Here is a 55548-nt window from a genome sequence, read left to right on the forward strand (position 1 = left end):
ACGTTGTGCCATCCGCTGGAGGTTTCTACCCCCGCCAGGATGTTGCAGATGGCCGCCTTGTGCGAAGGCAGGTAGTGCAACTGAGCATCCGGATCGAGAACATTCCCGAGCGACAGACTGGGCGTGTCCCGTGCGTGGCTGGGCCTGCCATGCCGCGTGATCTCGTAGAGAAGCATGCCCCGGGTCTCGGGCGTGGCATACACCAGCCAGTCGGGTTTGCGGTTGATGTTGTTGACCAATGTGTTCCGCGCCTGAGCGTCGTTCAATGAAGACAACGCCCCATCAAAGAATCGATCAATCCCCTTTGCCCACTCCACCCACATTTGCTCGGCCGGCGATCCATCGACCAAGCACACCATCACCAGTTTCGACAGGGCTTCAAACGCCACCTGATTGAAATAAACCAACTGCTTGAACCCCGCATGCAGCAGTTGATAGAAAACCCACTGCAGGAAGTGAACCATCTTGTCGGGCTGCACGGTGAACTCCACCGCACCCTTCAGGCCCACGCCCCAGCACAGTCGCGCCGCCGCCTTGATCCGAAATTTGCCGTCACGCAGGTACACCTCGAACTGCCCCTTGAAGCCCGCGCCGATGCTGCCGGCCACGTCGGTGGAGAGTTCGGCGAAGCTCACGAACTCCGGCTCCTTGGGCGGTAGCCACTGCACCTTGCCGCCGAAGGTGATGCCGGCCTCGGCTCCGGCGAACGCGTCCAGCTTGAGCCCGACCCCGGTCATGTCTTTCGGGGCTTCCTCGAACTCCGCCGCTGGCTCGAATTTCGGCAGACCGCGCTTGACATCGAATGCACTGCTCAGCGTATCGGCCCGATTCGGCGTGATCGCTTTCGCGATCTGCTTGCCGTCTTCGAGCGTGATGCCCACAGCACCCGTGGCGATGGCCTTGACGCCCGCAAACCCGTACAGCGAGGCCTCGATCACAAACCGCACGGACCCGAGGTCTTCGCCACCCAGGCTCATCACCCAGCCCTTGAGCGATGGGGCAGCCCATGTGATGCCTACACGCCCTTCGCACAACACGAACTTGCCTTGCAGGTTGCCTTGCAACTGGGCCTTCTTTTTCTTCCAGTCGAGTTCGGCGCCGGCCCCCGCCCCACCGACCAGCCTCAGCCACTGGGCCTGCGCATCGACCTCGTAGGTCTCGCTCTTGAGCAGACAGTCCGCGTACTGGTTGCCAGCGATCTCGATCACGTCCAACACGCCTGGGCCGGTCTTCCACTCGGTGGCACTTTTGACGCTGGGACTCTTGAGTTCTTCGGCGATCTTCTTGAACGAATCCTTCAGCGCGTTGACGTCCAGTTTCTCCGGGCTGGCCGACAGGTTGGCCTTGGTGCCTGCGGGCCCGGCGGCTTTGACATTGATCTTGTATTCGGTCTTGTTGATCCGTTGGCTCTTCTGCTTCAGGTAGTCGTCGGTCTTGATGTAGCGCCGACGCAGGCCCATCGAGGGCTTGCCACCGCCTTCTTTCGCATAGGTTTCATAGGTGACGACCTCCTTGAGATCGGCCGCCTGTGAGAAACGGTTGTTCAGTTCCGACTTCACCTTGTCCTGCGCCAAACCCAGCGCCTTTTCGGCGCGTTCGATCTGGGCCTTTTCTTGAGACTCCAGGGCGCGGCTCAAATCGAGCTTTGCCAGGTGTGCCGCCGCAAAGATCTTTTCGAGTTGCCCGCTGATTTGCTCGAATTCATCGAAGCTGCTCTGGGGTACCACGAGGAGTTCGTTGTCTCCGGGCGAGACGATGATGGGCAGGCTGGTCTTGCCCGCCAGCTTGGCTTGATGCAACTCGAATGGGGCGGTCACAGCCCCGACGGTCTTCAGCCGCAGTTCGTACGTGTCGCGGTCTTGCCCTTTCACCAAGGGTGCCCACTGCGGTGAATTGACTTTCACGGACGTGCCGGGCACTTCGAACTGAAATGAGACGCTCGACGCGCAGAAATGAATGCCGGTGTCGCCACCTGATGAGGTGCGCCCCGAGATCGGGGTCGCTTTCAGCAGTTCGCGTGCTGTGGCTTGGCGGCCATGGGCATCCAGCACAAGTGCCTTGAACGGAGCGGCGGAGACCGGCCGCCCGCTGGTGTGCGCAAAGAACTTCACGCGAAAGAACGGCATGACGCGAAGTCGCTTGATCTTGGATGTCTTGTCCGTGGCGTCTGCCAGTTCAATGTGCGGCTCGTTGTCTTGCGTTTCATGCAGGTCGGGACGACTCCACCCCCCTTGAAGCGATTCGCGCACCTGTAGCCGATACGTGCCCGCCTGGGTGACTGAGGTGAATGTCTTGGTGAGCCCTCGCGCATCGGTTGTCCCAGAAGCCACGATGCTGCTTCCTGGTGCCTCGATTTGGTAGTGAACCCCACGGCAGGGAACTTCGACCTGGCCGTCCAGGTAGTAAAGTGCAAACTGACCAGTCGCCATGCGGAAAGCTCTCTTCGATCTTCTTAGGTTGTGGCTTCTTGCGTCAGATGGAAGCCTTCATGGTCTGCATCCTCGATGAAGACATCGACCTTCATGGGGCCGTCGGTCTCTACCCGCTCGGTCTTCCCTTCCGAGTCGGTCACGCCGCTCTTCATCGTCCCATCCGGCATCAGCATCACATAGGGCTTGTTCACCAAGGGCTGGCCGTCGATGCCGCGAGCCACGAACCGAAGAAAGTGCGGCGGAAACGACTGCGTGGTGAATGAGAGCGGTGGTACCTGCGCACTCTCCCCTGCTGCCAGCTCCTTCATCGCCGCCTTGAAAGTCGCCGGCCCACTGGTCGTGAGCGTGATCGCGCCTCGGGTGATTCGCAGCGCCCCGCCGCCAGCCGCCAGCAGGATGTGGCTCGGCGCGCCCATCGTGATCGCGCCGGTCACGCTGCTGACTTCGACTGACTTGTCGGCCGTGAGGTTGAGCGTGTTGGCTTGCGCCTGAACGCTGACGTTGCCGCTGGCCGCGTGCATTTGCAGGCCGGTCTCGCCGTTGGGCTTGTGGGGGTTCGACGCCTTGCCGTAGCTGAAGAAGCTCAGGCCGCCTTTAACCGCCACCGCGGTATGGCGCTGGCTGGCGCAGTCGATGTCTTGCCCGGCCGTGAGGGCGGTGGTCTTGCCGGCGGTCCAGACGCAGTGAGCGGGCGTCGTCGCGGCGATGCCGCCTGGGGCGCTGACCAACAGGTCGGGGCGGGCCCATGCGGGCACGGTGCCCGTGCCGCCGGCAATGGGCACGCGCATCATGCTCGGGGTTGCGGGTACGGTCTTGGCCATGTCAGAGGGGCCTCTTCATTGGCATTGTGAGATAGACGCCGTGAGGCGCCGCGTGAAGTCAGGCGGTCTTCTTGGCGGCTGCTTTCTTCGCCGGCACCTTCTTGGCCGCGCGGGGCTCGAACTCGAACGACACCTTGCCTTCCTTCTTGTCGAAGGCGAGGAAGGCCTTGAACTTGCGCCGCGTCTTGTTCGACACGAAGCCCTCGAGCAGCGAGGTCTTGCCAGTCGCCAGCAGCTTGGTCATCTCTTCGCGGGCCACGGGTTGCTGCAGGATGATCTTGCCGCTCTTGAAGTCGCAGGTGATGGGCGCGCCCACCGCGTGTTCGCAGACGTACGAACTGCCGTGCTCGAAGACGTTGCCCTGGCACTTGGGGCACTTGCCGAGCGCTTCCTGCCCCGAGAAATCGACCGGCTCGCCCGATTCGCCTTCTTTCTTGGCGTCTTCGCCGAAGTCGAACTCGAGCTTCCAGTTCTTGATCTCGTCGTCGAAGCTCAGCTTCAGCTCGGCGGTGAAGGGCCAGCCCGCCTTGGAGCGGAAGCCCTCCAGCGGTCCGATCTTCTTGTTCGCCAAAAACTCTTCGACCTCGTGCAACTCGAAGCTGCGCCCGCCGGGGATCTTGGCCATCGAAAAGCCGCAGCCCGCGCCTTCGCCGCTGGCGTTCGCGTCCTTGCCGACGCAGGTGAAGCGGCGGTAGTTCTCTTTGACCACGCCGCCGCAGTTGGGGCACGGGGTCTTGAGCGTGGCGTAGTCACCGGGGATGGTGTCGCGGTCGTATTCCTTGGCCTTGGCGACGATGCGCTGCGTCATCGCGGCGATCTCGGCCATGAACTTCTCGCGGCTCAGGCGGCCCTTTTCCATCTCGGCGAGCTGGAATTCCCAGTTGCCGGTGAGTTCGGGCTTGGTGAGGTCTTCGACGCCCAGGCCGCGCAGCAGCGTGGCGAGCTGGAAGGCTTTGGCGGTGGGCACCATCTCGCGGCCTTCGCGCAAGAGGTACTTCTCAAGGATCAGGCCTTCGATGATGGCCGCGCGCGTGGCCGGCGTGCCGAGACCCTTCTCTTGCATGGCCTCGCGCAGCTCGTCGTCGTCGATCAGCTTGCCGGCGCCCTCCATCGCGCTCAGCAGCGTCGCTTCGGTGAAGCGCGCCGGCGGGCGCGTCTTGCTGGCGTTCACGTCGACGCTCTCGGTGCGCACGACCTCGTCTTTCGCGACGGCCACCAGGTTGGCGTCGTCTTCCTGCGCCTCGCGGCCGTACACGGCCAGCCAGCCCGGCTTGACCATCACCTTGCCATTGGTCTGGAAGCTGTGGCCCTTGCCTTCAACGGTGACGGTCGAGATGCGCGTCGTGACCATGAACTCGGCCGGCGGGTAGAAGACCGCGAGGAAGCGCTTGACCACCATGTCGTACAGCTTGGCCTCGACCTCGGTCAGGCTCTTGGGCGGCTGCAGCGTCGGGATGATGGCGAAGTGGTCCGACACCTTCGCGTTGTCGAAGATGCGCTTGTTGGGCTTGACGTAGCCTTCTTTGATGGCCTTCGCGGCGTGCTGCGCCAGCGGCTTCAGCGGGCCGGGCAGGTCTTCGGCGGCGATCATCTCCATCGTGTTTTTCACGACGGGGATGTAGTCCTCGGGCAGCGCCTTGCTGTCGGTCCGCGGGTAGGTCAGCACCTTGTGCTTTTCATACAGCGCCTGCGCGATCGACAGCGTGGTCTTGGCCGAAAAGCCGAAGCGCGAGTTGGCCTCGCGCTGCAACGAGGTCAGGTCGTACAGCTGCGGGCTGCTCTGCGAGCTGGGCTTCGACTCTTCGGTCACGTGCGCCGGCTGGCCGCGCACGGCGTCGGCGATCGCCTGCGCCTCGGCGGCGGTCCACAGTCGGTCGGCGCGCAGTTCGACGTCGTCGGGGTTCTTCTTCCACTTGGGGTCGAACCACTTGCCGTCGTACTCGCCGGCCTGCGCGGCGAAGGTCGCCTTGACCTCCCAGTACTCGCGTGCGACGTGCTTGCGGATCTTTTCTTCGCGCTCGACGACGATGCTCAGCGTGGGCGTCTGCACGCGGCCCACGGTGGTGAGAAAGAAGCCGCCGTCGCGCGAGTTGAAGGCGGTCATCGCCCGCGTGCCGTTGATGCCCACCAGCCAGTCGGCCTCGCTGCGGCTGCGCGCCGCTTCGGCCAGGCCCTGCAGCTCTTCGTCGCTGCGCAGGTTGGCAAAGCCGTCGCGGATGGCCTGCGGCGTCATGCTCTGCAACCACAGCCGCTTGACCGGGTGCTTGCTCTTGCTGTGCTGCTGGATCAGCCGAAAGATCAACTCGCCCTCGCGGCCCGCGTCACAGGCGTTGATGAGTTCGGTGACGTCCTTGCGCTTGACGAGCTTGACGATGGCATTGAGCCGCGACTTGCTCTTGTCGATCGGGTTGAGGTCGAAGTGCGGCGGGATGACGGGCAGGTTCGCAAAGCTCCACTTGCCGCGTTTGACGTCGAACTCCTCGGGCGCCTTGATTTCCAGCAGGTGGCCGACGGCCGAGGTGACGATGTGGTGCTCGCCCTCGAAGTACTCGTCGTGCTTGTCGAACTTGCCGGCCACCGGCGTCAGCGCGCGCACGATGTCCTGTGCGACGGAAGGCTTCTCGGCAATGATCAGTGACTTGCTCATGGTTCTTTTGGTTGGCTGGACCCAGGCGGTTGCCTGTGCCTCTCTACAATCCGGGCTTCTCGCGCGCACGCCTGTGCATGCACGTACGCACGCGCGCACCCATGAATTCAATGTACCCAAAGAAACCGATGACGCAAGCCAAGGCGGCCAAGACCCCGACCCGCGCCGCCAAGAAGCCGGCCGCCCCTCCAGCCGAGGCCGCGAAAGGCCGTCGCATCCAGGTCCGGCGTTCGGGCATCCACGGCAAGGGGGTGTTCGCGCTGCAACCCCTGGCCAAGGACGAGCACATCATCGAGTACCTCGGCGAGGTCATCACGTGGAAAGAGGCGCTGCGCCGCCACCCGCACGACCCGAGCCAGCCGAACCACACGTTCTACTTCCACCTCGACGATGACCACGTCATCGACGGTGCGCGCCAGGGCAACGCGGCGCGCTGGATCAACCACTCGTGCGCACCCAACTGCGAAGCCGACGAGATCGGCGGACGCGTGTTCGTGAAGGCGCTGCGACCCATCAAGCCGGGCGAAGAACTCTTCTACGACTACGGCCTCGTGATCGACGAACGTTACACCCCGCAACTCAAAAAAGAGTTCGCCTGCTATTGCGGCGCGAAGACCTGTCGCGGCACGATGCTCGCGCCCAAGCGCCGCCGCTGACATTTCTGCACCTTCGAATCCGCCGTTGAACGACCGCATCACATGACGACGCCAACGCCGATGCCCTGGGGGGCCGAGTCCCTGTGGGAACAACTCGAACCTTTGCTGCCGGGCATCAGCGTCGAGGTCGTCGCGCGCAGCCCCTCGACCAACACCGCGCTGCTCGAACGCGCGCGCGTCAGCGTCGGCTCGCACGGCCAGTTGGTGCAGGTGCGCCCCAGCGTCGAGAGTGCCGCCTTCGGCCGCCGCGCGGCCGACGTGATGCCCTGTTTGCTGGTGGCCGAACACCAGACCGGCGGTCGCGGTCGCATGGGTCGCGCCTGGAAGGCCGCGCCCGGGGCCTCGCTGACGTTCTCGCTGTCGCTGCCGCTCGATCCGCCCGACTGGTCGGGCCTGTCGCTCGCGGTGGGCGTCGCGCTGGCCGAGGCCCTCGACCCGCCGGGGCGCCCGGGCGGTTTGCACATCGGCCTCAAGTGGCCCAACGACCTGTGGCTGGTCGATGCGGACGAGGCCAACCCGGCCCGCGGCCGAAAGCTGGGCGGCGTGCTGATCGAAACCGTGAGCGCCGGTGCGCAGCGCCTGGCCGTGATCGGCATCGGCCTGAACGTGCAGCCTTTGCCCTTGCCCGCCAACGACCTGCGCAGCGGCTACGCGTGCCTGCAAGAGATCGACCCCCAGGCCAGCGCGCCGGCCGTGCTGCGCGCTGTGGCCGCGCCCTTGGTGCAGGCCCTGCTGCGATTCAACCGCGAGGGCTTCGCGCCCTTCGCGGACGACTTCGCCCGGCGTGACCTGCTGGCTGGCCACGCGGTCGTCACCACGCAGGCCGATGTGAAAGAAGGCATCGCGCGCGGCGTGTCGGGCAACGGGGCCCTGCGCGTCGAAACGCGCGAGGGCTTGCGTGAGGTCAGCAGCGGCGAGGTCAGCGTGAGGCTCGAAAACAGCCTGCCCGACACGGCCCCCGGCGTGCTCTGACGCGCGCGCGCGTGACGACCCCTGCCCGATGACGCACCGCCCTGGAGCCAAGACCCGATGATGCGTTTGCTGGTGCTGGTGCTGCTGCTGGCCAACCTGGGCTTCTATGCCTGGACGCAGGGCTGGCTTGACGCGGTGATCGGCGTGTCGTCGATGGGTGACCGCGAACCCGAGCGCCTGGCGCGGCAGGTCAGCCCCGAGGCCGTGCGCATCCTGCCGCCGCAGGCCGCCGCCCCGCTGGCCGACCCGGCGCTGTGCCTCGAAATCGGTCCCTACACGGCCGCGCAAATCCCCGCCGCCCAGGCGGTGGTGCAGGCCGCCTTGCCGGCCGGCGGCTGGGAGGTCGCCAACCGCGACGTGCCGCCGGTGTGGACGGTCTACATGGGCCGCTTTGCCAACCGCGAGGCGCTGCTGCGCAAGCTCGACGAGTTGAACCGCCTGAAGGTGCCGCACGAAGAGGTCACGACCCCGGCCGACTTGGCGCCGGGGGTGTCGCTGGGGCGTTTTGCCGACGCGGCCGCTGCCGAGAAAGCCCTCGCCGAATTCACCCAGCGTGGGGTGCGCACCGCCCGCGTGACCGAGCTGGCGCCGGCACGCACCGAGCTGCTTTTGCGCGTCGAGCGCGCCGACCCGCCCACCCAGGGCGTGCTGGCCGGCCTGCGCGACGACGCCTTGCTCGGCAAGACCTTCGTGGCCTGCGGGCCGCTGGCTGGCCCGCGCTGACATCGCCAGCCGCGGCATTTGCCGCGTCGCCGGCGGGTCAGCGACGCTGGCCGTTGCGCTTGATCAGCAAGATCGCCAGCGCCAGCAAGAGCAGCCACACCACTCCCATCGCCCCGCCACCACCGCCAGTCGGCACCGGCGCTGCCGCCGGCACGTTGGCCGGCAGGTCGGGGCCGGCGGCCACGGCGGCGGCGAGCTCGTCGCTGTCGATCGACACCACCGGCCAGTTCGGCGCCTGGTAGCTGCTGGGACCGGCCGCGTAGCGCAGCGCTTCAGAGGCGTCGAGGATGCCCACCCCGCAGGTCGTGGTGGTACACAGGCAGCGGCCAGGGTTGTCGTTCGAACACGCGGCCATCAGGGTCGAGGTGACATGCGGCCGGGCGCTGGCGCGCAGGCCCGCTTGCAATTGCTCGGCGCTGAGCTGCGGGTCCACGCTCAGCATCAGCCCCATCACGCCGGCCACGAGCGGCACGCTGAAGCTGGTGCCCGAGACGTGCGCATAGCTGGGTTGGTCCGGGCCCTGTGTGCCGGTGTTTGACAGCGTCAGCAGGCCTTCGTCGGCCAGCGACAGGCTGTCCATCGGGCCGAAGGCGCCCCATGCACCGCCGTTCACCGGGTCGCCGCCCACGGTGGCAATGACCAGCTGCGGCCCGAAGTTCGAGTACGTGGACTTGAAGCCGTCTCGGTTGAGCGCGGCCACGCCGACCACGCCGGTGCAACTGGCCGGGCGCGACACACCGCCGTGTTCGTTGCCGGCGGCAGCGACGACCACCACACCCAGCGCGGTGAGTTCGTTGATGGTGTCCTGGTAGGCGGCGTTGCAGGGGGCGCTGCCGCCGAAGCTGATGTTGAGGATGCGTGCCGGGTTCGGGTTCACCGGCGCGCCGACGACCGGCAGCCCCGCGGCCCAGCGCATGCCATCGACGATGTCGCCCACCGCCGCACCGCACTTGCCCGCCACGCGCACCGGCAGCACGCGGCCCTCCCATTGCACGCCGGCCACGCCGATCAGGTTGTCGGTCTGCGCGGCCAACATGCCGGCGATCACGGTGCCGTGCCAGGAGCTGTTGCTCGCACTGCAGCTGCGAAAACGCGGGGTGTTGACCTCGGTGGTGCTGAGCGAGTCGCCCGGGTCGGACGGGTCGCTGTCGCGCCCGTCGCCATCGGCCGCGTGTTCGGCTTCGGTGACGAAGTCGTGGCCGGGCAGCACGCGGCTGTTCAGCTCGGGGTGGTCGGTGATGCCGGTATCGAGCACCGCGATCACCGGCGCGTTCGCAAGGCCGCGGTTCAGCACCCAGGCCGTTTGCAGGCCGGGCACCCCGCGGCGGCGGTCGCGCACGTCGTTACTGGGGCCGCCGATGCTGCTGGCCCCGCCGACCGGGTACAGCCACCACTGGCCCTGGGTCTGGCCGTCCGGCAGGAACTTCGGGTCGTTGGGGGCGATGAGCTGGAGCCGTTGCTCTCGCACATTCGGCACCACCCACTCGACCTCAGGCCGCGCGCGCAGCTGCTGCGCCAGGCGCTCGGCTTCGTCGCCCGGCAGCACGCGCCCGAAATCGAGGTGCTGGGCCGCACGCCCGTTGGCCCGCACGGCGCGCGGCGTGATGCGCAGGTCGGAGAGCACGCGGCCCAGGCGCTGGGCCGGGTCGCCGTCCATGGTTTTCTGTGAGCCTGGTGTCGGGCCCGAGCCCAGCGCCAGGGGACCGGCGGCGCTGTCTTTCAGTTTGACGATCAGGCCGAGCGCCGCGGGCCCGCCGGTGTCTGCCGGTGAAACCGCCGAAGCCGGTCCCGGCCCTGCCAGCGCCAGGCCCGCCAGCGCTGCCATGCCCCAGGCCGCCACACGCAGGCGCAGCTTCAGCATCTGCGAGCCCTCGGCAGCGGCGCGCCAAGCGGCGAAAGGGGCAAGAACACAGGGTGGCAACACATCAACGACGCAGTGTAGGCAGGCGGGGCAGGCACGCCGTCTGACCAAATCAGCACGGTCGGCAGGGGGAAGGTCGCAGGGGCATCGAAAGCGAAGAGCCCCACGCGGGGGCTCTGTCGCAATCGGGCGGCGTGACCCGAAGGGGTCAACGCCTCAGGCTCACTTGGCGATGACGCGAACCATCTCGAGCACCTTGTTCGAGTAGCCCCACTCGTTGTCGTACCAGGACACGAGCTTGACGAAGGTGCTGTCCAGCGCGATGCCGGCTTCGGCGTCGAAGATCGAGGTGCGCGGGTCGCCACGGAAGTCGGTCGCGACGACCTTGTCTTCGGTGTAGCCCAGCACGCCCTTCAGCGCGCCTTCGCTTTGCGCCTTGAACTCGGCGCAGATGTCCTTGTACGAGGCTTCCTTGTTCAGCTCGACGGTCAGGTCCACGACCGACACGTCCGAGGTCGGCACGCGGAACGACATGCCCGTGAGCTTCTTGTTCAGCTCGGGGATCACCACGCCCACGGCCTTGGCGGCACCGGTGCTCGACGGGATGATGTTCTCGAGGATGCCGCGGCCGCCGCGCCAGTCCTTGTTCGACGGGCCGTCCACGGTCTTTTGCGTCGCGGTGGCGGCGTGCACGGTGGTCATCAGGCCGCGCTTGATGCCCCACTTGTCGTTCAGCACCTTGGCCAGCGGGGCCAGGCAGTTGGTGGTGCACGAGGCGTTCGAGATGATGGCCTCGCCCTTGTACGAAGCGTGGTTCACGCCGTACACGAACATCGGCGTGTCGTCCTTCGACGGGGCCGACATGATGACCTTCTTGGCGCCGGCGGCGAGGTGCTTCTCGGCACCGGCCTTGTCGAGGAAGAGGCCGGTCGATTCAACCACGATGTCGGCGCCGACTTCGTTCCACTTCAGGTTCGCCGGGTCGCGCTCGGCGGTCAGGCGGATCTTCTTGCCGTTGACGACCAGCGTGTTGCCGTCCACCGAAACCTCGCCCTTGAAGCGGCCGTGCACCGAGTCGTACTGCAGCATGTACGCGAGATAGTCGGGTTCGAGCAGGTCGTTGATGCCGACGATCTCGACGTCGTTGAAGTTCTGGATCGCGGCACGGAACACCATGCGGCCGATGCGGCCGAAGCCATTGATACCGATCTTGATCGCCATGTGATTTCTCCTGGAGAAGTTTGAGGAAAGTCGAAAACGAAGAAGGGTGCCGATGGGCACCCTTCGTGAACCTGGTTACCGCGTCTTGCCCAGCACCACCTTGACCGTGTCTGCCACGTTCTCGGCGGTGAAGCCGAAGTGCTTGAACAGCACGCCGGCCGGGGCCGATTCGCCGTAGGTGTCGATGCCGACGACGGCCGACACGCCGTACTTCCACCAGCCGTCGGTCGAGCCCATCTCGACGGCGATGCGCGGCAGCTTCTCGGGCAGCACGGTGCTCTTGTAGGCGACGCTCTGTCGGTCGAAGGTCGTGGTGCTGGGCATGCTGACCACGCGCACCGCGATGCCGGCGGCGGCCAGCTGTGCCTGCGCGTGCAGCGCCAGTTGCACTTCAGAGCCGGTGGCGATGATCACCGCCTGCGCCTTCTTCTTGAGGCCCACTTCGCTCGGCTCGGCCAGCACGTAGGCGCCCTTGGCGATGTCGTCGAGCCCGCTCTTGGGCGCGTAGGCCAGGTTCTGGCGCGACAGCAGCAGTGCGGTCGGGCGGTCCTTGTTCTGCAGCGCGGCGGCCCAGGCGATCACGGTTTCGGCGGTGTCGCCCGGACGCCAGACGTCGAGGCCCGGGATCAGCCGCAGCGAGGCCGCGTGCTCGATCGACTGGTGCGTCGGGCCGTCTTCGCCCAGGCCGATGCTGTCGTGCGTGAACACGTGGATCACGCGCTGCTTCATCAGCGCGGCCATGCGGATTGCGTTGCGGCTGTAGTCGCTGAAGGTCAGGAAGGTGCCGCCGTAGGGGATGAAGCCGCCGTGCAGTGCCACGCCGTTCATGATGGCGGCCATGCCGAACTCGCGCACACCGTAGTTGATGTGGCGGCCGCCATTCGAGGCGCCGCTGGCGTCGAAGCGCAGCGCGGGCGTGCTGCTGGTGTTGGTGAGGTTCGAGCCGGTCAGGTCGGCGCTGCCGCCCAGCAGTTCGGGCAGGGCCTTGGTGAAGGCTTCGAGCGCGATCTGGCTGGCCTTGCGGCTGGCCACCGTTTCGGCCTTGGCGTGGGCGGCCACGGCGGCATCGACCACGGTCTGCGCGAAGCCCTTCGGCAGCTCGCCGTTCATGCGGCGGATCAGTTCGAGCGCGAGTTCGGGGTGCGCCTTGCCGTAGGCCTCGAAGGCGTTGACCCACTCGGTCTCGGCCTTCAGGCCATCGACGCGCGCGTCCCACTGCTCGTAGGCCGCTTCGGGAATGACGAAGGGTTCGTGCGCCCAGCCCAGCGCGTCGCGCGTGAGCTTGATCTCTTCGGCGCCCAGCGCCTCGCCGTGCGCCTTGGCGGTGCCGGCGCGGTTGGGCGAGCCCTTGCCGATGGCGGTCTTGCAGCAGATCAGCGTGGGCTTGGTGGCGCTCTTCTTGGCTTCGATGAGCGCGCGGTCCACGGCCTCGGCGTCGTGGCCGTCCACGTTGCGGATGACGTTCCAGCCGCAGGCCTCGAAGCGCTTGGGCGTGTCGTCGATGAACCAGGGCGCGACCTGGCCGTCGATCGAGATGCCGTTGTCGTCGTACAGCGCGATGAGCTTGTTCAAGCGCCAGGCGCCGGCCAGGGCCACGGCCTCGTGGCTGATGCCTTCCATCAGGCAGCCGTCGCCCAGGAAGACATAGGTGAAGTGGTCAACGATCGCATGGCCGTCGCGGTTGAACTCCTTGGCCAGCAGCTTCTCGGCCAGCGCGAAGCCGACCGCGTTGGTGACGCCCTGGCCGAGCGGGCCGGTGGTGGTCTCGACGCCCGGGGTGATGCCGACCTCGGGGTGGCCCGGCGTCTTGCTGTGCAGCTGGCGGAAGTTGCGCAGCTCGCTCATCGGCAGGTCGTAGCCGCTCAGGTGCAGCAATGCGTAGATCAGCATCGAGCCGTGGCCATTCGACAGCACGAAGCGGTCGCGGTTGACCCACTGCGGGTTGCCGGGGTTGTGGCGCAGGTGGCGGCCCCACAGCGCGGCGGCCATCTCGGCCATGCCCATCGGTGCGCCGGGGTGGCCGCTGTTGGCCTGTTGCACGGCGTCCATCGCCAGGGCTCGAATGGCGTTCGCCATCAGGGAAGTGTCTTGGGCGAGGGCGGTCATCCGGGGGGCTCCTGGGGGTCGGAAGGCAGGGGTGGGATCAGGCGGAACCCGCGATTTTACGGCCCGGATAATCGCCGCCATGAAGGGCCTGCACCTCACCGCCGACTTGAGTGCCTGCGCCGTGGAATGCGTCGCAATGACCGACCCGGCGGCGCTGCGCCAGCTGTGCCTGGCCGCCGTGGCCTCGGCCGGCCTGCACCCGGTGGGCGAGCTGTTCCACCGCTTCCCGTCGGCGAACGAGGCCGCGGGCGGCGTGACCGGCGTGGTGCTGCTGGCCGAATCGCACCTCGCCGTGCACACCTGGCCCGAGCTGGCGGGCGTGACGCTCGACGTCTACGTCTGCAATTTCGGCGACGACAACTCCGCGCGGGCCCACCACCTGCTCGACACGCTGCTCGCGGCCTTCGCGCCCGGCCGCGTCCAACGCCACGCCTTGAACCGGGGCCTGCCCGAATGACCACGCCCACACCCAGACCCCTGAAAGCCATCGTGCTGGCCGCCGGCCGCGGCGAACGCATGCGGCCCTTGACCGACCACACGCCCAAGCCGCTGCTGAAGGTGCGTGGCAAGGCGCTGATCGAATGGCACCTCGAAGCGCTCGCGCGCGACGGCGTGCGCGAGGTCGTCGTCAACACCGCCTGGCTCGAAGACCAGTACCCGGCCGCGCTGGGCGATGGTTCGCGCTTCGGCCTGTCGATCCGCTACTCGATGGAAGGTCGCGACCACGGCGGCGCGCTCGAAACCGCTGGTGGCATCGCCACCGCGCTGCCGCTGCTGGTGGACGACGAGCGCGACGCGTTCTGGGTCGTCTCGGGCGACATCTTCGCGCCCGGCTTTCGCTTCGACGCCACCCAGGCGCAGCGTTTCGCGGACCAACGCGCGCTCGACGCGCACCTGTGGCTGGTGCCGAACCCGCCGTTTCACCCGAAGGGCGATTTCGGCCTTGACGCACAAGGCTTCGGCCTGCCTGCCGCCGGCCCCGATGGCCGCACCTGGACCTACGCCAACCTCGCGCTGTGCCGCGCGTCCTTGTGCCAGGGCGTCGCGCCCGGCACCAAGGCCGCACTCGGCCCGCTGCTCTTCGAGGGCATGCGGCATCGGCGCATCAGCGCCGAGGTCTACCCCGGCGCCTGGGAAAACGTCGGCACGCCGGCCCAGCTCGACGCTTTGAACGCGTCCCCCGGCCCCGCCGGCAACAACTCGTAAAGATTCGACGCCAGCGCGCGACGCGTAGGCCCGCGTGCGGCGACCGTTCGGCGCGGTGGAGCCGCCGCTCGTTCGATTCCTTACACGGCCGTGGGTGGTCCCTCTTTTCGCCGCTGGGCCCTCGCGTTACTGTCGCGCCGTGATGTCACGTCGCCCCAATCCCTTGCTTCAGACCGCAGCGCTGGCTGCGATGGCCTGCCCGGCCGTGGCCCAGGCCGCCCCCGGCGATGGCTTTTCGGTGGTTTCGGCGGTGCTGATGCTGCCTTTCGCGCTGGCGATCGCCGTCGCGCTGCACGTGGGCCTGGGCCGCGGGGCCAAGGCAATCGCTGCCAGCGTGTCGCCGCTGGCGAGCGGTGAGCCCGAAGCCGGTGGGTACCAGCGCCAGGTCTACGGCACCGCGCAGCGGCAGATGCTCGAGGTGGTGGGCCTGGTGCTCGCGTCCGGCCTGCTGCTGTGGGTCGGCCTCGCGTGGTCGGCGGGCTGGGCGCTGGGGCTTTTTGCGCTGATGCTGTTGGGCGCGCTGGGGCTCGATCTCGCCCGCTGGGAGCGCGTGACCGTCAGCGCAGGCTTCGTGTGGTTCCAGCGCGGGCTGGGGCAGACGGTGCACCAGGTCGCCATCGAGAACATCCGCGATGTGGCGGTGACCGAGGCCGACGCGCCCGGCTTCATCACGCTGCGCCACTTCAAGAACAACCGCGTCTGCCGCATCAACATGCGCATGAAGGACAAGCGCGTGGTGGCGCTGCCCAAGACCGACGCCGACACCAGCCTCGATGCGGTCGAGGAAGTCGCCAACCTCATCCGCACCCGGCAAAGCCTGCTGGAAGGGCGCCAGACGCTCGCGCGGTCGGAGGCGGAGGCCGGCCGGGCCGCCGAAGAAGCGCGCCGCAAGCCCGGCAGCGGCGACAAGGACATGCTGCGCGAGCTGAAACGCCTGCGCCAGAAGGCGCTGTCACCCGACGCGCCGCCGGCCGTGAAGCCCAGCGCCAAGCCGTCGAAGGTGTGATGCGCCGACGCGAGGGCCTGCAGTGGCGAAGGGTTGATGGCCGACGCGCGAACGACCCACGCGCGTGACCGACCGCCTCAGGGCTTCGTACCCATCTGCGTGAGCACATGCGTGGCCATGCCACGCGCCAGTTCGTTCTCACCCAAAAAGACCGTCCCCAGGCTTTCCTGAGCCAGCAGATCGGCCTCTTCCTCGTTGTGCGTGCGCAGCACCACCGACAGCGTGGGGTTCAGCGTCTTGCCGATCTCGACCATCTTGCGCACGTTCACCGTGTCGGGAATGGCGATCACCAGCATGCGTGCCCGTGCGATGTGCGCCTGGATCAGCACCTCGGGCGTTGCCGCATCGCCCGACACGGCCGCCTGTCCCTGCTGGCGCAAGGCGTCGATGGCCTCGCGGTTCTCGTCGGCCACCACGAAGGGCACCTGGCCGTCGCGCAGCGACTGCGCGATGCGCTTGCCCACGCGGCCATATCCGACCAGCACCACATGGCCGGTCAGCAGCGAGGGGTCGGTGGTGTCGGGCAGTTGCGCCAGCGGGTCGTCGCGCTGGTCGAGCCGGCGGGCGATGGCCGAGCGGTTGCGGATCCAGCGCTGCAAAGGCTCGATGGCCGCAAAGACGGCCGAGTTGGCCGCGATCGAGATCAGCGCCCCGGCCAGCACCAGGCTTTGCGCTTCGACCGGCATCAGCTTGAGCGCCACACCCAGGCCCGCGAGGATGAACGAGAACTCGCCGATCTGCGCCAGGCTCGCGCCCACTGTCAGCGCCGTGTTGAGCGGGTAGCGGAACAGCAGCACCAGCCCCACCGCCGCGAGCGTCTTGCCGACCATGATGATCGCCACCACCGCCAGCAACTTGACCGGCTGCGTCCAGATCACCGACGGGTCGAACAGCATGCCCACCGACACGAAGAACAGCACCGCGAAGGCGTCGCGCAGCGGCAGCGATTCGTCGGCCGCGCGGTGGCTGAACTCCGACTCGCGCATCATCATCCCGGCGAAAAATGCCCCCAGCGCGAACGACACGTCGAACAGCTTCGCCGCGCCGAAGGCCACGCCCACGGCCACCGCCACCACGCTCAGCGTGAACAGCTCTTGCGAACCCGTGCGCGCCACCCACCACAAGAGCTTGGGCAGCACGCGCCGCCCGACCACCAGCATCAGCACGATGAAGGCGCCGACCTTCGCCAGCGTGACGCCCACGGTGCGCCAGATATCGGCCGCATCCGGCCCGGCTTCGACCGGCGTGGCGCCGCCCAGCGACGAGAGCACACCGGCCAGTGCCGGCAGCAGCACGAGCACCAGCACCATCACCAGGTCTTCGACGACCAGCCAGCCCACCGCGATCTGCCCGTTGATCGATTTGAGCAAGCCCTTGGCTTCGAGCGCCCGCAGCAGCACCACCGTGCTGGCCACCGACAGGCACAGGCCGAACACCAGCGAGGCGCCGATGTCCCAGCCCCACATCGCGGCCACGCCCATGCCCATCAGCACCGCCGCGAGGATCTGCACGATGGCCCCCGGCACCGCGATGCGCTTCACGGCCATCAAGTCGTCGAGCGAGAAATGCAGGCCCACGCCGAACATCAGCAGCATCACGCCGATCTCGGCGAGCTGGCTCGCCAGGCCCACGTCGGCGGCGAAACCGGGGGTCGCCGGGCTGATCACGATGCCCGCCACCAGGTAGCCCACCAGCGGCGGCATCTTCAACCGTGCGGCCACGAAGCCGAATATCAGCGACAGACCGAAGCCCGCAGCGATGGTGGCGATCAGGCTGACGTCATGGGGCACGAGGCGCTCCTCCGGCGGTTGTTGTGGGTGCAGCGGCCCGGCGCAACCTGCCAGGTCCGGTCGGGACTGCCATCATGACTTCGCCATGCCGGCCGCGTTCCCCAAATAGAAGCGCTGCGGCACAAAAAACCGGCGCGGGCCGGCGGGCACGGGAGTCGGAAAAAACAAAGGGCCCCGCGTGGGGCCCTTCGGTTTGCCATGCTTGCGTGGTGCAAGGGGCAGGGTGTTTGGTGGCCAAGGGCGGAATCGAACCACCGACACGCGGATTTTCAATCCGCTGCTCTACCAACTGAGCTACTTGGCCAAATCTCGAAAACGAGCCCGCGAGTATAGCAGCGGTTTGGCGGGCCTCGGAAGCGTCAGAGGCTACCGCGCTTGTTGCGCGACAAATCGACCCCGAGCTGCTTGAGCTTGCGGTACAGGTGCGTGCGTTCGAGGCCGGTCTTCTCGGCCACGCGCGTCATGCTGCCGTTCTCTTTGGCGAGGTGGAATTCGAAGTAGCTCTTCTCGAACGCGTCGCGTGCTTCGCGCAGCGGGCGGTCGAGGCCGAAGCTCTGTTCGGCCTGCGGGCCGATCTGCATCGGCGTGCTGGGGATCATCAGGCTGCTGAGGCCGCCTTCGGACCCCCCCAGGTGGTGTGGCATCAGGTCGTTGCGCGACAGGCCGTTGGCCGGCGCGGCCGGCGGGGCGCTGGGCTTGGCGAGCCCTTGTTCGACGGCACGCAGCAGTTTTTGCAAGGTGATGGGTTTTTCGAGAAAGGCCATCGCGCCGACCTTGGTGGCTTCGACGGCGGTGTCGATGGTGCCGTGGCCGGACATCATGATCACGGGCATCGTGAGCTGCTGCCCGGTGCTCCATTCCTTCAGCAGCGTGATGCCGTCCACGTCGGGCATCCAGATGTCGAGCAACACGAGGTCGGGGCGCACGCGTTCGCGCAAGGCGCGGGCCTGGGCGGCGTTTTCGGCCAGCTCCACGCTGTGGCCTTCGTCGGTCAGGATTTCGGACAGCAGGGCGCGGATGCCCAGTTCGTCGTCAACTACAAGAATGGTGGCCATGAACCCTCAATGCGTCCGTGTTTCGGTGGATTCCGATCCCCCGACGGGTCCCACGACGGCGGGCGCGCCGTCGGCCGGCGCGAATCTTGAAAATGATAGCGAAACTTGCGCGCCGCTTACGCCCTCGCCACCTGGGTCGGGGAGGTTCGCAATGCGTACGCGCGCGCCGTGCTCGTCGGCGATCTTCTTGACCACCGCGAGGCCCAGGCCCGTGCCCTTGCTCTTGGTGGTCACGTAGGGCTCGAAGGCGCGCTTGAGCACCTTGTCTGAAAAGCCCGGCCCGTTGTCGATGACCTGCAGCCGCACCGCGCGGATGTCGCCCTGCTCGTTGCGTGCGACACCGGTGCGCAGCGTGACCTCGCCGTTGGCCTGGCCGGCGATCGCCTGCAGCGCGTTCTGCACGAGGTTGTGGATGACCTGGCGGATCTGGCTCGGGTCGCCGACGATGGCCGGCAGCCCCTGGCCCGGCTCGTTGTGCAGGCGCCCGGCCTCGTGCTCGTGCGCATAGAGCGCCAGCACCTCGGCCACCACCGCGTTGAGGTCGAGCCGCACCGGCTTGGCGGCTGGCAGGCGCGCGTAGTCGCGGAACTCGTTGACCAGTGTCTTCATCGCCTGCACCTGCGTGACGATGGTGCCGACCGCGCGCGCGAGCATGGCCTGGTCGCTGCCTTCGAGCTTGGCTTCGAGCTTGTGCTGCAGGCGTTCGGCCGACAGCTGGATGGGCGTCAGCGGGTTCTTGATTTCGTGCGCAAGGCGGCGCGCGACCTCGGCCCAGGCTTCGGCGCGCTGCGCCGAGACGACCTCGGTGATGTCGTCGAACACCATCAGGCGCGCGTCGTGCGGCATGGCGGCGCCGCGCACGAGCAGCGTCACGCGGTCGAGCTCGCGGCCGCTGACGTTGGTGGCCTGCAGCTCGAACGCGTCTTGCCAGTGGTCGCGCTCGCCGGCTTCGGGACTGGCGCGGTGCAGTTCGAAGCGCTGCTGCACGGCGCTGGCGAAGTCGCCCAGGCCCGGCACGTCGGACAGCGGCCGGCCCCGGTAGGCCGTGACCGGCACCTTCAGGATGCGCGTGGCGCCGGGGTTCACGGTGTCGATGCGGCCTTCGCGGTCGAACACGATCACGCCGGTGGTCAGGTTGTCGAGGATGGTCTGCAGGTTGGTGCGCGCCGCCTCGCGCTGCGCCAGACTGCGCTGCACGAGCGAGCGCGCTTCGGACAGCTGCTCGGTCATGTCGGCGAACGAACGCGTCAGGCCGCCCAGCTCGTCGCGCGAGGCGAACACCTCCTTGCGCGTCAGGTCGCCCTGCGCCACCTGCTTCACGCCCTCGGCCAGCACCAGCAGCGGCCGCGCGAGCTGGTTGCCCAGCGTCACCGCCAGCAGCAGCGAGCCGAACACCGACAGGATGAGCGCGAGTGTCAGCGTGCCGATGTACATGCGTCGGAAGCCGTCGCGCGCCAGCTCGCGCTGCTGGTACTCGCGGTAGGCCGCCTGCACCGCCAGCGCGTTGGCCACCAGCTCGGGCGGCAGCGGCTGGCTCACCATCAAGAAGCGCTCGGGCGAATCGCTCAACTGCAGGCTGCTGCTGGGCACGTAGGCCAGTGCGCGGATGCGTGCCGTGCCCGAGGCGGCCACGCTGTCTTCATCGAGCCCTTCGAGCTGCGCTTGCACGCGTGCAAGCCGCAACTGGCGCAGCTGCATCGTGCTGGGGCGCTCGGGCGGCACGGCGCCGAGGCGGTTGGTCGCCATGCCCAGCACCTGGCCGCCAGGGCCGAGCAGGGCCACGTCTTGCGCCGACAGCTGCTCGCGCAAGCGTTCGAGCGTCAGCGGCGACACATGCGGGCCATCGTCGCTCAGCTGCTCGGCGGCGACACGGGTCTTGGCGGCGAGTTCGCTGACGCGCGCATCGAGCGTGCCGCGCCCGAGCGCCAGGCCGGCGTCGAGCGCGCCTTCGACCCGGGCGTCGAACCAGGTCTCGATGCTGCGCGAGACGAACTGGTACGACACGGTGTAGATCAGCAGGCCCGGCAGCACGCCCACGAAGGCGAAGATCGCCGCCAGCCGCAGCAGCAGCTTCGAGCCGAACTTGCCGCGCCACACGCGCAGCAGCAGCCGCACCGACGCGATGCCGATCACCAGCACCAGCAGGCCCGCGACGACCGCGTTGACCCAGAACAGCCACTCGTAGTGGCGCTCGTACAAGCCGCGGCTGTTGGTGGCCAGCGAAAGCAGGAAGACCAACACCAGCGCCACGCCCAGCGTGGCGACGAGCGAGATGATCCAGGCCCAGCGTGTCGCCTTGGTCATGGCAGCTTGGTGCGCGGCGCGGCGATGGCGGAGGCGTCAGCCGTCAAGGCAGGCGCTGCGCGCGCGTGGCGCGCAAGGTCCAGTCCGACAGGCCGCCGATGCCGATCTGCAGCGGGCGTGGCATCTGGGTGGTGTCCAGCTCATAGCTGAACTCGACGTAGTGGCGGCCATCGTCCAGCTGAGACGGGTCGGCCAGCTTCCAGTTCACCACACGGCTGAGCGAGGCCAGCGCGTCGTCGAGGCTGGCGTGGTGCTGGTTGATGCCGCCGAAGGTGACGCGGTACTGGCGCGTCAGCGGCTGGTACGCGAGCCGCCAGGTGCGCTGCACCGAACTGACGCGCCGGTCGCGCCAGTACCAGCGCGGGCTGAAGACCTCGGCCTGCGCGACGAAGAACAGCGGCACGCCCTTGTGCAGTGCGTCTTCGACGCCCTTGGGCAGCTCAAAGCGCGCGTGAAAGCTCAGTGCCAGGCCTTCGTCATTGCGCGTGAGCACGAAGGTCGGCAGATCGACGCCCTGCGCCCGCGCCGGGGCGAGCGGCCCGCACCACACCAGCAGCACCCACAGGCAGGCCCACAGCACGCGCCCCAGCCCGCCCCCAGGCCGTGCCGGCGCCGAGCCGGGCCAGGCCGGGCGGATGAGCGGCAGAAGAAGCCGAGGGGGACACGACACGGTTCGGTGGGTTCAGGCGGACGCTTTGGCCAGCAGCGCGTAAAAAAAGCCATCGGCGGGCGCACCGGAACTGGGCGCCGCACCTGGCTGGGAATTGTCGGGGAGCGGGAGCAAATGCCCCGGGGAAGCCGGCATGGATGCCCGCGCCGCCTGCGGCTGGCGTTGCAAAAAAGCGTCGATGGCGTCCTGCCCCTCGGCCTTGAAGACCGAACAGGTGCAGAACAGCAGCCGCCCGCCGGGTTTCAGCAGCGGCCACAGCGCGTCGAGCAGCCGCGCCTGGGTGGCGGCGAGTGCGGCGATGTCGCTGGCGCGGCGCAGCCAGCGGATGTCGGGGTGGCGGCGCACGATGCCCGAGGCGCTGCACGGGGCGTCGAGCAGGATGGCGTCGAAGGGCTGGCCGTCCCACCAGCTGTCGGGTGCCCCCGCGTCGGCCGCGACCGTGCGCGCCGACAGGCCCAGCCGGCCCAGCGTGTCGTTCACGCGCGCCAGGCGCTGCGGGTCGCTGTCGAGCGCGGTCACGTCGAGCGCGGCGAGTTCCAGCAGGTGCGCGGTCTTGCCGCCGGGCGCGGCGCAGGCGTCGAGCACGCGGGCGCCGGCCGGCAAACCGTTGCCGATCAGCAGCGGCGCCGCCAGCTGCGCGGCGGCGTCTTGCACCGACACCTCGCCCTCGGCGAAGCCCGGCAGTTGCGTCACCGGCGCCGGCGTGTGCAGCGTGACCGCCTGCGGGCCGCTCACGTGGGCCTCGAGCCCGGCCTCGGCCAGCCGCTGCACATAGGCGGCGGGCGTGGTGCGCCGCGCGTTCGTGCGCAGCGTCATCGGCGCGCGCTGGTTGTTGGCGTGCAGGATGGCCTGCCAGTGCTCGGGCCAGTCGGCGCGCAGCCGGTCGATCCACCAGCGCGGGTGGTTGAAGGCCGCGAGCTCGTCGGACTCGACCGCCGCGACGATCGCCGCCTGCTCGCGCAAGAAGCGCCGCAGCACCGCGTTGACGAAGGCGGCGCTGTTCGGGGCCTGCTTCTTGACGGCCTTGACCGCCTCGTTGACCAGCGTGAACGGCGAGTAGGCCGTGCCCAGGGCCTGGTCGTCGGGCCACAGCAGCGCCAGCGCCGACGTGAGCAGCGCATCGACCGCCACCGGCGGCGCCTTGGGCGCCAGCCACTGCCGCGCGGCCTGCGCCGTGCCCAGCTTGCGCAGCACCTGGAAGACCAGCGCCTGCGTGCCGGGCCGCGCCTCGGCCGGGCAACGCGCCAGCGCGTCGTTGAGCGATTGACCCGCGCGCACGGCCTGCAAGGCCTCGGCGGTGTGGGTCAGCAGGTGGGCGAGCGGGAGTGACGACATGAGGGGGCGGAGTCTACGGGGCGGGGGTGTTGGGGGCGCCGGTGCTGGTGCGCGGTTTTTTCACCGCCAAGGCGCATCACAAACGCGCAATCCCCGGCAGCATCTGGAAGCTCCGGTCACGCAAGGTCTCGATGAAGGCCTGCACGTAGGCCCGCTGCGAGAGCCCGCTCTTGCCGGCCGCGTACAGCCGCGACGTCAGACCCTTCTTGCCGACCGGCCGCGTCGTCACGTAGCCGCGTTCGACATACGGCTGCAGCGTCCAGCTCGGCAGCACGGCAAGGCCGCGCCGGCTGGCGACCAACTGCAAGATCGCCACCGTCAGCTCCGAGGTGCGCCGCGCCGGGTTCACGCCGGCCGGGCCCAGCACTTTCATGATGTCGAGCAGCGCGTCGGGCACCGGGTAGGTGATCAGCGTCTCGCCGGCAAAGTCGCGCGGCGTGAGGTGCGTGCGGGCGACGAGCCGGTGCTCGTTGGCCATCACCGCGAGCATCGGGTACTGGAAGAGCGGGGTGAACTCGATGCCGGCGCTCTCGTCGGGCTCGGAGGTGATCGCCAGCTCGGCGCGGTCGCTCACCACCAGCCCCACCGGGTCGGCATGGAAGCCCGAGACGATGTCGAGCTCGACCTCGGGCCAGTGCGGGCGAAACGCGTCCATCGCCGGCATCAGCCAGTCGAAGCACGTGTGGCATTCGACCGCGATGCGCAACGGCCCCACGCTGCCGCCGGCCATGTTGGCCAGCTCGCGCTCAGCCGCCTGCACGGCGGCGGTGACCTGCTCGCCCAGTTGCGCCAGGCGCAGCCCGGCGGGCGTCAGGCGAACCGGCTGCGTGCGCCGCTCCAGCAGCGGCAGGCCGTAGATGCCTTCGAGCAGCTTCAGCTGGTGCGACAGCGCCGACTGCGTGAGGTGCAGGCGCTCGGCGGCGGCGCTCAGGCTGGTCGCGTCTTGCAAGACGGCCAGCGTGCGCAGGTGGCGCAATTCGAGGGGTGTGGGCATGGTATGAGCGTGATTCAAGTCACTGATGAAATTCTTTCGCTTGAATCATAAGGGTGGGCTTTCCAGAATCGCGCTCCTTTCACCTCCCAGGCGCAGCGACCATGAAGATCCACACCCTCGGCTACCCGCGCGTCGGCGCGCAACGTGAACTGAAGTTCGCGCTCGAGCGGCACTGGCGCGGCGAGTCGCAGCCCGACGTGCTGCCGCAGATCGCGCAAGACCTGCGCGGGCGCCACTGGCTCGCCCAGCGCCACGCCGGGCTCGACTTCGCCACCTGCGGCGACTTCTCGCTCTACGACGCGATGCTCGACCACACGCTGATGTTCGGCGCGCTGCCGCAGCGCTTCGGCGTGGCGCCGGGTGCGGTGTCCCCCGGCGACTACTTCGCCTTCGCACGCGGCAGCGCCACGCAGGGCGCGATGGAAATGACCAAGTGGTTCGACACCAACTACCACTACCTCGTGCCCGAGCTGCGCGCCGACCAGCCCTTCAGCCTGCACGCCGAGCCGCTGCTCGACGCGGTGCGCGAGGTGCAGCACTGGGGCTTCACGCCGAAGCCGGTGCTGATCGGGCCGCTGAGCTTCCTGTGGCTGTCGAAGATGCCCGGCCTGCCGGCAGGGGCCGACGAGGCCGAGGCCAAGCTCGCGCTGCTGCCGCGCCTGGTGGCCGTCTACCGCGAGCTGCTGCTGGCGCTCGAAGAGCGCGCCGTCGGCTGGGTGCAGATCGACGAACCCGTGCTCGCACTCGACCTGCCGCCGGCCTGGCTCGATGCCATCGAGCCAGCCTACCGCGCGCTGGCCACGCCGCACATCAAGCGCCTGCTGGCGACCTACTTCGAGTCGGTGGCCGAGCACCTGCCGCTGCTGGCACGCCTGCCGATCCACGGCCTGCACCTCGACCTGGTGCGCGCGCCGCAGCAGGCCGAGGCCGCGCTCGCCCACTGGCCGCGCGACCGCGTGCTGTCGGCCGGGGTGATCGACGGCCGCAACGTGTGGCGCACCGACCTGCGCCAGGCGCTGGCGCAGCTGCGCCCCCTGCACGCGGCTTTCGGCGAGCAGCTGTGGCTCGCGCCGAGCTGCTCGTTGCTGCATTGCCCGGTGGACCTGGCCCAAGAGCGCCAGCTCGACCCGCAGGTCAAGCGCTGGCTCGCGTTCGCGCAGCAAAAGCTCGACGAGCTGGGCGTGCTGCGCCGCGCGGTGCAAGACGGCGAAGCCGCCGTGGCCGAGGTGCTGGCCGAGAGCGACGCCGCCCAGCACGCGCGCCGCAACCACCCGGTGGTGCAGCAGGCGGCGGTGCGTGCGCGCGTCGCGGCGCTCACGCCGGCCGATGGCACGCGGCCCCAGCCCTATGCGCAACGGGCCCGCGTGCAGCGCGAGCGGCTGCGGCTGCCGGCCTTCCCGACCACGACCATCGGCTCGTTTCCGCAGACCAGCGAAATTCGCGTGGCGCGCGCCCGCCACAAACGCGGCGACCTCGACGACGCGGCCTACCGCCGCCACATGCTCAGCGCCATCGAACAGGCCGTGCGCGAGCAAGAGGCGCTGGGCCTGGACGTGCTGGTGCACGGCGAAGCCGAGCGCAACGACATGGTCGAATACTTCGGCGAGCAGTTGAGCGGCTACGCCTTCACCGAACACGGCTGGGTGCAGAGCTACGGCTCGCGCTGCGTGAAGCCGCCGATCATCTTCGGCGACGTGTCGCGCCCCGCGCCGATGACGGTCGATTGGACGGCGCACGCCCAGTCGCTCACGCCGCGCTGGATGAAAGGCATGCTGACCGGCCCGGTGACGATGCTGCAGTGGTCGTTCGTGCGCGACGACCTGCCGCGCGAGCAGGTGGCGCTGCAACTGGCCCTCGCGCTGCGCGACGAAGTCACCGACCTCGAAGCCGCCGGCATCGCCATCGTGCAGATCGACGAGCCGGCCTTCCGCGAGGGACTGCCGCTGCGCCGCGCCGACTGGGCCGCCTACCTCGATTGGGCCGCGCGCGCGTTTCGCATCAGCGCGAGCGGCGTGCGCGACGACACGCAGATCCACACGCACATGTGCTATTCCGAGTTCAACGACATCCTGCCGTCGATTGCGGCGATGGACGCCGACGTCATCACCATCGAGACCTCGCGCTCGCGCATGGAGCTGCTGCGCGGCTTCGGCGAGTTCGCGTACCCGAACGAGATCGGCCCGGGCGTGTACGACATCCACTCGCCGCGCGTGCCCGACGCGGCCGAGATGCTGGCGCTGCTGCACAAGGCGCGCGAGGTCATTCCCGACGACCGCCTGTGGGTCAACCCCGACTGCGGCTTGAAGACACGCGGCTGGGACGAAACCCGCGCCGCGCTGGCGCAGATGGTGAAGGCCGCGCAGGCGCTGCGCGAGGCGGTGGCGCCGGGCTGAGAAGGTCTGAACAAATCGAACATGGCCGCTCATCCCGCCCCCAGGCGGCGACTCTGCGTTGCAAATGCGCGCCGTAGCCCGAGCTACGGCTGTGCTTTGCGCCTTGATTCGCCACCTGGGCGCAGTCTGCTCGACCACGCCCGATTCATTCACACCTTCTGAGCGCCGCTCAGCAGATGCGCGGCAGCGGGTCGCCGCTCAGCCAGTCGAGCACGCGCTGGCCGCCGAAGGGCGTGCGCGCCAGCACGAAGCGCTGCGGGTCATCGACCACCTGGCCGATGCGTGCGGCCTCGCGGCCCCGCGGGTGCGCGCGCAGCAGGGCCAGCGCGGCCTCGGCGTGCTCGGCCGCGCACACCACCAGGCACTTGCCTTCGTTGGCGAGGTACAGCGGGTCGAGCCCCAGCCACTCGCAGGCGGCGGCGACCTGTGGCCGCACGGGCACGGCCGCGTCGTCGAGCCGCATGCCCACGCCCGCCTGCCAGGCGATCTCGTTCAGCGCGGTGGCCAGGCCACCGCGTGTCGGGTCGCGCAGCGTGTGCACCGCGCCCTCGGGCAGGCCGGCCAGCAACTGCGCGACCAGGCCGTGCAGCGCGGCGCTGTCCGACACGACCGGCGGCTCGAAGCCCAGCGCTTCGCGCGCACCCAGCACCGCGATGCCGTGGTCGCCCAGCGTGCCGCTGATCAGCAGCACGTCGCCCGGCCGGGCCCGCGCGCCGCCGAGGTGCCGGCCCTCGGGCAGCGCGCCGAGGCCGGTGGTGCTGATGAAGATGCCGTCGCCCTTGCCGCGTTCGACCACCTTGGTGTCACCGCAGACGATGGGCACGCCGGCCTCGCGCGAGGCGGCGGCCATCGACGTGACCACACGTTGCAGGTCGGCCAGCGGCAGGCCCTCTTCGAGCACGAAGCTCGCGCTCAGGTACAGCGGCACGGCGCCCTTCATCGCCACGTCGTTGACGGTGCCGTGCACGGCCAGCGCTCCGATGTCGCCGCCCGGAAAGAACAGCGGCGAGATCACGTGTGCGTCGGTCGCCACCACCAGGCGGTGGCCGGGCGGGAGGTCCACCACCGCCGCGTCGTCGCCCTCGCGCAGCGCGGGGTTGTCGAAGGCCGGCGCGAACAGCGCTTCGACCAGCTGTGCGGTGGCGCGGCCGCCGGCGCCGTGGGCCATCTCGATGCGGCCGGTGTCGAAGTCGAGCCGGGCGATGTAGGGCTTCTTCATGGCGTGGGGGGCGACACGGCCCAGGGCGTGCGGCCATAGCGGTAATGCGCCGCGCAGGCCCCTTCGCTCGACACCATGCACGAACCCAGCGGGTGTTCGGGCGTGCACACGGTGGCGAACAGCTTGCAATTGGCGGGCTGCTGCTGGCCGCGCAAGATGGCGCCGCAGGCGCACTGCGGGTGGTCGGGCACCGCGCGGTGCGGCATGGCAAAGCGGCGCTCGGCGTCGAAGGCCGCGAAGCGTTCGCGCAGTTGCAGGGCGCTCGCGGGCAGCGTGCCCAGGCCGCGCCACTCGAAGGCCTCGCGCAGCTCGAACACCTCGGCCATCGCCGCCTGCGCCACGGCGTTGCCTTCGCGCCGCACGGCGCGGGTGAACTGGTTCTCGACCTCGGCGCGGCCGGCGTTGACCTGGCGCACCAGCATCCACACCGACTGCATCACGTCGAGCGGCTCGAAGCCGGCGATGACCACCGGCTTGCCGTGCCGGCGCGCGAAGGGCTCGTAAGGCGTGTGGCCGATCACGATGCTGACGTGCGCGGGGCCGATGAAGCCGTCGAGCGGCACGGCCTCGTCGGTGCTCAGCAGGTGCTGCATCGCCGGCGGCGTGAGCACGTGGTTGCAGACCACGCTGAAGTTGCGCAGGCCTTCGCGCTCGGCCTGCAACAGCGCCAGCGCGGTGGGCGGCGTGGTGGTCTCGAAGCCGATGGCGAAGAACACCACCTCGCGCCCGGGCTGCTCGCGCGCGAGGCGCAGCGCGTCGGCGGCGCTCAGCACCATGCGCACGTCGGCGCCCCGCGCCTTGGCGCGCTGCAGCGTGAGGCCGTCGCTTGCCGGCACGCGCAGCACGTCGCCATAGCTGCACAGCGTCACGTCGTGGTCGAGCGCGAGGCGAATGGCCGCGTCGATGCGCCCGATGGGCAGCACGCAGACCGGGCAGCCCGGGCCGTGGATCAACTCGACCTCGCGCGGCAGCAGGTCCGGCACGCCGTGCCGTGCGATGGCGTGGGTGTGGCCGCCGCAGAACTCCATGAAGCGGTAGCGCCGCCCCGGCTGCACCTCGGCCGCGATGGCCGCAGCGAGGCGGCGCGCGAGCGCCTGGTCGCGAAATTCATCGACGTACTTCATGGCGTGTCGGGCCCCGGGGTCGGTGGCGCGTCTTGCAACCCGGCCCACAGCGCCAGCGTGCGTTCGGCCTCGTCGCGGTCGAGCACGCTGAGCGCGTGGCCCACGTGCACGATCACGTAGTCGCCGACCTCGGCCTCGGGCGTGAAGGCCAGCGACACCTGCTGGCGCAGCCCGTCGAGATCGACCCAGGCCGATTCGGGCGCGATGCGCTCGACGATGCGGGCGGGCAGGGCCAGGCACATCAGCGGGGGCCTTCCATGGCTTGTTCACCGGCCGCCAGCGCGCAGGCCGCGACCCAGGCCTGCCCGAGCGCGAGGCCGGCGTCGCCGCAGCCCGCGTCACCGGCCGTGTGCACGCGCAGGCCGGCGCCTTGCAGCTGGGCCGTCAGGCGCTCGCGCAGCAGGCGGTTGGCGAAGCAGCCGCCGTTGAGCACCACGTCGTGCACGCGCTGCGTGAGGGCGGCGCTGCGGGCCCTGTGCGCGAGGCCATCGGCCAGCGTGAGGTGGAAGTCGAGCGCGGCTTGCGCGAGCGCCGCGGCGTCGTCGCGTGGCCGGTCGAAGAAGGCCGCGACGAGGCGGGGCAGCGCCGTGTGCAGCGGCCCGTCGGTGGCAGGCAATGCGGACGAGGCGCGGGCTTCGGCGATGGTGGCGGTGCCGAGTGCGCTGGCGGCCAGCGCTTCGAGCGCGATGGCCGCCTCGGCCTCTTCGCGCTGTCGCAGGCTCAGGCCCAGCGCGCCGGCGGCGGCGTCGAACCAGCGCCCGGCGCTGGTCGTGCGCGGGCAATTCAGCCCCCGCGACAAGGCGGTCGCCACCATGCGGGCACCGGGCTCGCCGACGTGGGCCGCGAAGCGCACCACGATCTCGTCGCCCCGGCCGAGCGGGTGCAAGAGCGCCGCCGCCATGCGCCAGGGCTCACGCGCGGCGACGTCGCCGCCGGGCAGCGCGAGTGGCGGCAGGTGCGCGAGGCGCTGCCAGCGGTGGGCCTGCCGCCCGCCGCCGACCCACAGCACCTCGCCGCCCCACACCGTGCCATCGGTGCCGAGCCCGGTGCCGTCGAGGGCGAGGCCGATCACCGGTCCGCTGAGGCCGCGTTCGGCGACGACGGCGGCGATGTGCGCGTGGTGGTGTTGCACGGCGAACGCCGGCACGCCGCAGCGCGCGGCCTCGTCGCGTGCGAGCTGGCTGCTGGGAAAGTCGGCATGCAGGTCGTGCGCGAGGGCCTGCACCGGCAGGCGCAAGGCAGCGTGCACCGAGGCCTGCAAGGCCCGGCGCGCGTCGGGCTGGTCGAGGTCGCCGTGCAGCGGTGACCACTGCGCGTGCGCGCCGTCGAGCCGGCACACGCGGTTCTTCAGGTAGGCCCCGCAGGCGAGCACTGACGCGGGCGCCGCATGTGGCAGCTTTTGGCGGTCGATCACGGTGCCAACCCCGCTGCCGCGAGCCGCGCTTCGAGTTCGGCGATGCGCTGGCGCAGGCGTGCGTTGTCGGACGGCTCGGCGTGCGGCATGCCCTCGGGCACCGGCGGCAGCACGAGGCCCAGCGGCTCACACAGCCAGTCGAGCCACGCGTCGAGGCCCTGGCCGGTGCGTGACGAGACCAGCAGCGTCTCGATGCCGGGGTTCACGCGCCGGGCGTAGGCGATGCAGCGGGCGATGTCGAAGTCCACATGCGGCAGCAGGTCGGTCTTGTGGATCACCATCAGCCGCGCGGCGGCGAACATGTCGGGGTACTTCAGCGGCTTGTCGTCGCCCTCGGTGACCGACAGCACGACGAGCTTGGCGCGTTCGCCCAGGTCCCACAGCGCCGGGCACACGAGGTTGCCGACGTTCTCGACGAAGAGCAGCGCAGGGCCGTGGTGCGCCGCATGCAGCGGCAGCCGCTCGAAGGCCTGCCCGACCATGCGCGCGTCGAGGTGGCAGCCCTGGCCGGTGTTGATCTGCACCGCCGGCACCCCGCAGGCGCGAATGCGCTCGGCGTCGTGCGCGGTCTGCTGGTCGCCTTCGATCACCGCCAGCGGCAGCTGCGGGGCCCGCACGCGCAGCGCCCGCAGCGTTTCGCACAGCAGCGTGGTCTTGCCCGCGCCGGGGCTGGACACGAGGTTGAACGCCGCCACGCCGTGTGCCGCGAAGTGCGCCCGGTTGGCGTCGGCAAAACGCTGGTTCGCGCCCAGCACCTGGGTTTCGAGCTGCACCACGCGGGTCGCGCTCAGGCCGGGCACCGAGGCCCGCGCGGCGCCGTGGCCGTAGTGCAGGTCGGCGTCGGCCGTTTGCTCGCTCGCCGCGGCGGAGGGGTCGGCGCTGCAGCCGCACACGGTGCACATGGGGGTCACTCCACCTGAAGATCGACGACGCGCAAGCCGTCGTCGTGCAACACGCGCATCGCGCCCATCTGGCACTGCGGGCACAGGCTGCCGTGCTCGCTCACCGCCGACTCGGTGCCGCAGTGCAGGCAGCGCGCGGCCACGGCCGGCTCGTCGATCTGCACCTGCGCGCCTTCGAGCAGGCTGCCGGGGGCGATGGCTTCGAGCGCGAAGCGCAGCGCCTCGGCATCGACGCCCGACAGCGCCGGCGCGCTGAGGTGCAGCCGGTGCACGCGCTGGAAGCGCTCGCGCCGCGCGGCGCTTTCGACGATGTCGAGGATGCTGCCGGCCAGGCTCAGCTCATGCATGGTTCACCTCGTGCGTGAGGGCGCTGCGGCGTTCGTGCAGCCAGGCGAGCGCCCGCTGCTCGGCGTCGGCCAGGCGCTGGCGGGCGGCTTCGCTCAGGCCCTCGCCGAGGCCGAACGACACGCCTTCGATGGCCAACAGCCACGCGGGCGGCACCCGCTTCAGTAAGCGGCCCGCCACCTGCAACACGGCCTCGGGCCGCAGCGCGTGGCTGCCCACCGGCGGGCCGGCGTCGGGCGCCAGCGGGCGCAACTGCACGGGCTCGTCGGCACGGCCCGGGTGCGCGGCGTCGATGAAGAGCACGCCGCGCCGGTCTTGCAGGTCGAGCGCGTGTTCGACCTGCAGCTGAAAGTCGGTCAGCAGCTCCACGTCGCGCAGGTTGTGCGCGTGCAGGCGGTCGATCAGCGTGGGGCCGAGGGCGTCGTCGCCCCGGCTGGGGTTGCCGACGGCGATCACGAGCCAGGGTTTCATGCCAGCACCCCCGTCACATGTTCGAAGCGGCCGTCGCCGTGCCGCTGCACCACGTCGCGGGTGCGGCCGTCGGCTTCGACCAGCGCCACGCGCAGCGGCATCGCGCCCAGCGCGTGCGTGGCGCAACTCAGGCAGGGGTCGTAGGCGCGGATGGCGACCTCGATGTGGTTCAGCAGCCCCTCGCTCAACTCGCGGCCGTCGAAGAACTGGTCGGCCACTGCGCGCACCGACTCGTTCATCGCGTGGTTGTTGTGCGTGGTGCTGACGATCAGGTTGCACCAGCGCACGAGGTCGTTGTCGTCGAGCGCGTAGTGGTGGATCAGCGTGCCGCGCGGCGCTTCGAGCACGCCCACGCCTTCGCGCGGGCCCGCCGTGTGCACCGGCAGCGTCGCGGCCAGGTCGCCGCCGATCAGCGCGTCGTCGTGCAGCAGCTCGCTGATCACCTCCATCGCATGCAGCATCTCGACCATGCGGGCCCAGTGGTAGGCCAGGGTCGATTGCACCGGGCCGCCGGCCACGAAGCGCTGGCGCGCGGCCTCGGCGCGCGGGGTGGGGATGTGCGTGCAGTTCTGCACCCGCGCCAGCGGGCCGACGCGGTACCAGCCGGCCTCGCGGCCGAGCGCGCGCAGGTACGGAAACTTCATGTACGTCCACGGCTCGACGGCCTCTTCGATGAGGTCGAGGTAGCGCTGCGGGTCGGCCGCATCGACGATGACCCGGCCTTGCGCATCGCGCACCTGCAGCACGCCGTCGTACAGGTCCATCGCGCCATCGCCGGGCCGCACCAACGACATCCAGCCCGAGTGCAGGCGGCCGAAGCTGTCGTACAGCGGGCGGTTCTGTTCGTGCAATTGCGCCACCAGATCGACGGCCGCTTCGCACCAGCCGATCATCTGCGGCACCTGCGCGGCCAGGCCGTCGCGTTCGTCGCGCGTGAGGTGGCGGTTCACACCGCCGGGCACCGAGCCCGTGCCGTGCACGCGCTTGCCGGCGGTCAGGCGGATCACCTCTTGCCCGTACTTGCGCAAGAGCACGCCCTGGCGCGCCACCTCGGGGTGCGCGGCCGCGACGCCGACGATGTTGCGGCGGGCCACCTCGCTGTCGAAGCCGAACAAGAGGTCGGGCGACGACAGGTGAAAGAAGTGCAGCGCGTGCGACTGCATCACCTGCCCGTGGTGCATCAGGCGGCGCAGGGCCTGTGCGCTGGGCGGCACCTGCGCGACCACGCCGAGCGCGACGTCGAGCGCCTTGCTCGCGGCCAGGTGGTGCGACACGGGGCAGATGCCGCACAGTCGCTGCACCATCACCGGCACCTCCCAGTAGGGCCGGCCGGCGATGAAGGCCTCGAAGCCGCGGAACTCGACGATGTGCAGCCGCGCCTGCTGCACGCGGTTGTGTTCGTCGAGCAGCAGCGTGACCTTGCCGTGGCCTTCGACGCGCGAGACGGGGTCGATGGCGACACGGCGCAGCGTGGGTTCGGCAGCAGCAGTCATCAGTCGTAGCGGATCAGCGAAGGCGCAAGCGTCGGCGTGCGGCCGGCGATCACGTCGGTGAAGAAGGCCCAGAAGGTGTCGGCACTCGGCGGACAGCCGGGCAAGAAGTGGTCGATGTGCACGACCTCGTGCACCGGGTGCACCTTGGCCAGCGGCAGCGGCAGTTCGGGGTCGTTGGGCACGGCGCTGCCGGCGGCCAGGCCGGGGCGCGGATCGCCGTGCACACCGTAGACCTCGCCGAGGATGTCGCCGATGTCGAGCGCGTTGCGCTGCGCCGGCAGCCCGCCGTTGATCGCGCAGGCGCCGACGGCCACCAGCAGGCGGCACTGCGCACGAAACTCGCGCAGCACGAGCACGTTCTCCGCGTTGCACAACCCCCCTTCGACGAGGCCGATGTCGCAAGGACCGCAGTGCTTGAGGTCCGTGAGCGGCGAGCGGTCGAATTGCACGTGCTCGATCAGCTCGAACAGGCGCTCGTCGATGTCGAGCATCGACATGTGGCAACCGAAGCAGCCGGCCAGCGACACGGTGGCGACGCGCAGCTTGCGGGGCGCGGGCTCAGTCATCGCCGTCCTTCGCTGCGGCCGGGCCGCTGCAGGCTGGTTCGTGGTCGAAGCGCCGCTCGCCGATGGGCACCGCGAAGCCGCGCCGCTTCGGCAGGATCGCCCCGACCGGGCACACGCGGGCCGCCAGGTCGCCGGCCTCGAAGGCGCTGTCGCCCAGCCGGCCCGTGGGTGAGTTGACGAGCAGGTGCGTGCCCACGCCATGGCCGCCGATGGCGAACACGCCCTTGCCATCGACCTCGTGGCTGGCGCGCACGCACAGCTTGCAGAGGATGCAGCGGTTCAGGTCCAGCCACATCGTGGGGTGGCTCGCGTCCACCGGCCGGTTGGGTGAAAACTCTTCGAAGTGCGGGTCGGTCATGCCCATCGCGTAGGCCGTGGCCTGCAACTGGCAGTCGCCGCTTTTTTCGCAACTGGGGCAGAAGTGGTTGCCTTCGACGAACAGCATCTGCAGCAGCATGCGGCGTTTGGCGTCGAGTTCGTCGTTGCGGTTCTCGACCACGGCGCCGTCGGCGGCCGGTGTAATGCAGGCCGCCGCCCAGCGGCCGTTGACCTTCACGGTGCACACGCGGCAGGCGCCGCTTTCGCCGAGGTCGTCGCGCCAGCACAGGTGGGGCAGCACGTGGCCGGCGCGGGCGGCGGCGCGCATCACGGTGTCGCCGGGGGTGAACGCGATCTCGACGCCATCGAGCAGGAAGTGCGACATGGTCAGCGTCGGTCCAGGTGGGCGTGCGCGTCGTCGCGGCCGGTGACGCGGCGGGCCGGGGCGAGCTCGGCGTCGAGGTCGAAGCCGGGCACGAAGCCCGGCGCCTGCAGCCGGCGTTCGTAGGCAGGCCGAAAGCGCAGCAGCGTATCGCGCAGCGGGTGCGCGGCGGTGGCGCCCAGGCCGCAATGGGTGCTGCCTTGCAACAGCGATTCGAGTTCGCGCAGCTCGGCCTCGTCGAACATCGAGCCGTGGCCCTGGGCCAGCTTGTCCATGCGGCGCACGATCAGCTCGGTGCCCACGCGGCAGGGCGTGCAGAAGCCGCAGCTTTCGTGCGCGAAGAAGTGCGAGAAGCCGCGCGCCACCTCGAACATGTCGCGTGTGTCGTCGAACACCATGAAGGCGCCGGCGGTCGGCAGGTCTTCGAACGCGAGCCGGCGCCCGAACTCGTCGGCCGACACGCACAGGCCCGAGGGCCCGCCCACCTGCACGGCCTGCGCGCGCTGCGCGCCGCAGTCGTGCAGCAGCTGCGCGATGCTCACGCCGAAGGGGTACTCGTAGACGCCGGGCCGGGCGCAGTCGCCGCTGACCGAATGCAGCTTGGTGCCGGTGCTGTGCGGCGTGCCGAGGCCAGCCCACCACGCGCCACCCCGTTGCGCGATGTGGGCGGCGGCGCAGAAGGTCTCGACGTTGTTGACGATGGTCGGCTGGCCCAGGTAGCCGCGTTCGACCGGAAAGGGCGGGCGGATGCGCGGCGTGCCGCGCTTGCCTTCGAGCGATTCGATCAGCGCGCTTTCTTCGCCGCACACGTAGGCCCCCGCGCCGAGGTGGATGGCGATGTCGAAGTCGAAGCCCTCGACCCCCGCGATGCCGTGCCCGAGCAGGCCCGCGTCGCGCCGCGCCTGCAGCGTGGCTTCAAGCGCTTCGAGCAGGAAGCGGTACTCGCCGCGCAGGTACAGAAAACCCTGCCGCGCGCCGATCAGCCGCGCCGCGACCGCCATGCCCTCGAACACGGTGTGGGCCTGGCGCGTGAGCAGCACGCGGTCTTTGAAGGTGCCGGGCTCGCCCTCGTCGGCGTTGCACACGACCACGCGGGTGCCGCCTTCGGGCACGGGGTGCTGGCGGCACAGCAACCACTTGGTGGCGGTGTCGAAACCCGCGCCGCCGCGACCGCGCAAGCGCGAGGCGGTGACTTCGGCCAGCGCCGCGTCGGCCCCGCGCGCCAGGGTCGCCCGCAGGGCTTCGCCTTGCAAGGGCGCGGCCGACAGCAGCACGTCGGCGCGCTGCACCTGGTCGTCCACGCGTTGCCATTCGGCGGGCCATTGCGCGGGCGGCACGTCGGCCTCGACCAGGTCGGCGAGCTGCGCCACGCGCTCGGGTGTCAGGCGCGTGAGCACCTGGTGCTGGTTGACCAGCAGCGCCGGGCCCTGGTCGGGCAGGCCGGTGCACGAGGCATGGCCGACGCTCACGCGGCCGTCGGCCCGCACCTCGCCGCGCCGCACGCCGAGCCGGCGGCACAGCTCGCGGGCCAGCGCGCGGCTGCCTTGCAATCGCTCGGGCAGGTTGTCGCTGAACACGAGGTGCGTGCGACCGACCGGTTGCAGGTGAAAGAAGCGATAGAAGCTTGCGACGCCCTCGACGACGGCGGGGCTCAGGCCCACGCCCTGCGCGATGCGTGCGAGCACCGGGCGCGGCAGCCAGTGGGTGCTTGATTGCACCTCGCGCAGCACCTGCACCAGGGCTTCGCGCCGCGCGCCGTGGCGGTGCAGGGCCTCGCCCACGGCGGTGGCGTGTGCGGGGTGGAGCATCGCGGGCAAGGGTGGGGACGAAGCAGACATCGTGCGCGGCATTCGACCCGACAGGCTGCGCCGCGGCTTGCGCTGCGTCAATCCGGGGTGTCGATGAACGCAAGCCGCGCACAGGGGCTTTGCCCGGGCGTGTCGCGGCCCTTGACTAGAATCGCGCCCGCTTGTCGGGGTGCCGAGGTCCACAAACCAAGGCTGAGAGGGTGCACTGCACCCAACCCGTTGAACCTGATCGGGCTCGTCCCCGCGTAGGAAACAGCACTCGGCCTCGGTGCATCCACCCTCGGATGCCCCGGTCTCCCAGGCAAGCCCACTCCCGGAGACCGCATGGCCAAGCCCCCTTCCCACGTTGACGCGCAAGCCCTCACCGCGCGCATCACCCGCACGCCCTTCGCCGGCTCGCGCAAGGTTCACCTCAGCGGCGCGCGTGCCGACGTGCGCGTGCCCTTCCGCGAGATCACGCTCACCGACACGCAGCATGCCGACGGCACGGTCGAGCCCAACCCGCCGCTGCGCGTGTACGACGCCTCGGGGCCTTACACCGACCCGGCCGCCACGCTCGACATCACGCGCGGCCTGCCCGCCCTGCGTGCGGCGTGGATCGCCGAGCGCGGCGACACCGAAGCGCTCGCCGGCATCAGCAGCGCCTACGGCCGCGAGCGCCTGGCCAACACCGATTTGCATGCGCTGCGCATGGCGGCGCAGCCGGTGCCGCGCCGCGCGCGCAGCGGCTGCAACGTGACGCAGATGCACTACGCACGGCGCGGCCTCGTCACGCCCGAGATGGAGTTCGTCGCCGTGCGCGAGAACCTGGTGCGCGCCCAGCTGCGCGAGCGCCTGGCCAAAGAGCGCGTGCCCAAGCACGGCTATTCGTTCGGCGCGGCGCTGGTGGCCGACATCACGCCCGAGTTCGTGCGCGACGAGGTGGCGCGCGGCCGCGCGATCATCCCGAACAACATCAACCACCCCGAGAGCGAGCCGATGGCGATCGGCCGCAATTTCCTGGTCAAGGTCAACGCCAACATCGGCAACTCGGCCGTCACGTCGAGCATCGAAGAAGAGGTGGACAAGCTGGTGTGGGCCATCCGCTGGGGCGCCGACACGGTGATGGACCTCTCGACCGGCGCCAACATCCACGAAACGCGCGAGTGGATCCTGCGCAACTCGCCGGTGCCCATCGGCACGGTGCCGATCTACCAGGCGTTGGAGAAGGTCGGCGGCCTGGCCGAAGAGCTGAGCTGGCCGCTGTTTCGAGACACGCTGGTCGAGCAGGCCGAGCAGGGGGTGGACTACTTCACCATCCACGCCGGCGTGCGCCTGGCCTATGTGCCGCTGACGGCCAACCGGCTCACCGGCATCGTCTCGCGCGGCGGCTCGATCATGGCCAAGTGGTGCCTCGCGCACCACCAAGAGAACTTCCTCTACACGCACTTCGAAGAAATCTGCGAACTGATGGCCGCCTACGACGTGGCCTTCTCGCTCGGCGACGGCCTGCGGCCGGGGTCGATCGCCGACGCCAACGACGAAGCCCAGTTCGCCGAGCTGCACACGCTGGGCGAGCTGACGCAGGTGGCCTGGAAGCACGACGTGCAGGTGATGATCGAAGGCCCCGGCCACGTGCCGCTGCAGCTGGTGAAAGAAAACGTGGACAAGCAGCTGACCAGTTGCTTCGAAGCCCCGTTCTACACACTGGGCCCGCTGATCACCGACATCTCGCCCGGCTACGACCACATCAGCTCGGCCATGGGCGCGGCCAACATCGGCTGGTACGGCACGGCGATGCTTTGCTATGTGACGCCGAAAGAGCACCTGGGCCTGCCCAACCGCGACGACGTGAAGCAGGGGCTGATCGCCTACAAGATCGCCGCGCACGCGGCCGACCTGGCCAAGGGCTTTCCGGGGGCGCAGATGTGGGACAACGCGGTCAGCAAGGCGCGCTTCGAATTCCGCTGGGAAGACCAGTTCCGCCTCGCCATCGACCCCGACACCGCGATGAAGTACCACGACGAGACGCTGCCGAAAGAGAACGCCAAGGTCGCGCACTTCTGCTCGATGTGCGGGCCGAAGTTCTGCTCGATGAAGATCACGCAGGAGGTGCGCGAATTCGCCCGCCTGCATGGGCCCGCGCCGACCGAGACGCCGCCCCAGCCGGTGGTGTTTCAGCACGCGCTCGACGACAAGGCGCGTGAGTTCCGCGAGCGCGGCAACGCGCTGTACCTGTGAGGGCCCAGTGATGACGTGTGGACACGTGGCGATCGCAGGCGGCGGCCTGGCGGGCCGCCTCACCGCGTGGCGCCTGGCCCGCCGGGGCTGGCGCGTGAGCGTGTTCGACGCCGCCCCGCGCGGGGATGCGCAGTCGGCCAGCGCGATTGCGGCGGCCATGCTCGCGCCGCTGTCCGAGCAGGCTTCGGCCGATGCCTGGGTGTTCGAGCTGGGCCTGCGCAGCATGGCGCTGTGGCCGCAGTGGCTCGAAGAGCTGCGCGCCGACAGCGGCCAGATCGTCTACTACCGGCGCAGCGGCACGCTGGCGATCGCGCACCCGAGCGACGCGTCGAGCCTGAACCAGTTCACGGCCCTGCTGCAGCGCAAGCTGCCCCCGGCCTACCGCACGCGCCTGTGGATGCTCGATGCCCCCGGCGTGCGTGCGATGGAGCCCGCGCTCGCCGACCGCTTCAACCGCGGCCTGCTGCTCGAAGGCGAAGGCCAGATCGCCAACGACCAGCTGCTGCGTGCGCTCGACACCGCGCTCGACCGCCTGGGCGTCGAATGGCACGCCAGCTTCGAGGTGCGCACGCTGCATGGCCGCCGCCTGCTCGGCGCGCGTGGCATGCACGAGGCCGACGTCGTGATCGACGCGCGCGGCATCGGCGCCAAGACCGACTGGCCGCCGCTGCGCGGCGTGCGCGGCGAGGTGCTGATGGTCGAATGCCCCGGCGTGCGCCTGCAGCGGCCCGTGCGCCTGATGCATCCGCGCTACCAGCTCTACGTGGTGCCGCGCCCGCACCAGCGTTTCGTGGTGGGTGCGACCGAGCTGGAGTCCGAAGACCGGGGCCCGGTCACGGTGCGCTCGGTGCTCGAACTGTCGAGCGCGCTCTACAGCCTGCACCCGGCCTTCGGCGAAGCGCGCGTGCTGCACACCGCCGCCGCGCTGCGCCCGGCCTTCGACGACCACCGCCCCGCCTACCGCACGCACCAGGGCGTGTGGCAGATCAACGGCCTGTACCGCCACGGCTACCTGTGCGGCCCGGCCCTGGTCGATGGCCTCGTGCGCGAACTCGCCGGCGACCCGGTGCCCGAGGGCCCGCCCGACACGCTGGACGACCCGCGGCACGACCGCCTCGACGCCGGCGCCCTGGCGTCGCTGTTCGCCGAGCGGGGCGACCCGCGCCTGACCGACCGGCAGCCGGATCGGCTGGACGAGGTTGCCCCATGAGCGCGCGGCTGGAGGCCTTTCCGCTCTCGTTCAACGGCACCTCGGTGCAGGTGCAGGCCGACACGCTCGAAGCCCTGCTGCTGCAACGCGGCTACGCACGCGACGCGGCCCTGGCCTGCGCGGTCAACGGCCGCTTCGTGCCGCGCGCCGCCTGGGCCGACCAGGTGCTGCGGCCCAACGACCGCATCGACGTGGTCGCGCCCGTCACCGGGGGCTGAGCGATGACCCCCGACGTCACCACCATTCCCACGACGCCCTGGTCGGTCGCCGGCCAGGCGCTGCACAGCCGCCTGCTGCTGGGCACCGCGCACTACCCGTCGCCGCAATGCCTCGCCGAGGCCGTGCGCGCCAGCGGCACGCAGGTGCTCACGGTCGGCCTGCGGCGGCTGCAACCCGAGCAGGGCGGGGGCCAGTCGTTCTGGTCGCGCATCCAGCAGCTCGGCGCCCGGGTGCTGCCCAACACCGCCGGCTGCCACAGCGCGCAAGAGGCCGTCACGCTCGCGCACATGGCACGCGAGATCTTCGGCACGCCCTGGATCAAGCTCGAAGTCACCGGCGACGACTACAGCCTGCAGCCCGACCCCTTCGGCACGCTCGACGCCGCGCGCGAGCTGGTGCGCGAAGGCTTCCAGGTCTTCGCCTACACTACCGACGACCTGGTGCTGGCGCAGCGCCTGCACGAAGCCGGGTGCGCCGCCGTCATGCCCTGGGCCGCGCCCATCGGCACCGGGCGTGGGCCGATGAACCCGTACGCCCTTCAGACCCTGCGCACGCGCCTGCCCGAGGCCGTGCTGATCGTCGATGCCGGCCTCGGCCGCCCCTCGCACGCCGCGCAGGTGATGGAGATGGGCTACGACGGCGTGCTGCTCAACACCGCCGTCGCGCAGGCCGGCGACCCGGTGCGCATGGCGCGCGCGTTCGCGCAAGCGGTCGAGGCCGGCCGCCTGGCGTTCGAGGCGCAGCCCATGGTCGAACGGGCCGCCGCCCAGGCCTCGACGCCGACGGTCGGCGTGCCGTTCTGGCACCAGGCCGGGTGAGCGGGTCGAAACCAAGCACCGCGGCCCACCCACCCATGCCCCGACTCCTCACCCTCGCCGGCCACGACCCCGTGCACGGCGCCGGCCTCACCGCCGACCTCGCCACCTGGGCCGCGATGGGACTCGACGGCGCCAGCGTCGTCAGCGCCCTCACGGTGCAGAACGCGCAAGGCTTCACCCGCGCCGAGCCGGTGGACGTGCGCCTCGTGCGCGACGCGCTGCAGGCCGTGCTGGCCGATGGCGAACCCGCCGCATTGAAGCTCGGCCTGCTGGGCTCGGCGGCCGTGGTGCGCGAGGCCATCGCCTTCGCGTCGGCGCGCCGCTGCCCGGTGGTGCTCGACCCGGTGCTCGCCGCGTCGAACGGCCGCGCCACCACCGGCGACGAAGCGGACTTTCTCGCCGCGCTGCGCGAGCTGATGCACCACGTCACGGTCGTCACGCCCAACCTGCCCGAGGCCTGCACGCTGCTGGGCGGGGGCGACCCGACGGTCGAGGCGCTGCACGCCCTGGGCAGCCACGCCGTGGTGCTCAAGGGTGGCCATGCCGAGGGGGCGGACAGCGTGGACCTCGTTTTCGACGGCCAGCGCCGCGCCGCGCTGCGTGCACCGCGCCTGCCGGTTTCGGCCCATGGCACCGGCTGCGTGTTCTCGGCCGCGCTCGCCGGCCTGCTGGCCCAGGGCTGGGACGTGTTCGAAGCCGCGACCGAAGCGCGCGTGCGCGTGCAGGCCGGCATCGCCCAGGCGCGGGTCCAGCCGCAGGGGCGCCCGCATGTGAACGCGGCGGCGCGCGCCGACAGCACGCACCTGCCCCGCTTCCGCTGGGGCGACGACCCCGCGTGGGCGGCGCCCGCCTTCGCACCGCTCAGCGGCCCGCTGGGCTTCTACGCCATCGTCGATGACGCCGACTGGGTCGAGCGCCTGCTCGATTGGGGCGTGCGCACCGTGCAACTGCGTGCCAAGGCGGGCAGCCGCCCGGCCGAAGCCATCGACGCGCACATCCGCCGCAGCGTCGCCGCCGGGCAGCGCACCCCCGGCGCGCAGGTGTTCATCAACGACCACTGGCAGGCGGCCATCGCGCACGGCGCCTATGGCGTGCACCTCGGGCAAGAAGACATGGCCACGGCCGACCTCGCGGCCATCCAGCGGGCTGGCCTGCGCCTGGGCCTGAGCACGCACACGCCGGCGGAGATGGCGCGCGCCCACGCCGTGCAGCCCTCGTACCTGGCCATCGGCCCGGTCTACCCGACCACGCTGAAGGCGATGCGCTACGACGCCGTCGGCCTGGACCGCCTGCGCCTGTGGGCCGCACGCGCGCAGCCGCGCTACCCGGTGGTGGCGATCGGGGGCATCTCGTTCGAACGCGCGCCGGGCGTGCTGGCGTGTGGGGTCGATGCGCTGGGGGTGGTGAGCGCGGTCACGCAGGCCGCCGACCCGCGCGAGGCGGCGGGGCGCTTCATGCGCCTGTTCGAGGCGCGCTGAGCGCGGCTCAGCGGGACGAAGCCGCTGCGGCCACCGGCTCGGCCACGAATCCGATGCGGTTGAGCCCGGCCTTCTGCACCTGCCCGATGAGTTCGGCCACCTGGCCGTAGGGCACGGCCTTGTCGGCCCGCAGCTGCACTTCGGTCTGCGGGTTCTTCTTGGCGGCGGCTTCGACGCGTTGCGCAAACACCTCCGGCTCGACCGGTTCGTCACCCACGAAGAGCTGGCCCTTCGCGTCAAGCGCCACGGCGATGAAGGGTGCCGCCTCAGAGGGCGCGGCGGCCTCGGCCGTCGGCAGGTCGAGCTTGAGGCTCGTCGTCATCAGCGGCGCGGTGATCATGAAGATCACCAGCAGCACCAGCATCACGTCGATCAGCGGCGTCATGTTGATGTCGCTCATCGGCTGCGGGCCGGTGGTGCGTTCGAGGCGGCCGAAGGCCATGGCTCAGGACTCGGTGAGCGCCGCGTCGGCGGGGGCGTCGGCCACCATCTCGCGCAGGTCGTGCGCGAAGCCTTCGAGGTCGGCCTCGCAGGCGCCGACCAGCTTGCCGAACACGTTGTAGGCGAGCACCGCCGGGATCGCCACCGCCAGGCCGGCGGCTGTCATCACCAGCGCTTCACCGACCGGGCCCGAGACCTTCTCGATGGTGATCGTGCCGGCGCCGGCAATCGCCACCAGCGCGTGGTAAATGCCCCAGACCGTGCCAAACAGGCCGATGAAGGGCGCGGTGCTGCCGATGGAGGCGAGCACGACCTGGCCGAACTGCAGCTGCGCCAGCACGCGGTGCAGCGCGTCGCGCAGGCGGCGCGTCAGCTGCGACTCGATGTGCCCGCGCGCTTCGAGCGTGCCTTGCGGCGGCGTCGCCACGGCGGCGTCGAACAAGGGGCGCAGCACGCCTTCGCGGTCGAAGGCAGCGAGCTGCTCGCGCGCGCTGTTGATGTGAGGCGCAGACCAGAAGGCCGGCACGGCGCGGGCGATGTCACGCCGCACGCGGCGCAGCAGCCAGCCCTTCCAGAAGATCAGCACCCACGCGCTGATGGACATCAGCAACAGCAGCAGCGCCACGCCCCGCGTGATGAAGTCGCCCTGGCTCCAGAAGATCGAGAGGCTGCTCATCGGCGTCACGCCATGCCCAGCACGTCGTTCATGCTGAACAGGCCGCTCGCCTGCGTCGCCAGAAAGCGCGAGGCCCGCAGGCTGCCCTGCGCGTAGGTCGCGCGGCTGCTGCTCTTGTGCGTGATCTCGATGCGCTCGCCGGTGCCGGCGAAGAGCACGGTGTGGTCGCCGATGATGTCGCCGCCGCGCACGGTGGCGAAGCCGATGGTCGATGGGTCGCGTTCGCCGGTGACGCCTTCGCGGCCGTACACGGCGCAGTCTTTCAGGTCACGCCCGAGGGCTGCGGCCACCACCTCGCCCATCTTGAGCGCGGTGCCGCTGGGCGCATCGACCTTGTGGCGGTGGTGGGCCTCGATGACCTCGATGTCGTAACCCTCGTTCAAGGCGCGCGCGGCCATGTCGAGCAGCTTGAGCACCACGTTCACGCCCACGCTCATGTTGGGCGCCATCACGATGGCGATGTGCTTCGCGTGCTCGGCGATCTGCGCCTTCTGCTCGTCGGTGAAACCGGTCGTGCCGATCACCGCCTTCACGCCCAGCTCGCGGCACACGGCCAGGTGTGCCAGCGTGCCTTCGGGGCGGGTGAAGTCGATCAGCACCTGCGCGTTGCCGAGGCCGGCGCGCAGGTCCGACACGATGTTCACGCCGCTCGCCCGGCCGAGGAAGGCCGAGGCGTCCTGCCCGAGGGCCGGGCTCGCCGGCACGTCGAGCGCCCCGGCCAGCGTGCAGTCGGGCGCGCCATCGACCGCTTCGATCAGCATGCGGCCCATGCGGCCGGAGGCGCCGGCGATGGCGATGCGCAGAAGGTCGGTGCTCATCGGGCGGGCTCCAGCGGCGGGTAGGTGCGGTTCGGCCCTTCGGGCTCGGTGGGGACGGGGGCGGGCTTGGCCGGCACGGGCAGCGCCTTCACCTGCTCGTCGCTCAAGGCCAGCGGGCGGGCGTTGCGCTTCGTCTTGAAGGTGTCGATCGAGGCCACGAACTCGGCCTCGGTCGGCAGGTCGCTGCCGCCTTCGAGCGAGCGCAGCGTGTCGCCGTCGAAGTGCGCCACCACGCTGCGGCGCTGGGGTTCGGTGCCCTGGCGGCGGATGGTGAAGACGTAGTCCCAGCGGTTGGCGTGGAAGGCGTCGGCCAGCAGCGGCGAACCGAGCAGGTCGCGCACCTGGTTGCGGGTCTGCCCGGGTTTGACCTGGGCGACCATCTCTTTGGTGAGCACGTTGCCCTGCACCACTTCGAGACGGTAGGGCGTGAGGACGCCGAGAAAGTTGTCGCTGGACTGAAGCGAGCCGCAGCCGCTGAGCGCCCACAGAGCCGACAACCCCAGCAGCGCGCGCGCTGCCGTGAAAGCTGGGATTCGCATGATGCGGGAAGGGGTGCGGCGAATGCGCACCCGACTCGATATGATGCGGCGGATTCTAGCCATTGGGTGGTTCGACGACCTTGCCCATAGCCACATGCGCGACGCCCCGAGAACCCTCATGTCCAACGCCGACGAACTCAAGAGCAGTGGCCTCAAGGCCACGCTGCCCCGCATCAAGATTCTGGAGGTCTTCCAGAACCACCCGTCCCAGCGGCACATGACGGCGGAAGATGTCTTCAAGGCGCTGCTGGCCGAAGGCTCTGACATCGGCCTGGCCACGGTCTACCGTGTGCTGATGCAGTTCGAGCAGGCCGGCATCCTGTCGCGCAACCACTTCGAATCGGGCAAGGCGGTCTTCGAGCTGAACGAAGGCAAGCACCACGACCACCTCGTATGCGTCGATTGCGGCCGCGTCGAAGAGTTCTACGACCCCGAGATCGAGAAGCGCCAGAAGATGGTCGCCCAGACCCGTGGCTTCGAACTGCAAGATCACGCGCTGTCGCTCTACGCGGTGTGCACGAAGAAGAACTGCGAATACAAAAAGCGCTAAGGGCCTCTGTGTCGCCGATGAGCGGTGCCATGCGTTGCACATCGGCGGCCTCCGCTTGAGCGAAGGGATGGTGGGGCGCTCAACAAGCGAGCGAAGCAAGCGCCTCGATGGGTGGCGCCCCTTGGGGGCAGGAGCGAAGCGACTGGGGGGCTAGTTGCCTTCGTTCTTCTGCATGGCGCGCTGGTGGCGCTCGATGAACTCGCGGTAGGTGTCGATGCCGCGCAGCTGCAAGATAGTGCTGCGCACGGCCGCTTCGACCAGCACGGCCAGGTTGCGGCCGGCGTCCACCGCGATCACGACCTTGTGCACGGCGATGCCGAGCACGTCTTCGGTCAGCGGCTCGTAGGGCAGGCGCTCGAAGTCGCGCTCCATCACCTCTTTGCGCACCAGGTGCACGATGAGCTTCAGGCGCATCTTCCGGCGCACCGCGGTCTCGCCGAAGATCGACTTGATGTCGAGCAGGCCAATGCCGCGCACTTCGAGCAGGTTCATCAGCAGCTCGGGGCAACGGCCTTCGATGGACGTTTGCGACACGCGGTACAGGTCCACCGCGTCGTCGGCGACCAGCCCGTGGCCGCGTGAGATGAGCTCCAAGCCGAGTTCGCTCTTGCCCAGGCCCGATTCGCCGGTGAGCAGTACGCCCAGGCCGAGGATGTCCATGAACACACCGTGGCGCGTGTTGCGCTCGGCGAAGAGCTGACCCAGGTAGCCGCGCACCACGTCGATCACCTGGCCGGCGGATTCGCTGGTGACGAAGAGTGGAATGTCGGCCCGGTCGCACATCGCCACCAGGCGATCCGGCGGCGTCTGGCCATCGGCGACGATGACCACCGGCGGTTCCAGCGTCACGATGCGCGAGATGCGGCGCTCCTGGTCCTCGGGCGACGAGTTCAGCAGGTAGGCGACCTCGCGGCGGCCGACGAGCTGCACGCGGTAGGGGTGGATGTAGTTCAGGTAGCCGATCAGGTCGGCGGCCGACTGCGCGCTGCGCACGGCGGCTTCGTCGAATCGGCGTTCCGGGTGGGCGTGGCCCGCGACCCATTCCCAGCGCAGCGCGGCGCGGTGTTCTTCGAACAGCGCCTCCGCGCTGATGACGGTGGGTTTCACGCGACCGACTTGAGCGGTTCCCAGTTGGAAATCAGCTCGTGCACCTTGGCCGCGCTGTCTTCCGTCTTGAGCCGCTCGCGCAGTTCGCGGTCGCTGAGCATCTCGGCGATCTCGGACAGGATTTCGAGGTGCCGCTGCGTCGCGGCCTCGGGCACCAGCAGAAAAATCAGCAACGCCACCGGCGCGTCGTCGGGGGCGTCGAAGGGGATGGGCTGCTGCACGCGGATGACCGACGCCAGCGGGTTCTTCAGGCCCTTGATGCGGCCGTGCGGGATGGCCACGCCGTGGCCGAGGCCGGTGGAGCCCAGCCGTTCGCGTGCGAAGAGGTTGTCGGTGACCGTGGCGCGCGCGATCGCGTGCTGGTTCTCGAACAGCAGACCGGCGTGTTCGAACACGCGCTTCTTGCTGGTGGCGTCAACGTCCACCAGGACGTTGCTGACGGGCAGGATGGCAGCGAGTCGATTCATCGGCAAATCACAGGTCCTGCCTTCGAGAAGGCGTTGGCTGTCGGGCACCCTCGGGTCGGTTGCCGGCTGAGGGGTGCCCCATACGGGCTCGAAAGCTGGGGCCAGGCCCCATGGCTCGCGGGTGGAAACAAAAACCAACGATTATAGAAACGGGGTCTTGCATCGCCGGCTCGCTCGAATTGAATTCATTGTGCACCTGCTGCTGCAATGCAGCAATGCGCGTTTGCCCCTGCCCGGAATGGGGGTGTCCCGCCCGTGCGGGGCCACGCGTCACGCGCAATGTCCCACATCGACCGTGGGGTGCTCGAACAAAAAAGCGGCCCGCAGGCCGCCTTTTCAGGGTGTGACGTGAACAGCGTCACAAGGTCGCATCCATGCGCTTGGCGGCGACATGGTGGTGGTCTTGCACCTTGTCCTTGTGGCGGCAGACCTGGCGGTCGAGCTTGTCCATCAACTGGTCGATTGCCGCGTACAGGTCTTCGTGGCTTTGCTCCACGAAGATGTCCTTGCCCTTCACGTGCAAGGTGACTTCGGCCTTCTGCCTTCGCTCCTTTTCCTTCAGCTTCTCCACCGAGAGCAGCACATTCACATCGACGACCTGGTCGAAATGCCGGGTGACTCTTTCCAGCTTGGTGCGAACGTACTCGCGCAGCGCAGGGGTCACGTCGAGGTGGTGGCCGCTGATCGTCAAGTTCATGAGGACTCCTTTCGGGGTGGGGGAGGCAATGACGCGAGGGGAAGAGGGGGAGAGGGGCGCGTGGCGCTTTGCGGAGAGGCCCTGGGGACCAGGGGCCGGTGCGACCCAGTGTGCACCTGAACCCGACGCGATGACAAGCGTTTGAAAACCTGCTCTTTGATTGAGGGCAGAGGTGGTGCGGGGCAGCGTGCAAAAGTGCAGCCCGGTGGGGTTTTTCGATGCGGCGAGCGCATGAGAAGCCACGTTGTCGTGCATTTGTGCACCAGTGGAAAACCCGCAAGCCCGTTGAAAGTGCGGCGAGTGCACGCATCTGGGGTGATCCTCAACGGCCGGGCCCGCCATGCCGCTCCTGTCTTTGACCCTGGCCGTCGCGCTGGTTTGCATCGCCTGGTTGTTCTGGCACCCGCGGCGCGTGGCGCGCCGGCGTGCGCGCATCGCGGCGCAGCCCTTTCCACCGGCTTGGCGCGACATCCTGCGGCGGCGCGTGCCCCATGTGCGCGGCCTGCCGGCCGACCTGCAGCTGCAACTGAAGCGGCACATCCAGGTCTTCCTGGCCGAAAAGCCCATCATCGGCTGCCGGGGTCTGGAGATCACCGACGAGATCCGCGTGACCATCGCGGCGCAGGCCTGCCTGCTGTTGCTGAACCGGCCGACCGACTACTACCCCAAGCTGCGCCAGGTGCTGGTGTACCCGGGGGCGTTCATCGTGGACCGCGTGCATGCGCTCGACGCCGGCGTGCAGCAGGATCAGCGACAGGTGCTCTCGGGCGAGTCGTGGTCGCAGGGCCAGGTGATCCTGTCGTGGCAGGACACGGTCGAGGGCGCGGCGGTGGCCGACGACGGCCAGAACGTGGTCATCCACGAATTTGCCCACCAACTCGACCAGGAAAACGGCTCCGCCAACGGCGCACCGCTGCTGCCGCGCCGCGAACGCTATGCGCGCTGGTCGCGGGTGCTGGGCGAGGCCTTCGACGAACTGCGCGCCCGCGAGGCGCGCGGCGAGCCCGCCCTGCTCAACTTCTATGGCGCAACCAGCCCGGCCGAGTTCTTCGCCGTCGCGTCGGAGGTGTTTTTCGAACAGCCCCAGCGCCTGGCCGACGAACACCCCGCCCTGTTCGACGAGCTGCGCGGCCTGTACCGCGTGAACCCGCTCAGCTGGTGACCGGCTCGGCGGCGCATGGCCGCTCAGGGTGAAAGCGGCAGGTCGGCCGGAAAGTACTTCTTCATCAGCAGCGGGGTGAGTTCGAGCCCATCGGCTACCACGTGGGCGGCGTAGCACCGGTTGCCCGGGCGCTCGGGGTCTTCGAGCAGCGTGGCGTACAGCCAGTCGCCCCGCGGCGGATGCCACAGCACGATGGCCGCCGGCACCAGCCCATCGCGCGCCAGCATCGGATAGCGGTCGAACATCTGCGCTGTCACGCGTTCGCGGTCGCGCGGGTCGAGTTCGACCCCCGTGCGACCGGCGCGAAACACGATGCGGTCGGTGCCGACGCAGTTGACGATGCTGGTGGACGCGGCCGATGTGTCACCGCGGGGCGTCACCCCCGAGGTCACGCCCGGTACCAGGGCCAGCGCCAGCAGCGCACCGCAGGCGCCGAGCCAGCGGCGCAGGCCGGCGCTGCGGGCGCGGCGGCCAGAGGAACGGAGGGTCTTCATCGCGCACTCCTCACGCCGCGAGGGCGGCGGCGTGCGGCGAGCATGCGCCCATTCGCCCGGCTGCGCTTCATGCGGCGCAGCAAGGGGTGACGCGAGGCGGGTCACCGGGGTGCCATGTGCCCGAACGCCCCCATCGGGCCCGCCGCGACAATGCCGCGCCATGAACGACGACACCCTCGCCGCCCTGCGCGCCGGCCGGCTGACCGGCCTGCGGAGGCTCGACCTCGCGTGCGGGCTGCGCGAATTTCCGCGCGAAATCTTCGACCTCGCCGACACGCTCGAGGTGCTCAACCTCAGCGGCAATGCCCTCGATGCGCTGCCCGACGACCTGCACCGGCTGCGTGAACTGCGCGTGCTGTTCTGCTCGCACAACGCCTTCACGCACATCCCTTTGGCGGTGGGGCGCTGCGAGCGACTGCACACGGTGGGCTTTCGCGCGAATCGCATCGCGCACTTCGACGCGCAGGCGTTGCCGCGTTCGCTGCGCTCGCTGGTGCTGACCGACAACCAGCTGCAGGCCCTGCCCGCGGGCCTGGGCCGCCTGGCGTCGCTGCAAAAGCTGATGCTGACCGGCAACCAGTTGCACAGCCTGCCTGCCGACCTGGCCGCGTGCGAGCGCCTGGAGCTGCTGCGCATCGCCGCCAATCGCTTCGACACCTTGCCCGCGTGGCTGCAGGCGCTGCCGCGGCTCGCGTGGCTGGCCTGCGCCGGCAACCCCTTCGGCGACGCCGCCGAGGCCGACGCGGTCGCGCGCCACCCCATCGCGGCGATCGACTGGGCGGCGCTCACGCCCGGGCCGGTGCTGGGCGAGGGCGCGTCGGGGGTCATTCGGCGCGCGGGCTGGGGCGCCGCCGAGGTCGCCGTGAAGCTTTTCAAGGGCGACATCACCAGCGACGGCCTGCCGCACAGCGAGATGGCCGCGTTCATCGCCTCGCAGCCGCACGCGGGGCTGACCGAGGTGCTGGGCCGCGTCGTCGGCCACCCCGAAGGCCGCGAGGGCTTGGTGATGCGCCTGATCGAACCGGGCTTTCGCCCGCTGGCCGCGCCGCCCAGCCTCGACAGCTGCACGCGCGACGTCTATGCCGAGGGACAGCGCCTCGCACCCGACGCCGCGGCGACCCTGCTGCGCGGCGTGGCGGGGGCGTTGCAGCACCTGCACGCACGCGGCATCACGCATGGCGACCTGTACGCGCACAACATCCTGTGGCGCGAACACGGGGGCGAGGCCTTGCTGAGCGACTTCGGCGCGGCAGCCTTCGCCCCGGCGGGCCCGACCGCCGACGCGCTGGAGCGCATCGAGGTGCGCGCGTTCGGCTGCCTGCTCGACGAACTGCTGGCGCGTTGCGACCCGCCCGCGCCTGTGGCCTGGGCGGCCCTGCGCGACCGCTGCCTGCACGACGACGTGGCCGGGCGGCCGTCGTTCACCGAGGTCGTGGACGCGCTTTCGCCCTGAGGGGCGCGAGCGCCACCCTCACTGCCGCTGGTACATCAGCAGGCGCCCGCGGTAGACCGCTTCCAGCGCCACCGCCGGGCGGTGCAGCATCTCTTCGCTGAGCGCATAGCCCATGCGGCACATCTGGCGCGTGAAGGCCGCGCGGTTGCCGCGGTTCGGGTCCACCACCCACACCTCGCCGCCGGGCGTGCCGTGGCGGCCGATGAAGCGGGCGAGCGTGCTGTCGTCGTCGCGCTCGTAGAGCACGTCGCTGCCGATGATCAACTCGAAGCGGCCCTCGACGCAGGGCAGGTCCTGCGCGCCGGCCGGGGCCGCGTCGAGCGCGCCGTCGGCCCAGTGGCCGTGGCGGTACTTCATCGGCGGCAGGTCGTTGAGCCGCAGGTTCTCGGTGAGAAAGCGCGCGGTCAACGGGTGACAGTCGCTGGCCGTCACGTCGGCGCCGCGGCGGTGGCTGACCAGGCTCGCCAGCCCCAGGCCGCAGCCCACTTCGAGGATGCGTTCGCCCTCGGTGACCGGGCGGGTCGCCATGCGTTCGGCCAGTTGCCGCCCCGACGGCCACAGCAGCCCGAACAGCGGCCACATCGCCGACGAGATGCCCTGGCGCAGCGCCGCATCGTGCGGGTCGTGGAACTGCTGACGGTCGAGCAGCGAGCGCAGGTGGAGGTCGGCCACGCCCGAAATGGCGATGCGCTCGTGTTTGGTCAGGTAGCCGGGCATGGGCCAGTGTAGGCGCCTGGGTGCGCGGGGCGCTTCGCTATGATGCGCGGCCCTTTTTGGGGGCCCCTCAGGACACCATGGCCGACACCCTCAACAGCGCCCAGATGCAGGCCGTGCATCACCTCGCCGGCCCCTGCCTCGTGCTGGCGGGCGCGGGCTCGGGCAAGACCCGCGTCATCACCCACAAGATCGCGCGCCTGCTTGAAGCCGGTTATGCGCCGGGGCAGATCGCCGCCATCACCTTCACCAACAAGGCCGCCGCCGAAATGCGCGAGCGGGCCAAGCAGCTGGTGGGCGCCTTCGCCGCGAAGCACCTCGTCATCAGCACCTTCCACTCGCTGGGGGTGCGCATCCTTCGCACCGAAGGGCAGCGGCTGGGCTTGAAAGAGCAGTTCAGCATCCTCGACAGCGACGACGTGCTGGGCATCCTGAAAGAAGCCGGCGGGTCGAACGACATCGCGCTCGCGCGGCGCTGGCAGTGGGCCATCAGCCTCTGGAAGAACCAGGGCCTCAACAGCGACCAGGCCGAGGCGCAGGCCAAGAACGACGACGAGCGCGTCGCCGCCCGCGTGATGAAGCGCTACGAAGAGCGCCTGGCCGCATACCAGGCGGTCGATTTCGACGACCTGATCGGCCTACCGCACCGCTTGCTGCTGACCGACGAAGAAGCTCGCAGCAAGTGGCAGAACACGCTCAAGTACGTGCTGGTCGATGAGTACCAGGACACCAACGCCATCCAGTACGAGCTGCTGAAGTCGCTGGTCGGCGAGGCGGCGATGTTCACCGCCGTGGGCGACGACGACCAGAGCATCTACGGCTGGCGCGGCGCGACCATCGACAACCTGCGCCGGCTGCCGCAGGAGTTTCCGCAGCTGCAGGTGATCCCGCTGGAGCAGAACTACCGCTCCACCGGGTACATCCTGCGCGCGGCCAACGCGGTGATCGGCAACAACCCCAAGCTGTTCGAGAAGAAGCTCTGGAGCGACCTCGGCGACGGCGAGCCGGTGCAACTGGTCGAGTGCGACGGCGAAGAGCACGAGGCCGAGCGCGCGGTGGCGCGCATCCAGTCGATCCGTGCGAACGGCGGGGTCGCCTCGGGCGCGGGCACCGGCGGCGACGTGGCGTTCAAGGACTTCGCCATCCTCTACCGCGCCAACCACCAGGCGCGTGTGTTCGAGAAGGCGCTGCGCCGCGCGAACATCCCCTACAAGGTGTCGGGCGGGCAGAGCTTCTTCGACCGCGCCGAGATCAAGGACCTTTGCGCCTGGCTGCGCCTGATCGTCAACAACGACGACGACCCCGCTTTTTTGCGCGCCATCACCACGCCCAAGCGCGGCATCGGCCACCAGACGCTGGCCTCGCTGGGCGAGTTCTCGGCCAAGTGGAAGACGAGCCTCTACGAGGCGCTGTTCGCCGACAGCCTGGGCACCATGCTCAACGCCCGCGCCGTGGGCTCGCTGCACGAGTTCGGGCGCTACGTGAACGACCTCGAATACCGTGCGCGCCACACGGTGGGCAACGAAGACGCCAAGGCCTTGCTGCTGGGCTGGCTGAAAGACATCGACTACGAAAAGCACCTCTACGAAGGCGAAGACAGCGAGAAGCTGGCCGCCTCGCGCTGGCAGAACGTGCTCGATTTCGTGGACTGGATCGCCAAGCGCTGCGGCGGCGAGATCGAGAACGACGGCGGCACCACCGTCGAGACCGAGCGCAAGAGTGTGATCGAGGTCGCGCAGACCATCTCGGTGATCATCAGCCTGGCCGAGCGCGGCGACGAACAAGACGTGGTGACGCTCTCGACGCTGCATGCGAGCAAGGGCCTCGAATGGCCGCACGTGGTGCTGGCTGGCGTCAACGAAGGCCTGCTGCCCTTCAAGAGCGACGACGAAGACATGACCGCGCATCGCCTCGAAGAAGAGCGCCGCCTGATGTACGTTGGCATCACGCGCGCACGGCGCACGCTGGCGGTGAGCGTGCTGCGTCGTCGCAAGAAGGGGCGCGACACGGTGCAGGCCATCCCGAGCCGCTTCATCGCCGAGATGAAGCTGCACGAGGCCAAGGCCAAGGAAGATCCGCGAGAAAAGCTCAAGGCGCTGCGCGACGCGGCCGCCAAGCGCGCGGCCGGCGCGGCGGCGGTGGACCCCAAGCCCTGAGCGGCGCCGGTGCGGCCCCTCAGACCTTGAACGCGGCCACCGTCTCGGACAGGCGCTGCGCCTGGTGCTTGAGGCTTTCGGTCGCGGCGGCGCTTTCTTCCACCAGCGCGGCGTTCTGCTGCGTGACCTGGTCGAGCTGGGCCACCGCATCGCCGACCTGGCTGATGCCGGTCGATTGCTCCTGGCTCGACGAGCTGATCTCGCCGATCAGGTCGTTCACGCGCTGCACGTTGTCGAGGATGGCGTCCATCGTCTCGCCGGCCTGACCGACCAGGCGGGCGCCGGTTTCGACGCGCTCGACGCTGTCGCCGATCAGGCCCTTGATCTCTTTGGCCGCGGCCGCGCTGCGCTGGGCCAGCGCGCGCACCTCGCCGGCCACCACCGCGAAACCGCGGCCCTGCTCGCCGGCGCGCGCGGCCTCGACCGCCGCATTCAACGCGAGGATGTTGGTCTGGAAGGCGATGCCGTCGATGACGCCGATGATGTCGGCGATCTTCTTCGAGCTGTCGTTGATCTCGTTCATCGTCGACACGACCTGGTGCACGACCTGACCGCCTTCGCTGGCGACCTCGCTGGCGCGCGAGGCCAGCTGCGTGGCGGCGCGGGCGGTGTCGGCGTTCTGGCGCACGGTGGCGGTCAGCTGCTCCATCGACGCGGCCGTCTGCTGCAGGTTGCTGGCCTGTTCTTCGGTGCGCTGGCTCAGGTCGGCGTTGCCGTGGGCGATCTGCGACGAGCCGGTGGCGATCGAGTCCGACACGTCGCGCACCTGGCCGACCATGCGCGTGAGCGCGCCCGTCATGCGGGCCATGGCGCCCTGCAGTTGCGCAATCTCGTCGCGGCCGCGCACGGCGATCTGCACCCGCAGGTCGCCCGTGGCCACGGTTTCGGCGGTCTGCACGGCCTCTCGCAACGGCACGGTGATCGACCGCGTGACCACGAAGCACAGGCCGATGGCCAGGACCACCGCAAAGCCCGACAGGCCCAGCTGCAGCAGCGTGGCGCGCGATTGCACCTGCGCCACGGTTTCACCGGCACGCGCGGCGCGTTCCAGCGCGCGCGTGTTGATCTGCTCGGTGGTGGACTCGAGGCCGCGCACGGCCGCCTTCACGCGGTCGATGTCGGCGTTGGCGTCGCCCGGGGTCGTCAGTTCGCCGCTTTGCATGCGCGCGAGCGTGCCGCTCACGCCGCTGGCGTAGGCGGCGAAGTTTTTCTCGATGCTCGCCAGCGCCTCGGCGTCTTCGGCCGTCAGGTCGAGCTGGCGGATGCGTTGCACCAGTTCGCCCATGTGGGTGCGCACGCCGTTCCAGCGCTTCGCATAGTCGGCCAGCTTGGCGCTGTCGGCGAGGTTGATGACCGCGTCCTTCTCATAGCGGCGCGCCATCAGCACGGTGGTCTGGATCTCGGCGGCACGTTCGGCCAGCACCACGTCTTGCGTGAGCAGGCGCTGGCTCGTGCTGCCCATCGTGCGCAGGCCCCACAGGCCGGCAGCGGCCACGGCGGCCAGCGTGACCAGCACGCAACTCAGCACCACGGTGAGGCGGGTGCCGATCTTCATTTGGGCGAGCGGACTCATGGACATTCCTTGCAAGGCGGGTGCGCGGACGGGCACCGGATGCCGGTTGACTCTTCAAGGTCCGCCGCCGAACTTTAAATTTGAACAAATTGAACGGATCGGCGGAACAGCAGGGTTCCTCCGGCCTTATTCCGTCAGCCCAGTGTCAGCATCGGCGGCAAGCTGGCATGGCAGCGGGCGCGGCCCGGGGCTTGCGTGCGCCATGCGCCCGCGCCCCGGTCCTGCCCCGCGTTTTTCGCTCACCCGTTTTGCGGCGCGCCCCCGTGCCCACGACCATGAATCGCACCCCTGGGGCCGTTGAGCGGCCCGCTTGAGTTCGCGTATGCCCGCAGCTTCGCCGTCGGCCAACCTCGACCCGGTGGTGGCGCAGCGCGCCGCGCTGGATCGACGCGTGCTCGCCGAGCAGACGGCGATGCTGTTTCGCCGGTCGCAGTCGTCCACGCTGGTGGGCGTGGTCTTCGCGGTGCTGGTGTGCGTGGGCCTGAGGCCTTACCTGCCGACGGACCTGCTGTGGGGCTGGTT

Annotated in this window: 50 protein-coding genes, 1 tRNA gene and 1 riboswitch (2 of these 52 running past the window's edge); of the genes, 17 read left to right on the top strand and 34 right to left on the bottom strand. The window is 69.7% G+C overall.

The window, feature by feature from the left end:
• The 3 genes in view from AC1KAT_RS19905 to AC1KAT_RS19915 are tightly spaced (at most 58 nt apart) and all read right to left on the bottom strand, a layout consistent with a single transcriptional unit that may run on beyond the window.
• Window positions 1-2429: the 5' portion of a hypothetical protein gene (locus AC1KAT_RS19905; RefSeq protein WP_480328732.1), read on the bottom strand. The gene continues 400 nt to the left of window position 1, outside the view; only the first 2429 of its 2829 coding nucleotides appear in the window; it begins with the start codon at window positions 2427-2429; the stop codon falls past the left edge of the window.
• 23 nt (window positions 2430-2452) lie between these two features.
• Entirely contained in the window at window positions 2453-3253 is an 801-nt protein-coding gene (locus AC1KAT_RS19910; RefSeq protein WP_480328733.1) for a DUF2345 domain-containing protein, read from the bottom strand.
• A gap of 58 nt (window positions 3254-3311) precedes the next feature.
• Window positions 3312-5900, bottom strand: coding sequence for a DNA topoisomerase III (locus tag AC1KAT_RS19915; protein WP_480328734.1), 2589 nt, complete (start codon window positions 5898-5900; stop codon window positions 3312-3314).
• A 128-nt stretch (window positions 5901-6028) separates the two neighbouring features.
• Here AC1KAT_RS19915 and AC1KAT_RS19920 point away from each other — a divergent pair, with 128 nt between their 5' ends.
• Genes AC1KAT_RS19920 through AC1KAT_RS19930 form a run of 3 tightly spaced genes read left to right on the top strand, consistent with a single transcriptional unit; the run spans window position 6029 to window position 8251 of the window.
• Entirely contained in the window at window positions 6029-6556 is a 528-nt protein-coding gene (locus AC1KAT_RS19920; RefSeq protein ID WP_480328735.1) for an SET domain-containing protein, read from the top strand.
• 42 nt (window positions 6557-6598) lie between these two features.
• Complete coding sequence (locus tag AC1KAT_RS19925) at window positions 6599-7528, top strand: biotin--[acetyl-CoA-carboxylase] ligase (RefSeq protein ID WP_480328736.1); 930 nt, start codon at window positions 6599-6601, stop codon at window positions 7526-7528.
• A 57-nt stretch (window positions 7529-7585) separates the two neighbouring features.
• Window positions 7586-8251, top strand: coding sequence for a hypothetical protein (locus AC1KAT_RS19930; RefSeq protein ID WP_480328737.1), 666 nt, complete (start codon window positions 7586-7588; stop codon window positions 8249-8251).
• Window positions 8252-8288: 37 nt separating this feature from the next.
• Here the strand turns inward: AC1KAT_RS19930 and AC1KAT_RS19935 are convergent, their stop codons facing one another.
• The 3 genes from AC1KAT_RS19935 to tkt all read right to left on the bottom strand — a co-directional run bounded on the left by AC1KAT_RS19935 (window position 8289) and on the right by tkt (window position 13439).
• Window positions 8289-10112, bottom strand: coding sequence for a S8 family peptidase (locus AC1KAT_RS19935; protein ID WP_480328738.1), 1824 nt, complete (start codon window positions 10110-10112; stop codon window positions 8289-8291).
• A gap of 222 nt (window positions 10113-10334) precedes the next feature.
• Window positions 10335-11333 carry a type I glyceraldehyde-3-phosphate dehydrogenase gene (gap, locus tag AC1KAT_RS19940; RefSeq protein WP_480328739.1) on the bottom strand — a complete coding sequence of 333 codons (999 nt, stop codon included), beginning with the start codon at window positions 11331-11333 and terminating at the stop codon, window positions 10335-10337.
• 75 nt (window positions 11334-11408) lie between these two features.
• Window positions 11409-13439 (bottom strand): transketolase, encoded by a 2031-nt coding sequence (tkt, locus tag AC1KAT_RS19945; protein ID WP_480328740.1) that lies wholly within the window; start codon window positions 13437-13439, stop codon window positions 11409-11411.
• Between the two features lie 79 nt (window positions 13440-13518).
• Here tkt and speD point away from each other — a divergent pair, with 79 nt between their 5' ends.
• The 3 genes from speD to AC1KAT_RS19960 all read left to right on the top strand — a co-directional run bounded on the left by speD (window position 13519) and on the right by AC1KAT_RS19960 (window position 15651).
• Window positions 13519-13896, top strand: coding sequence for an adenosylmethionine decarboxylase (speD, locus tag AC1KAT_RS19950; protein WP_480328741.1), 378 nt, complete (start codon window positions 13519-13521; stop codon window positions 13894-13896).
• Window positions 13893-14645, top strand: a complete 753-nt coding sequence (murU, locus tag AC1KAT_RS19955) for an N-acetylmuramate alpha-1-phosphate uridylyltransferase MurU (RefSeq protein WP_480328742.1) — start codon at window positions 13893-13895, stop codon at window positions 14643-14645. Before speD ends, murU begins: the two co-directional genes overlap by 4 nt.
• 163 nt (window positions 14646-14808) lie before the next feature.
• The gene (locus tag AC1KAT_RS19960; RefSeq protein WP_480328743.1) at window positions 14809-15651 is read left to right on the top strand and encodes a hypothetical protein; all 843 of its coding nucleotides are present in this window, start codon (window positions 14809-14811) and stop codon (window positions 15649-15651) included.
• A gap of 77 nt (window positions 15652-15728) precedes the next feature.
• Here AC1KAT_RS19960 and AC1KAT_RS19965 read toward each other — a convergent pair whose 3' ends face one another.
• The 7 genes from AC1KAT_RS19965 to AC1KAT_RS19995 all read right to left on the bottom strand — a co-directional run bounded on the left by AC1KAT_RS19965 (window position 15729) and on the right by AC1KAT_RS19995 (window position 23799).
• Window positions 15729-17441, bottom strand: coding sequence for a cation:proton antiporter domain-containing protein (locus AC1KAT_RS19965; RefSeq protein WP_480328744.1), 1713 nt, complete (start codon window positions 17439-17441; stop codon window positions 15729-15731).
• A gap of 228 nt (window positions 17442-17669) precedes the next feature.
• Window positions 17670-17745, bottom strand: a tRNA-Phe gene (locus tag AC1KAT_RS19970).
• A gap of 55 nt (window positions 17746-17800) precedes the next feature.
• Window positions 17801-18496, bottom strand: coding sequence for a response regulator (locus AC1KAT_RS19975; RefSeq protein WP_480328745.1), 696 nt, complete (start codon window positions 18494-18496; stop codon window positions 17801-17803).
• A 6-nt stretch (window positions 18497-18502) separates the two neighbouring features.
• On the bottom strand, window positions 18503-20800 hold the full coding sequence (locus AC1KAT_RS19980) for a sensor histidine kinase (protein ID WP_480328746.1): 2298 nt from the start codon (window positions 20798-20800) through the stop codon (window positions 18503-18505).
• 43 nt (window positions 20801-20843) lie between these two features.
• On the bottom strand, window positions 20844-21470 hold the full coding sequence (locus AC1KAT_RS19985) for a DUF4390 domain-containing protein (RefSeq protein ID WP_480328747.1): 627 nt from the start codon (window positions 21468-21470) through the stop codon (window positions 20844-20846).
• A 12-nt stretch (window positions 21471-21482) separates the two neighbouring features.
• Window positions 21483-22805, bottom strand: coding sequence for a 16S rRNA (cytosine(967)-C(5))-methyltransferase RsmB (gene rsmB / locus AC1KAT_RS19990; RefSeq protein WP_480328748.1), 1323 nt, complete (start codon window positions 22803-22805; stop codon window positions 21483-21485).
• Window positions 22806-22881: 76 nt separating this feature from the next.
• On the bottom strand, window positions 22882-23799 hold the full coding sequence (locus tag AC1KAT_RS19995; RefSeq protein ID WP_480328749.1) for a LysR family transcriptional regulator: 918 nt from the start codon (window positions 23797-23799) through the stop codon (window positions 22882-22884).
• Between the two features lie 101 nt (window positions 23800-23900).
• Between AC1KAT_RS19995 and metE the strand changes: the two genes are divergently transcribed.
• Window positions 23901-26192: a 5-methyltetrahydropteroyltriglutamate--homocysteine S-methyltransferase gene (gene metE, locus AC1KAT_RS20000; RefSeq protein ID WP_480328750.1), complete on the top strand. Its 2292-nt coding sequence runs from the start codon at window positions 23901-23903 to the stop codon at window positions 26190-26192.
• Window positions 26193-26361: 169 nt separating this feature from the next.
• Here the strand turns inward: metE and hypE are convergent, their stop codons facing one another.
• The 11 genes from hypE to AC1KAT_RS20055 are packed head-to-tail and all read right to left on the bottom strand — an operon-like array spanning window position 26362 to window position 36234.
• On the bottom strand, window positions 26362-27411 hold the full coding sequence (hypE, locus tag AC1KAT_RS20005; RefSeq protein ID WP_480328751.1) for a hydrogenase expression/formation protein HypE: 1050 nt from the start codon (window positions 27409-27411) through the stop codon (window positions 26362-26364).
• A complete protein-coding gene (gene hypD / locus AC1KAT_RS20010) occupies window positions 27408-28535 on the bottom strand; it encodes a hydrogenase formation protein HypD (protein WP_480328752.1) in 1128 nt (375 codons plus the stop codon). Before hypD ends, hypE begins: the two co-directional genes overlap by 4 nt.
• Window positions 28532-28777, bottom strand: a complete 246-nt coding sequence (locus AC1KAT_RS20015; protein ID WP_480328753.1) for a HypC/HybG/HupF family hydrogenase formation chaperone — start codon at window positions 28775-28777, stop codon at window positions 28532-28534. Before AC1KAT_RS20015 ends, hypD begins: the two co-directional genes overlap by 4 nt.
• Window positions 28777-29949, bottom strand: coding sequence for a Kae1-like domain-containing protein (locus AC1KAT_RS20020; protein ID WP_480328754.1), 1173 nt, complete (start codon window positions 29947-29949; stop codon window positions 28777-28779). The genes AC1KAT_RS20015 and AC1KAT_RS20020 overlap by 1 nt, the downstream gene beginning before the upstream one ends.
• Window positions 29946-30851: a hydrogenase nickel incorporation protein HypB gene (gene hypB, locus AC1KAT_RS20025; protein WP_480328755.1), complete on the bottom strand. Its 906-nt coding sequence runs from the start codon at window positions 30849-30851 to the stop codon at window positions 29946-29948. Before hypB ends, AC1KAT_RS20020 begins: the two co-directional genes overlap by 4 nt.
• Window positions 30852-30856: 5 nt before the next feature.
• Window positions 30857-31198, bottom strand: a complete 342-nt coding sequence (locus AC1KAT_RS20030; RefSeq protein WP_480328756.1) for a hydrogenase maturation nickel metallochaperone HypA/HybF — start codon at window positions 31196-31198, stop codon at window positions 30857-30859.
• A complete protein-coding gene (locus tag AC1KAT_RS20035; RefSeq protein WP_480328757.1) occupies window positions 31191-31667 on the bottom strand; it encodes a hydrogenase maturation protease in 477 nt (158 codons plus the stop codon). The genes AC1KAT_RS20030 and AC1KAT_RS20035 overlap by 8 nt, the downstream gene beginning before the upstream one ends.
• Window positions 31664-33160, bottom strand: coding sequence for a Ni/Fe hydrogenase subunit alpha (locus AC1KAT_RS20040; RefSeq protein ID WP_480328758.1), 1497 nt, complete (start codon window positions 33158-33160; stop codon window positions 31664-31666). Before AC1KAT_RS20040 ends, AC1KAT_RS20035 begins: the two co-directional genes overlap by 4 nt.
• Window positions 33160-33726: an NADH-quinone oxidoreductase subunit B family protein gene (locus AC1KAT_RS20045; protein WP_480328759.1), complete on the bottom strand. Its 567-nt coding sequence runs from the start codon at window positions 33724-33726 to the stop codon at window positions 33160-33162. The genes AC1KAT_RS20040 and AC1KAT_RS20045 overlap by 1 nt, the downstream gene beginning before the upstream one ends.
• Window positions 33719-34429, bottom strand: a complete 711-nt coding sequence (locus tag AC1KAT_RS20050; protein WP_480328760.1) for a 2Fe-2S iron-sulfur cluster-binding protein — start codon at window positions 34427-34429, stop codon at window positions 33719-33721. The genes AC1KAT_RS20045 and AC1KAT_RS20050 overlap by 8 nt, the downstream gene beginning before the upstream one ends.
• A gap of 2 nt (window positions 34430-34431) precedes the next feature.
• Window positions 34432-36234, bottom strand: coding sequence for an NAD(P)H-dependent oxidoreductase subunit E (locus tag AC1KAT_RS20055; protein WP_480328761.1), 1803 nt, complete (start codon window positions 36232-36234; stop codon window positions 34432-34434).
• Between the two features lie 155 nt (window positions 36235-36389).
• A riboswitch (TPP riboswitch) is annotated at window positions 36390-36503 on the top strand.
• Between the two features lie 55 nt (window positions 36504-36558).
• Here AC1KAT_RS20055 and thiC point away from each other — a divergent pair.
• Genes thiC through thiE form a run of 5 tightly spaced genes read left to right on the top strand, consistent with a single transcriptional unit; the run spans window position 36559 to window position 42179 of the window.
• Window positions 36559-38454 (top strand): phosphomethylpyrimidine synthase ThiC, encoded by a 1896-nt coding sequence (gene thiC, locus AC1KAT_RS20060; RefSeq protein ID WP_480328762.1) that lies wholly within the window; start codon window positions 36559-36561, stop codon window positions 38452-38454.
• A 10-nt stretch (window positions 38455-38464) separates the two neighbouring features.
• Entirely contained in the window at window positions 38465-39664 is a 1200-nt protein-coding gene (thiO, locus tag AC1KAT_RS20065) for a glycine oxidase ThiO (protein ID WP_480328763.1), read from the top strand.
• Entirely contained in the window at window positions 39661-39882 is a 222-nt protein-coding gene (thiS, locus tag AC1KAT_RS20070) for a sulfur carrier protein ThiS (protein WP_480328764.1), read from the top strand. Before thiO ends, thiS begins: the two co-directional genes overlap by 4 nt.
• 3 nt (window positions 39883-39885) lie before the next feature.
• Complete coding sequence (locus AC1KAT_RS20075; protein ID WP_480328765.1) at window positions 39886-40701, top strand: thiazole synthase; 816 nt, start codon at window positions 39886-39888, stop codon at window positions 40699-40701.
• A gap of 35 nt (window positions 40702-40736) precedes the next feature.
• Window positions 40737-42179, top strand: coding sequence for a thiamine phosphate synthase (gene thiE, locus AC1KAT_RS20080; RefSeq protein WP_480328766.1), 1443 nt, complete (start codon window positions 40737-40739; stop codon window positions 42177-42179).
• A gap of 7 nt (window positions 42180-42186) precedes the next feature.
• Here thiE and AC1KAT_RS20085 read toward each other — a convergent pair whose 3' ends face one another.
• From AC1KAT_RS20085 to AC1KAT_RS20100, 4 genes are read right to left on the bottom strand one after another with little or no spacing between them, the layout of a single operon-like run.
• The gene (locus AC1KAT_RS20085) at window positions 42187-42621 is read right to left on the bottom strand and encodes an ExbD/TolR family protein (RefSeq protein WP_480328767.1); all 435 of its coding nucleotides are present in this window, start codon (window positions 42619-42621) and stop codon (window positions 42187-42189) included.
• A gap of 3 nt (window positions 42622-42624) precedes the next feature.
• Window positions 42625-43296 (bottom strand): MotA/TolQ/ExbB proton channel family protein, encoded by a 672-nt coding sequence (locus tag AC1KAT_RS20090; protein WP_480328768.1) that lies wholly within the window; start codon window positions 43294-43296, stop codon window positions 42625-42627.
• Between the two features lie 5 nt (window positions 43297-43301).
• Window positions 43302-44114, bottom strand: a complete 813-nt coding sequence (gene dapB, locus AC1KAT_RS20095; RefSeq protein ID WP_480328769.1) for a 4-hydroxy-tetrahydrodipicolinate reductase — start codon at window positions 44112-44114, stop codon at window positions 43302-43304.
• Window positions 44111-44653: an outer membrane protein assembly factor BamE gene (locus AC1KAT_RS20100; RefSeq protein ID WP_480328770.1), complete on the bottom strand. Its 543-nt coding sequence runs from the start codon at window positions 44651-44653 to the stop codon at window positions 44111-44113. Before AC1KAT_RS20100 ends, dapB begins: the two co-directional genes overlap by 4 nt.
• 118 nt (window positions 44654-44771) lie before the next feature.
• Here AC1KAT_RS20100 and fur point away from each other — a divergent pair, with 118 nt between their 5' ends.
• The gene (gene fur / locus AC1KAT_RS20105; protein ID WP_480328771.1) at window positions 44772-45203 is read left to right on the top strand and encodes a ferric iron uptake transcriptional regulator; all 432 of its coding nucleotides are present in this window, start codon (window positions 44772-44774) and stop codon (window positions 45201-45203) included.
• A gap of 150 nt (window positions 45204-45353) precedes the next feature.
• Here the strand turns inward: fur and hprK are convergent, their stop codons facing one another.
• The 3 genes from hprK to hpf form a co-directional block, all read right to left on the bottom strand.
• Window positions 45354-46310, bottom strand: a complete 957-nt coding sequence (gene hprK / locus AC1KAT_RS20110) for an HPr(Ser) kinase/phosphatase (RefSeq protein WP_480328772.1) — start codon at window positions 46308-46310, stop codon at window positions 45354-45356.
• The gene (gene ptsN / locus AC1KAT_RS20115; RefSeq protein WP_480328773.1) at window positions 46307-46777 is read right to left on the bottom strand and encodes a PTS IIA-like nitrogen regulatory protein PtsN; all 471 of its coding nucleotides are present in this window, start codon (window positions 46775-46777) and stop codon (window positions 46307-46309) included. The genes hprK and ptsN overlap by 4 nt, the downstream gene beginning before the upstream one ends.
• 358 nt (window positions 46778-47135) lie before the next feature.
• Entirely contained in the window at window positions 47136-47474 is a 339-nt protein-coding gene (gene hpf, locus AC1KAT_RS20120) for a ribosome hibernation-promoting factor, HPF/YfiA family (RefSeq protein WP_480328774.1), read from the bottom strand.
• Between the two features lie 340 nt (window positions 47475-47814).
• On the opposite strand from hpf, the gene AC1KAT_RS20125 reads away from it, so the two are divergent.
• A complete protein-coding gene (locus AC1KAT_RS20125; protein WP_480328775.1) occupies window positions 47815-48636 on the top strand; it encodes a M90 family metallopeptidase in 822 nt (273 codons plus the stop codon).
• 23 nt (window positions 48637-48659) lie between these two features.
• Here AC1KAT_RS20125 and AC1KAT_RS20130 read toward each other — a convergent pair whose 3' ends face one another.
• Window positions 48660-49130, bottom strand: a complete 471-nt coding sequence (locus AC1KAT_RS20130) for a hypothetical protein (protein WP_480328776.1) — start codon at window positions 49128-49130, stop codon at window positions 48660-48662.
• 160 nt (window positions 49131-49290) lie between these two features.
• On the opposite strand from AC1KAT_RS20130, the gene AC1KAT_RS20135 reads away from it, so the two are divergent.
• Complete coding sequence (locus tag AC1KAT_RS20135) at window positions 49291-50583, top strand: leucine-rich repeat-containing protein kinase family protein (protein ID WP_480328777.1); 1293 nt, start codon at window positions 49291-49293, stop codon at window positions 50581-50583.
• Window positions 50584-50601: 18 nt separating this feature from the next.
• Here AC1KAT_RS20135 and AC1KAT_RS20140 read toward each other — a convergent pair whose 3' ends face one another.
• Window positions 50602-51300, bottom strand: coding sequence for a class I SAM-dependent methyltransferase (locus AC1KAT_RS20140; RefSeq protein ID WP_480328778.1), 699 nt, complete (start codon window positions 51298-51300; stop codon window positions 50602-50604).
• 77 nt (window positions 51301-51377) lie between these two features.
• On the opposite strand from AC1KAT_RS20140, the gene AC1KAT_RS20145 reads away from it, so the two are divergent.
• Window positions 51378-53453, top strand: a complete 2076-nt coding sequence (locus AC1KAT_RS20145) for an ATP-dependent helicase (RefSeq protein WP_480328779.1) — start codon at window positions 51378-51380, stop codon at window positions 53451-53453.
• 19 nt (window positions 53454-53472) lie between these two features.
• Here the strand turns inward: AC1KAT_RS20145 and AC1KAT_RS20150 are convergent, their stop codons facing one another.
• A complete protein-coding gene (locus AC1KAT_RS20150) occupies window positions 53473-55026 on the bottom strand; it encodes a methyl-accepting chemotaxis protein (protein WP_480328780.1) in 1554 nt (517 codons plus the stop codon).
• Window positions 55027-55348: 322 nt separating this feature from the next.
• Here AC1KAT_RS20150 and AC1KAT_RS20155 point away from each other — a divergent pair, with 322 nt between their 5' ends.
• Window positions 55349-55548 carry the beginning of an ATP-binding protein gene (locus AC1KAT_RS20155; RefSeq protein WP_480328781.1) on the top strand. Its footprint extends 1609 nt past the window's final position, so only the first 200 of its 1809 coding nucleotides appear in the window; its start codon is at window positions 55349-55351; its stop codon lies beyond the right edge, outside the window.

The sequence above is a fragment of the Piscinibacter sp. PDB5-1 genome (genome assembly GCF_056676035.1).

What these genes read in the sequence shown, in the direction of transcription:
- AC1KAT_RS19910 (WP_480328733.1), bottom strand. Translation starts at nt 3,253, where the DNA reads ATGGCCAAGACCGTACCCGCAACCCCGAGCATGATGCGCGTGCCCATT.
- AC1KAT_RS19915 (WP_480328734.1), bottom strand. Translation starts at nt 5,900, where the DNA reads ATGAGCAAGTCACTGATCATTGCCGAGAAGCCTTCCGTCGCACAGGAC.
- AC1KAT_RS19920 (WP_480328735.1), top strand. Translation starts at nt 6,029, where the DNA reads ATGACGCAAGCCAAGGCGGCCAAGACCCCGACCCGCGCCGCCAAGAAG.
- AC1KAT_RS19925 (WP_480328736.1), top strand. Translation starts at nt 6,599, where the DNA reads ATGACGACGCCAACGCCGATGCCCTGGGGGGCCGAGTCCCTGTGGGAA.
- AC1KAT_RS19930 (WP_480328737.1), top strand. Translation starts at nt 7,586, where the DNA reads ATGATGCGTTTGCTGGTGCTGGTGCTGCTGCTGGCCAACCTGGGCTTC.
- AC1KAT_RS19935 (WP_480328738.1), bottom strand. Translation starts at nt 10,112, where the DNA reads ATGCTGAAGCTGCGCCTGCGTGTGGCGGCCTGGGGCATGGCAGCGCTG.
- gap (WP_480328739.1), bottom strand. Translation starts at nt 11,333, where the DNA reads ATGGCGATCAAGATCGGTATCAATGGCTTCGGCCGCATCGGCCGCATG.
- tkt (WP_480328740.1), bottom strand. Translation starts at nt 13,439, where the DNA reads ATGACCGCCCTCGCCCAAGACACTTCCCTGATGGCGAACGCCATTCGA.
- speD (WP_480328741.1), top strand. Translation starts at nt 13,519, where the DNA reads ATGAAGGGCCTGCACCTCACCGCCGACTTGAGTGCCTGCGCCGTGGAA.
- murU (WP_480328742.1), top strand. Translation starts at nt 13,893, where the DNA reads ATGACCACGCCCACACCCAGACCCCTGAAAGCCATCGTGCTGGCCGCC.
- AC1KAT_RS19975 (WP_480328745.1), bottom strand. Translation starts at nt 18,496, where the DNA reads ATGGCCACCATTCTTGTAGTTGACGACGAACTGGGCATCCGCGCCCTG.
- AC1KAT_RS19980 (WP_480328746.1), bottom strand. Translation starts at nt 20,800, where the DNA reads ATGACCAAGGCGACACGCTGGGCCTGGATCATCTCGCTCGTCGCCACG.
- rsmB (WP_480328748.1), bottom strand. Translation starts at nt 22,805, where the DNA reads ATGTCGTCACTCCCGCTCGCCCACCTGCTGACCCACACCGCCGAGGCC.
- AC1KAT_RS19995 (WP_480328749.1), bottom strand. Translation starts at nt 23,799, where the DNA reads ATGCCCACACCCCTCGAATTGCGCCACCTGCGCACGCTGGCCGTCTTG.
- metE (WP_480328750.1), top strand. Translation starts at nt 23,901, where the DNA reads ATGAAGATCCACACCCTCGGCTACCCGCGCGTCGGCGCGCAACGTGAA.
- hypE (WP_480328751.1), bottom strand. Translation starts at nt 27,411, where the DNA reads ATGAAGAAGCCCTACATCGCCCGGCTCGACTTCGACACCGGCCGCATC.
- hypD (WP_480328752.1), bottom strand. Translation starts at nt 28,535, where the DNA reads ATGAAGTACGTCGATGAATTTCGCGACCAGGCGCTCGCGCGCCGCCTC.
- AC1KAT_RS20015 (WP_480328753.1), bottom strand. Translation starts at nt 28,777, where the DNA reads ATGTGCCTGGCCCTGCCCGCCCGCATCGTCGAGCGCATCGCGCCCGAA.
- hypB (WP_480328755.1), bottom strand. Translation starts at nt 30,851, where the DNA reads ATGTGCACCGTGTGCGGCTGCAGCGCCGACCCCTCCGCCGCGGCGAGC.
- AC1KAT_RS20030 (WP_480328756.1), bottom strand. Translation starts at nt 31,198, where the DNA reads ATGCATGAGCTGAGCCTGGCCGGCAGCATCCTCGACATCGTCGAAAGC.
- AC1KAT_RS20035 (WP_480328757.1), bottom strand. Translation starts at nt 31,667, where the DNA reads ATGAAACCCTGGCTCGTGATCGCCGTCGGCAACCCCAGCCGGGGCGAC.
- AC1KAT_RS20040 (WP_480328758.1), bottom strand. Translation starts at nt 33,160, where the DNA reads ATGACTGCTGCTGCCGAACCCACGCTGCGCCGTGTCGCCATCGACCCC.
- AC1KAT_RS20045 (WP_480328759.1), bottom strand. Translation starts at nt 33,726, where the DNA reads ATGACTGAGCCCGCGCCCCGCAAGCTGCGCGTCGCCACCGTGTCGCTG.
- AC1KAT_RS20050 (WP_480328760.1), bottom strand. Translation starts at nt 34,429, where the DNA reads ATGTCGCACTTCCTGCTCGATGGCGTCGAGATCGCGTTCACCCCCGGC.
- AC1KAT_RS20055 (WP_480328761.1), bottom strand. Translation starts at nt 36,234, where the DNA reads ATGCTCCACCCCGCACACGCCACCGCCGTGGGCGAGGCCCTGCACCGC.
- thiC (WP_480328762.1), top strand. Translation starts at nt 36,559, where the DNA reads ATGGCCAAGCCCCCTTCCCACGTTGACGCGCAAGCCCTCACCGCGCGC.
- thiO (WP_480328763.1), top strand. Translation starts at nt 38,465, where the DNA reads ATGACGTGTGGACACGTGGCGATCGCAGGCGGCGGCCTGGCGGGCCGC.
- thiS (WP_480328764.1), top strand. Translation starts at nt 39,661, where the DNA reads ATGAGCGCGCGGCTGGAGGCCTTTCCGCTCTCGTTCAACGGCACCTCG.
- AC1KAT_RS20075 (WP_480328765.1), top strand. Translation starts at nt 39,886, where the DNA reads ATGACCCCCGACGTCACCACCATTCCCACGACGCCCTGGTCGGTCGCC.
- thiE (WP_480328766.1), top strand. Translation starts at nt 40,737, where the DNA reads ATGCCCCGACTCCTCACCCTCGCCGGCCACGACCCCGTGCACGGCGCC.
- AC1KAT_RS20085 (WP_480328767.1), bottom strand. Translation starts at nt 42,621, where the DNA reads ATGGCCTTCGGCCGCCTCGAACGCACCACCGGCCCGCAGCCGATGAGC.
- AC1KAT_RS20090 (WP_480328768.1), bottom strand. Translation starts at nt 43,296, where the DNA reads ATGAGCAGCCTCTCGATCTTCTGGAGCCAGGGCGACTTCATCACGCGG.
- dapB (WP_480328769.1), bottom strand. Translation starts at nt 44,114, where the DNA reads ATGAGCACCGACCTTCTGCGCATCGCCATCGCCGGCGCCTCCGGCCGC.
- AC1KAT_RS20100 (WP_480328770.1), bottom strand. Translation starts at nt 44,653, where the DNA reads ATGCGAATCCCAGCTTTCACGGCAGCGCGCGCGCTGCTGGGGTTGTCG.
- fur (WP_480328771.1), top strand. Translation starts at nt 44,772, where the DNA reads ATGTCCAACGCCGACGAACTCAAGAGCAGTGGCCTCAAGGCCACGCTG.
- ptsN (WP_480328773.1), bottom strand. Translation starts at nt 46,777, where the DNA reads ATGAATCGACTCGCTGCCATCCTGCCCGTCAGCAACGTCCTGGTGGAC.
- hpf (WP_480328774.1), bottom strand. Translation starts at nt 47,474, where the DNA reads ATGAACTTGACGATCAGCGGCCACCACCTCGACGTGACCCCTGCGCTG.
- AC1KAT_RS20125 (WP_480328775.1), top strand. Translation starts at nt 47,815, where the DNA reads ATGCCGCTCCTGTCTTTGACCCTGGCCGTCGCGCTGGTTTGCATCGCC.
- AC1KAT_RS20130 (WP_480328776.1), bottom strand. Translation starts at nt 49,130, where the DNA reads ATGAAGACCCTCCGTTCCTCTGGCCGCCGCGCCCGCAGCGCCGGCCTG.
- AC1KAT_RS20135 (WP_480328777.1), top strand. Translation starts at nt 49,291, where the DNA reads ATGAACGACGACACCCTCGCCGCCCTGCGCGCCGGCCGGCTGACCGGC.
- AC1KAT_RS20140 (WP_480328778.1), bottom strand. Translation starts at nt 51,300, where the DNA reads ATGCCCGGCTACCTGACCAAACACGAGCGCATCGCCATTTCGGGCGTG.
- AC1KAT_RS20145 (WP_480328779.1), top strand. Translation starts at nt 51,378, where the DNA reads ATGGCCGACACCCTCAACAGCGCCCAGATGCAGGCCGTGCATCACCTC.
- AC1KAT_RS20150 (WP_480328780.1), bottom strand. Translation starts at nt 55,026, where the DNA reads ATGAGTCCGCTCGCCCAAATGAAGATCGGCACCCGCCTCACCGTGGTG.